The following is a 57,671-nucleotide window of genomic DNA, read 5'->3' as shown; positions in this document are numbered from 1 at the left end:
GGCTGTTCAAGAAAACACTTTGACGCTTTGACTCCCATTGATATGCTCCCTTCAAAAGTAGACAGTTTAGTTATTTCAACTGCCTACTTCTGAAGGGATTTTTTTTATGATCAAGGAAGAACAACGACTAAACGGCCTGAGTTTCCTTGATTTCAGGGTTCAGGCCGTCAGACTATTTATTATTATTATTTCACCTGTCTACTTGACGGACAGCCGTTCAAAGAAGAGACGGCCTTCTTTTGTATTCCGGTCATTCCTTCACAAAAAAGTCCGGCTTTCCGATGATCAGATGCTTCGCACTGAAGCGGATGATGTTGTCCTTGCGCAGCTTCGACAGGACGCCGGACACCGTCTCTCGCGACGTCCCGGACAGACGCGACAGTTCGATCGTCGTGAACGGACAGCTTACGTGAATCCCATCCTCCCGCGTGTCCCCGAGGTCCTCCATCAGGAAGTGGATCGTGTTGATGACGCGCACCGTCGCGTTCGGCGTGATGATCTCCTGGACGCGCCGCTCGTGCAGGTCGAGCAGACGGTTCATCTGCTTGATGATATGAAACAACATGGCCGAGTGCCGCTTCGCCATCTGCTCAAGCTGGTACGTCGGGACATAGTAGACCTCGATGTCCGTCAGCGCTTCCGCCGTGTACCTGTAGAATTCGTCCTCGAATATCCCGCTGTAAGGGAAGAGCTGGCATGGCTTCAGGTAATCGGAATACTGGAGCGTCCCGGCGAGATTCAGCCGCTCTAATCGGACATACCCTTCGAGCAGGAAGTAGATTCGCTCGCGCGGGTCCCCTTCCATGAACAGCAGTTGCCCTTTCCGGTACGTCCGGTGGAAGACGTGCGGCAGAAGCTGCGCAAGCTCCCGTTCCGTACATGTTTCGAAGATGTCGAGACCGCGCAGTTCTTCCGTCGTCACGTTCCGTTTCATCCCGTTCCCTCCTTCACTTGTTCTCCTCACTATCATACATTCCCTCATCGAGCCGTGCGTATGCAGGATGTCACGGTTTTAAGGCAATCGAAAAGGAGCGGCCGCAGTCGCTCCTTTTCCTTCAGACGAGCTGGTTGAACGAGACAGCGATCATCGTGCCCGTCTCACCGGCAAGCGCCTCCTTCACCCGGTCGAGCGAGGTGATGACGGCTCGGCGTCCGTCCTTCGAACGGACGAACTCGAGCGCGGCCTCGACCTTCGGCAACATACTGCCGGGCGCGAACTCCCCGCTTGCGATATATCGCTCAAGCTCCGCGGCGGTCACTTCCCGAAGCGCCAGCTCGTCCGGCTGATGATAGTGGATCGCGACATGTTCGACCGCCGTCAGGATGACGAGCGTGTCGGCCTCGATCAGCTCAGCGAGCTTCTCGGCCGCAAAGTCCTTGTCGATGACGGCCTCGACGCCGACATATCCTTCTCCTGTCTCAACGACGGGGATCCCACCACCACCCGAGGCGACGACGAGATGTCCCCGTTCGACGAGGTCGGTCAACACGCGATGCTCGATGATCGACTGTGGGCGTGGGCTCGGGACGACACGTCGGTAGCCGCGCCCCGCGTCCTCGCGGTAGACATATCCGTTCATCGTCAGGGCGTTCGCCGCCTCCTCGCTATAGAACGGACCAATCGGTTTCGTCGGATTCAGGAAGGCCGGGTCATTCGGATCGACGACGCAACGCGTGACGACGGTCGCGACCGTCGGCGGACTTTCTCTGTGCAGGAACGCATGGTCGAGCGCGTTCTGAAACCAGTAGCCGATCATCCCTTGTGTCATCGCAACACAGACGTCGAGTGGCATCGCCGGGATTGCTGGGATCGACGACGCCTGCTGAAGTAGCAGGCTCCCGACCTGTGGTCCGTTCCCGTGGGTGACGACCATCTCATAGCCTTCCGAAACGAGCCCAGCGAGCGCGTCTGCTGTCCTTGCAACGGCCCGGATCTGCGCCTCAGCCGTCGCTTCCTTCCCTTGCTGAATCGCGTTCCCTCCAAGCGCGATGACGATTCGTTTTCCTTTCATGTCAAACTCCTCCTAGATGGATAAATTGCCATTCCACATTGCGATGAGCGCAGCAAACGCGAGGACCGTCAGTACCGCAGTACCCGTCCATTCCCATTTCGTCAGTCCTTTGATGCCTGCCTCCCGTTGTGCCTTGACGTACAGAAGCGTACCCGGTGCGTACAGGAGCGTCGTCAGCAGAAGATAATCCATACCTGCCGCGTAAATTAGCCAAATGCCGTAGGCGGAAGCGACGAGCCCGAGCATCAGGTCGCGCGTCCGTTTCTCACCCGGCGCATAACCGATCTCACCGCGCGACACCTTCACCTGGAAGAAGGCAGAGACCGCGTAAGGGATCAGGATCGCGCTCGAAGCGAGCGAAAAAGCGAACGTGTAGGCGGCGTCCGAAATCAGGAAGGTGAACAGGAAGAGCTGAATCAAGCCGTTCGTCAGCCAAAGGGCATTGACCGGTGCCTCGTTCTTGTTCTCTTTCGCAAACCATTTCGGGAAGACCCCATCCTTCGCTGCGATATACGGAATCTCGGCCGCAAGCAGCGTCCAGCCGAGCCATGCCCCGAGCACCGAGATGACGAGCCCGATGTTAATCAGGACGGCACCCCATTGCCCGACGACGCTCTCGAGGATATACGCCATCGCCGGACGGTCGATGGTGGCAAGATCCGCATTGGACATGACACCGAGCGACATGACGGAGATCAGGACGTAGATGATGAGTGTCCCAATCAGACCGATCACGGTCGCCTTTCCGATGTCAGAGCGTTTATTTGCGCGCCCTGACAGGACGACCGCCCCTTCGACACCGATGAATACCCAGAGCGTGACGAGCATCGTCGAGACGACTTGCTCCTTGACCGAGCTGAAGTTGAAGCCACCTTCACCGAAGAACTGGAACGTGAACTGGTCGAGGTTGAAGGCAAACAATATGAGCGTGATGAAGGCAAAAATCGGGACGAGCTTCGCAATCGTCGTGATGATGTTGACGAGCGAGGCCTCATGGACGCCGCGCAGGATCAAGGCGTGGACGAGCCAGAGAAGAACGGATGCCCCGAGGATCGAGGCGAGGTTCTGCCCGCCCTCAAAGACGGGGAAGAAATAACCGACCGAGCTGAACAGGAGCGTGGCATAGGCGACGTTGCCGAGCCAGGCCGACAGCCAGTATCCCCAAGCCGAGTTGAAGCCGACGAACGGACCAAACCCTGCACGGGCGTAACTGTAGATGCCGCCGTCGAGGTCCGGCCGACGCATCGTCAAGTTTTGGAAGCTGAGTCCGAGCGCGATGATCCCGATGCCGGTGATCACCCATCCGATCAGGACAGCGCCGGCGCTCGCGCCGACCGCCATGTCGGCGGCGAGGTTAAACGCCCCGCCCCCAATCATCGAGCCGACGACGACTGCCGTCAGTGCGAAGAATCCTAATTTCTTCTGTTGTTTCGCTGGCGACGTACCTGATGTGCCGGTCGTGTCATGCGGTTTGGTAACCATAACTCTCATCCTTTCTGGTGTGAGAAATCAGTTCCAAATGTCAGAGCAGTCCGTCATCGTCGCCGCCATCACGGCCTTGATCGTATGCATCCGGTTCTCTGCCTGATCGAAGACGGAGGAATGCGTGCTTTGGAACACCTCATCCGTCACCTCCATCTCGCGCAGTCCGTATTTCTCAAAGATGGCGCGCCCGACCTCCGTCTCCTGATCATGGAAGGCAGGCAGGCAGTGGAGAAAGACGACATCGTCGTTGCCTGTCTTGCGGATCATCTCCATATCGACCTGATACGGTGTGAGCAGCTTGATCCGCTCCTCGAATTGAGCTTCTTCACCCATCGAGACCCAGACGTCCGTATAGATGACGTCCGCCCCGTCGACGGCGGCGTCGATGTCTTCCGTCACCATGATCCGTCCGCCGTTCTCGGCAGCGACCGCTTCCGCGTAGTCGATGATCGAGCGTTCCGGCCAGAGCGATTCCGGCGCGCAGATCCGGATGTCCATCCCGACCTTCGCCCCGCCAATCAAAAGGGTATTGCCCATATTATTCCGGCCGTCACCGACATAGACGAACTTGATGCCTTTCAGATGCCCTCTCTGTTCCTTGACGGTCAGGAAGTCAGCGAGGATTTGCGTCGGATGGTACAGGTCGGTCAAGCCGTTCCAGACCGGGATGCCTGCGTCCTTCGCGAGACCTTCGACCGTCGCGTGGCTGAAGCCGCGATACTGGATGCCGTCGAACATCCGGCCGAGGACGATCGCCGTGTCACGGACCGATTCCTTCTTGCCGAACTGGATGTCGTTCTTACCGAGGTACTCCGGATGCATTCCGAGATCGATTGCAGCGACTGTGAAGGCGCAGCGCGTCCGAGTCGACGGTTTCTCGAACAAGAGCGCGATGTTCTTACCACTAAGGACACGGTGCGGAATGCCTTCCTGTTTCTGCCGTTTCAGTTCTGCCGATAGATCAATCAGGTAATTGATCTCACTTTCTGTAAACTCATTCAATGAAAGGAAGTGACGATTCCGGAGATCAATATGCGCTGTTTTCGACATGATAGGTTCCTCCTCTTGGTTTTAGATATCTTCTCGTACCAACGGACAACTCATACACCGCGGACCACCTCGTCCACGTGACAGTTCGCTCGACCCAATCTCGATTACTTCGATTCCGTGTGACCGTAGCAGCTCGTTCGAGACGTAGTTTCGGTCGTACGTGACGACGACGCCCGGTGCGATTGCGAGCGTATTCGATCCGTCGCTCCACTGCTCGCGGGCCGAGGCGATCGCGTCCCCTCCGCCGCACGGGATGAGGACAAGGTGGTCGAGATGGAGCGCTTCCTTCAACGTCTCGAGCAGGTCGGTCCGTTTCGTGATCGTAATGTCGTCCGCACCGCGCGTCAGCTCAAAGATGTTCATCTGCCCGCCCGATCCCTGTATCGCCGAATGGATCGTGAACTTGTCGTAGTCAACCATCGTGAAGACGGTGTCGAGATGCATAAATGCGCGGGATTTCGGAATTTCAATCGCGATGACCTTCTTGAACTCGCTCCGCTCGAACAGGTTGCGTGCGAGCCGTTCGATCCCTTGTGCCGTCGTCCGTTCCGAGATACCGATTGCGAGCACTTCTTTCGACAGAACGAGTTCGTCGCCCCCTTCCATCGAGAAGCGGTATTCACGGTCCGACCAGACCGGGATGTCATGCTTCGCGAAGCGGGGGTGATATGTGATGATATAGTGCATGAAGAGTGATTCACGCCGCCGCGCCGGTTCCTTCATCCGGTTGATCGTCAGGCCGTCGCCGATCGCAGCTGCTGGATCACGCGTGAAATAGAGGTTCGGCATCGGATCGAGATAGAACGGATATGTGTCCTCGATCATCTCATGCAGGTGCGTCCGCTTGCTGTGCGGAATTTCCGTCTTGCGGATACCCGCCATGACGGCCTCGACGAGCTGCTCGTTGTCGAAGCTGAGCAGATAATCGCGAAGCTTCTCGTACGATCCATTGATGTTCGACTTCGATTCCTCGAGGACGTTGGCGACGAACTGTTCCCGCAAGTGAGGAATCGCGAGTACCTCCTCCATCAGCTTCTCGAGGTAGAGCACCTCGATTCCTCTGTTTCTCAGGACAGCGGCAAAATAGTCGTGCTCCTTTTGGATGACGGGCAGGTGTGGGATATCGTCGAACAGCAGACGACCGAGATGGTCTGGTGTCAAGTTCTCGAGCTCCCGGCCCGGCCGTTTCAAGAGTACCGTCTTCAATTCACCGATCTCGGACGTGACGTGGATTGGTAAATTTCGTATCGCCCCAGTCGTCCGTTCATGTCCATCTAGTGATTGTGTCATGATGAATCCTCCTTTAGGGATATCATTCCTGCTTACACCCTTAGTTTATGCTCACTGTTGAGCATATGCAGCGGGCTTCCGTCCCTAACTATGTAAGCGTTTACACATATGACCAGAACTTTTATGCAAGTGAACGTATCCCCATGCAATAACATTCTGGTCGCTCCCCAATTGCACCCCGAATCCTTGCATTGTTTTTGCATGAACGATTCTTTTTTTTTTCAAAAATATGTAATCCTTCATTTAATTGATGAGTCTGTTAGCAAAAATAAGAGAACTGGCGGATGGACACAGACAAACCTAGACTACGAAGTGAAGCATGGGGCGTGAGTCAGACAAATCGAAAAACTGTAACCTTTTTTGTGGGAGCAGTTCAGAATCACTCCTTTTTACTTTAAATCATCGTTTGTCTGTTTTAAGCTTTTTCAACGCTCTAAATTGACACGGTCTTTCCCTTGAAACTAAGATAGTAAAGGTACATACACTAAACGCTGACAGTAGCGTCCAGAAAGAAGGGATCCCCTTGCAAGCGGATCAACGTAAAAAATTAACGGTCCTGATGATCAATATGTTCATCGCCGTCGGGAGCTTCGGGATCATCATTCCGATTCTGCCCGCTTATTTAGCTTCAATCGGTCAAGGCGGAACCGCTGCCGGTCTGATGATTGCCATATTTGCCGGAGCACAGCTCATCATGTCACCCGTCGCCGGAAAATGGGCGGATCAATACGGTCGCCGGAAGATGATCATTTATGGTTTGATTGGGCTGACGTTATCGATGTTCGTCTTTTACTTCTCGAATTCCGTCACGATTCTCTATATATCGCGGGCAATCGGTGGTGTCGGTGCGGCATTATTGATTCCAGCGATCTTTGCTTACGTCGCGGACATCACGACGATGGATCAGCGCGCAAAAGGGAATAGTTATGTCTCTGCAGCGATGTCACTCGGAATCGTCATCGGTCCCGGAATCGGCGGTTTTCTTGCTGAATTCGATTTGAAATTGCCACTGCTCATCTCAGCACTCGTCTCGTTACTTGCTGTTTTGTTCAGCGTTCTGTTGCTTCAAGAAAGTGACGTCCATGACGCAACGGCGATGGCACCGGATGAAGGTTCGATGTGGAGCAAACTCGGCGCGTCGTTCCATAAACCCTACTTCGTCCCGCTCGTCATCACGCTTGTCATGAGTTTTGGGTTGATGGCCTATGAGTCTGTCCTCGGTCTGTTCGTCGACAATCAGTTTGGGGCGTCTCCAAAAGACATCGCCATCATGGTGACGTCGACCGGAATCATCAGTGTCATCGCCCAAATTTTCGTCGTCGACAAGTTGTCGCGCAATCTCGGCGAAGGAAAAGTCTTGAACATCTTCCTGTTGATTGCGACACTCGGTTTCTTGTTGTCGTTACTGACAGCGAGCTACGGTGGATTCTTTGCCGTCACACTCGTCATTTTCCTTGCGACATCCATCCTACGTCCGGTCTTGAACACGATGATTTCCAAGCTCGCCGGAAACGAACAAGGTTTTGCGATGGGCATGAACAATGCCTACATGAGTATCGGAAACGTCCTCGGTCCGACACTTGCCGGATTGTTATATGACGTCAACATTCTCTATCCGTTCGTACTCGGACTTGTTTTCCTCGCTGTGACCTTGATTGGTTCTGTCATCTGGCAACGCCGTCAGTCCCGGCTGATCAAAAAAATCGAACAAACGTCTTAATACCAGACAAAAAGCAACTCGCTTCCGATATCACATCCGGAAGCGAGTTGCTGTTTTTATTCACTTGTTGCTTTTAATTCACCCGTTCCAAAATCAGCATCAAAGGCGCGACACCAGATGACGACACGGCTATGTTGCGTCAAATCCACTTCTTTCGGGAGGACGTAGTTTTGGTCTCCCTGATTCCCTTTTAGCGCCCCGAGGCGGATCCCGTCTGCCGTTTCTTTGCCTGGCTCCACCAAGTAAACAAACAAGTCCGGTCCGTTCATCGTTTGAAAATCTTCGAATCGCAGATATAACACATCGTCGTCTGCCGTTACCGTTTTAATCTTTCCTGACGTTTGATAATTTTTTTCACCGTCCACAAACGTTCCGTAGAAGTCAGCCTGTGCTTCTTCGGGAGCCGGTGTTGTAGGTTCCGACTGGTCCGTCTCGGATGCTGTTGTCTCATCTTCTTGTTCTACCGTCGAAGAAGCGGGAGGCAATTTCTCATCCACGGCTTGATGCAAGAACAGCGGCGATACGAGCCACCAACTCAACGCCAGTACACCGACGACCACAATTGCCAATATGATTTTTGATCCGTTTCGCACCGTCTCCACTCCATTCCTCCGCTTGTAGAACTCCTGACCGTTCGTTTAGCCATATTGTTTTTGATGCGCCTTTTTTAATGTTAAATACTCTTCATCCGCCCGGATCAGATTCCATTTTTCTCGGAAAATTTCAGCCGACTTCGCTTTTTCCGGATCGATTTTCCGCTCGTTCAACTCGCCCGTCTCTTTGTTTTTATATTTCCGTCCGCCTTTGTAATTCGTGTACCGGCGTGCCCGTGTGTGTCCCATCTGAATAAATTTCCGCGCCATGTCCATCCCGACGAAGTCTCCGGCTTCTTTGTAATCCAAATACATCTGATAGATTTTTTCAGAAGATTCCGTTGCGATTTCCGGCGTCTTGAATCGCCAGTGCGGCAAAATTTCTCCTTTATACGGTTCAACGAGCAGGACGCCCTGCTCCCCCCGTCCGACGCGGTACTTTTCCGGTTCTTTCCGAAAATCCGTCGTCTCAAAATCTAAATCGTAATCAAATGCCATGCTTATCGCTCCCTTCCCCTAAAGGATTCCCGGGAACAAGCGGCTTTAATCGTGTTCGTACAGTCCGGTCGTATAGACCGCCGTCAAGGTTTTCGCGATTTCTTCAATCGACGCTGTCGTCTCTTCCCGGATCACTTCGAACAGATACATTTCGTTTGCAAAAAACCAGCCGCGTGCAACGAGTGTCGGATTGAGGTCCGAACGGGCGAGTCCACTGCCCTGCGCATAGCGGACGTCGCGGCTGATCCGTTCAATGAAGCGTTCGCGGATTTGTTTCCACTTGGCCCGGATGATATACGACACGCCGATTGCCTGTTCGACGATTCGGAGCATCTCCCGTTCTTGTTCGGCGAGCCGCAGGAAAGCCGTCGCCTGTTGCTCGATTTGTTTTTTAGCTTCTTCAGCTGTTCCTGGCTCAAACGGTTGTTCCGCCACTTGATGAAAACGATCCATGACGTCTTCCATCAGGACGATTAACAGTTCATCTTTTCCTTCAAAGTGAACGTATGCCGTCCCGTAGCCGACACCTGCCCGCTTGATGATTTGTGAAATCGTCGTCGTTTGAAAGTCGTTTTCGAGAAAAACTTCCCGGGCTGCCACCAACAGTTTTTCCCGTGTCCGGATTGTCCGAAGATGCCGTTTATCGATTTTCATGTCGTCTGATTTCATGATTTTCCCCACCTCTCCTGCTTCTCTATCCGATAATATTGACACAATGTCAATTTGTTTGCTACGCTTTTGTCAAAATTGATTACGGATTCATTTTGAGGAGGAACGGACATGCCATTGACCGCTAAGCGTGCGGAAGCAATCGAACGAGACGAACAGGATCGACTGGCCCCTTACCGGGACGAATTTTATCTCCAGGAAGGCTCGATTTACATGGACGGCAACTCACTTGGGCTGTTATCGAAACGGGCGGAAACCACGTTGCTCGAATCACTCGCCGATTGGCGCGAACTCGGGATTGACGGATGGATGAAAGGACGCCATCCGTGGTTTGAACTGTCTGAAAAACTGGCTGCCTTAAACGCACCCCTCGTTGGCGGAAGTGCGGATGAAGTCATGGTGACCGGTTCGACGACGGTCAATCTGCATCAACTCGTAGCAACGTTTTTTGCCCCATCCGGACAACGGACAAAGATTTTAGCCGACAGCTTAACATTCCCGTCTGACATTTATGCGCTTCAAAGTCAGCTGCGGTTGCGCGGACTCGATCCGGCAGAACATCTCGTCCAAGTCGAGAGTCGTGACGGACGGTTTCTCGATGAAGCGGATATCATTGCCGCGATGACGGAGGAGATCGCGTTGATTGTCTTACCGACCGTCCTGTACCGGAGTGGTCAGATTTTAGATATGGAACGTCTGACACGGGAAGCCCATGCCCGCGGTATCTTGATCGGCTTTGACGGCTGTCATTCCGTCGGTGCGATTCCGCATGCCTTTCATGACTGGGGCGTCGACTTTGCCTACTGGTGCAACTACAAACATTTAAATGGCGGTCCGGGAACGGTCGGCGGACTGTTTGTCCACGAACGGCATTTCGGCACGTTGCCGGGTCTGACCGGCTGGTTCGGCTCCCGTAAAGATAAACAGTTTGATATGGATCATACGATGACTCCTGCCGAAAACGCCGGTGCCTTCCAGATCGGAACGCCGCACGTCTTGAGCCTCGCCCCGCAAATCGGTGCACTCGAGCTGTTTGCAGAAGTCGGGATCGACGCAGTCCGGACAAAGTCATTGGCACTGACGGACTACATGATGACGCTCGTCGATCAGGAATTGACGCCGTACGGCTTTGTAATCGGGAACCCGCGTGACGACAAACGACGTGGTGCTCACTTGAGTCTCGAACATCCGGAAGCGGCACGGATCTGTAAAGCATTGAAGGCGCATCACGTCATTCCTGATTTCCGGGCACCGAATATTGTCCGGCTGGCCCCTGTTGCCTTGTATAATAGCTTTGAAGATGTCTATGAGGTCGTCTCGATTTTGAAAACGATCATGGACGAAAAACAATATGAACAGTTTAAGAACGAACGCGAAGTCGTCGCGTAAGGAGGAATTATGAAAGAACACCCTACTGAACTACGGCGTGACTTAAAAACACGCCAATTAACAATGATTGCGATGGGTTGCGCGATCGGAACGGGACTTTTTCTCGGGAGCGGTCTCGCCATCAGTCTCGCCGGACCAAGTGTCCTCGTCAGTTACGCGATCGGTGCCTTCATCGTCCTGCTCTTGATGGGTTGCCTCGCGGAAATGACCGTCGCCCACCCGACGTCCGGCTCATTCGGAACGATTGCCGAACAATACATCAGTCCATACGCTGGATTTCTTGTCCGCTATTCTTACTGGGTCGCGAACGTTCTTGCAATCGGTGTCGAAGTCAGCGCCATCGCCATCTACATGAAATACTGGTTTCCGGACGTTCCCGGTTACATCTGGATTTTTGTCTTTGCGATTGCCTTGATTTATATCAACGCAACGACCGTCAATACGTTTGCGACATTTGAATACTGGTTCTCCGTCATTAAAATCAGTGCGATTTTAATGTTCATGATTCTCGGCGCATACCTGGTCTTCGGGAGTAACTCTCCGGACATCGGTACGCAAAACTTTACGAATGACGGTGGCTTCCTGCCGTTTGGTTTTTCCGGTCTCTGGATTGCCGTCTTCATCTCGTTATTTAGTTTTCTCGGGACGGAACTGATTGCCGTCACGGCCGGTGAAGCGAAAGATCCGGATGTCGCGGTGCCAAAAGCACTGAAGGCCACCGTCTTCCGCTTATCGACATTTTATGTCATCACGATTGCCTTGATGTTGATGATCGTGCCGTGGCAACAGGCGGGCGGTGTCGATCAAAGCCCGTTCGTCAAAGTGATGGAGATGTTATCGATTCCCGGTGCTGCCGGCATCATGAACTTCATCATCCTGACGGCTGCCTTATCCGCGATGAACAGTCAGTTGTATGCGTCGACGCGTATGATGTACTCGTTGTCGAAAGCAACGTACGCACCGCGGATTTTCAGCCGATTGAATACGAAAGGTGTTCCCTTGTTTGCACTTGCCGTCTCGACGCTCGGGATTTTCCTTGCCGCTGTCATCAGCAGCCAGTCGAGTGTCTCTTATCCGTTCATGATGGGGATTTCGATGTTCGGGGCAATCTTCACCTGGTTCATGATTTTCATCTCCCACCTCTATTTCCGGAAAGCCTGGGAACGGGACGGTGGACGGAAACTGCCGGTCCGCATGATGGGCTATCCGTACTTGACGGCACTCGGGGCCATCCTGCTGTTTGCCCTCGTCATCACGACCTGGTTCACGGATTTCCAAATCGTCTTGAAATTCGGAGTTCCATGGTTACTGTTCTTGACGATTGCCTATGTGTTTTGGAAACGCAACAATCCGCCGCAAGCGGATCAAACAAACCGTTCACAATCACTTTGACGTAAAGGGGATCGATTGGAATGAAACAGACGGATGCGACGCAAATCGAAGAAACGATTCAAACCGACTTCAAAAAAGATATGTCTTACGGGGATTATTTACAGCTCGACTCGCTTTTGACGAGCCAGCAACGCTTATCGGACCATCATGATGAGATGCTGTTCATCGTCATCCATCAGACAAGTGAGCTTTGGATGAAGTTGATTTTGCATGAGATGTCGGCCGCCACTAAAGCGATTGCCGACGATCAGCTTGAGCGGTCGTTTAAGATGCTCGCCCGGATCTCGAAAATTCAACAACAATTGATTCAATCGTGGAGTGTCCTCTCGACGCTGACACCGGCTGAGTATCTGGAGTTCCGTGATTCGCTGGGACATTCATCCGGATTCCAGTCTTACCAAAACCGGCAAATCGAGTTTGCCCTCGGGTTTAAGAATGCGCAGATGCTGCGGGTCTATGAGCACGAAACGGCGCTGTTCACTCAATTAACGGCAGACTTGAAGACACCGAGCATCTATGACGAAACCGTCCGGGCGATGCACCGGCGCGGCTTACCGATTGACGAGACGATCCTCAACCGGGATGTCACGCAAGACTGGGAAGCTGACGCGAGTGTCGAAGCCGCCTGGGCCATCGTCTATCAGGACGTCGAACAGTACTGGGATTTATATGAACTCGGTGAAAAGTTGCTCGACATCGGCAGCCAGCAACAGATGTGGCGCTTTAATCATATGAGCACCGTCGAACGGATCATCGGTCAAAAACCGGGAACGGGTGGTTCGTCCGGCGTCAGTTATCTGCGCCGTGTGCTCGACCACCGCTTTTTCCCGGAACTCTGGTCGGTCCGGACAAAACTTTGAGGGGGAATCTTCTATGAACCGTTGGATCGATGTCTCACAACCATTAACCTCGTCCGTTACGACATGGCCGGGCGATACGAAGTTCAACTACACGATTAATTGGAGTAAAGCCGACACCGGTTCCGTCAACGTCGGTCAAGTCACGATGAGTCTGCACACCGGCACCCACATCGATGCACCGTTTCACTTTGACGATGCCGGTCAAAAAGTGATTGATCTTGATCCGGACCTCTACATCGGTCATGCCCGTGTCATTTATCTGCCCGGTCGGACCGAACTTGTCGCAAGTGATCTCGAGGCATTTGATTTAACCGATGTCCGCCGGTTGATCATCAAAACGGACGGCTGGGTCGATAAATCCGTGTTCCCGGAGACGATTCCGGTCCTGACACCGAGTCTTGCCGAACGTCTCGGAGCACTGGGTATCGAATTGATTGGTCTTGATTTACCGTCTGTTGACGCAATCGACAGTAAAGAGATGAGTGCCCACCATGCCCTCGCAGCACACGGTGTCCACATCTTGGAAGGGCTCGTACTCGATGCGATCACACCAGGTGACTATCACTTAAACGCCGTTCCGCTTCCGCTCGTCGACGGTGACGGCAGTCCCGTCCGTGCGTTGATGCGACCGTATTAAAATCAATAGATTTGACTTACACGAGAAATAAGACTCGATTTCCTGTCTAAAGACAGAAAATCGGGTCTTGTTTGTTCCTGACAGCGCAGCTGAATTGTACTTTTTACTTTCAGAATCGTGAAACAAGGCGGCTTTTTGATAGCCTCAAAAGGGATGGTTTCAAAAGCAATCACTCTTTTCTCACGCGCTTTCCTCAGGCGAGACACAAGCCAGCTGTCCTGCCTTATTGAATTCTCTTCATAGTAAACAGCCCCCTCCAACGCTTTGGTAGCGACGGAGGGGGCTGTTGGTTTAACGGACCAGTTGATCCGGTGTAAAGACTGATTGTTCGACTTGTTTTAAGGCATAAAAAGCACCTTGTCGTGCCATCAAATCAGCATACGTGCCAACTTCGACGACTTGACCTTGCTCCATGACAACGATTTGGTCCATCTTCTCGAGTCCTGCGAGACGGTGACTGACCAGCAACAGCGTTGCATCCGTTGCACGTGCGAATAAGTGCTGCAAGATCGTCTGTTCCGTCAAGGCATCGACTGATGAGGTCGGTTCGTCGAGCAGGTAGAGCGGAGCTTGCCGTAAGAAAATCCGGGCAATCGCCAGCCGTTGTTTTTCACCGCCGGACAGGTTTTCCCCTTTTTCGAGCACCCGGTCGTCAAGAGCGAGCAACGAAAGGCCCACTTGATTCAGTGCTTCGATCATCTGATCATCCGTTGCCTCGCTACTAGCAAGCTGCAGATTGTCGCGGATCGTTCCGTAAAAGAAATGGTTTTGTTGCAAGACGACATTCGACTGTCGCCATACCGCTTCCGGATCGATCTCTTGACCGGGGGTTCCCTCAATCCGGATCCCGTCTGCCGGATACATCCGCAACAACAGTTGCAGTAAGGTCGATTTCCCGGAGCCGCTCGCTCCGACAATTGCTGTTTTGCTGCCGGCAGGAAACGTCACGCTGACGTCTCGTAAGACCGGACGTTCCTGATCGGGAAACGCAAACGTGACCTGTTCGGCCCGGAGTTCCGGTGCCCGCGTCAGCTCAAACGAACGATATTCCGGTTCCGCTGTCGCTTCGACCACATCATCGAGCCGTCGCGCCGCATGGCGGCTGTCTTCAAAGAAGCCCGGCAAAATCGCCATTGGGGCTGCATTTTCAAACACCGTCAACGAGGTCATGACGAGTAAGGCCAGGAAAACACCGTCGAGCTGACCGTCGGCGACCAGATAAGCACCGAGACCCAACACAATCCAGGAAATGATCAAGGTGGCGAGTGTATTCCATGCAAGATTCGAGACGGCGTGCAGCCCGTTGCGTTTTTCTTCCGCCACGTACCGCGCTGCGACAGCATTCAGTTCTGCTTCCTTGTTTCCGAGTTGTTGATAAATCTTTAAATCCCGGTAGCCCTGGAACAATTCCGTCACTTCCGTCGACAGTTCCCCCCGCCGTGCCCGAACGGACCGGGCAAAGCGTTGTTCCCGGTAGGCAAACCAGCCGGGAATGACGAATCCCGTCAACAGAAGACCAATCACGAGGACAAGCGCAACACTGAGTGAAAAGAAGCTGACGAAAAAGATCGTACAAAGAAAAACGAGCACTAAGATGATCGGTGGATAGACGACCCGTAAAAACGTATTTTGGAGACTTTCGACGTCACCGACAATTCGTGCGAGCAGGTCACCACTCCGGTACTTCGCAAAGATCCCCGGTGCAAGCGGCTCGAGTCGTTTATAAAACGTCGTCCGTAAGTCACTGAGAATCGTAAACGTCGCCCGGTGTGAATAATAGCGTTCGGCGTAACGACTCGCCGCCCGCGTCAAGCTCGACAGTTTCTGTAAGGCAATCAAGACAGCCAGTGTCTGGATCGGTGGCAATAAAGCGGCTTTTGAAATCAGAAAGCCGCTTGCCGCAAATAAACCGACCGCTGTGACTCCAGCCAGAACACCGAAGACAATCGAGAAGACGATGTCTCGTTTTTGGTGCAACATCAAGCGAAAAATTCCCATCAACTCTTTCATCGTGTCTCCTCCCCTCGTTGAACGGCACGCATCATCGCATACTCCGATTCACGTTCGAGTAATTCTTCATGTGTTCCCCGGTCGACAATCCGTCCTGCTTCCAGAATGACGATTTGATCCGATTGTTCAATCGTATGCAATCGGTGGGCGACCGTGATGACCGTTGCTTCACGTCCTAAAACAGTGATTGCTTCTTGCAGCAACCGTTCCGTCTTGACGTCAAGACCGGTCGTCGGTTCATCAAACAAGATGATGTTCGGTCGTTTTAAGAACGCACGCGCCAAGGCAACGCGCTGTTTTTCTCCGCCGGATAATCCGCGTCCGCCTTCCCCGATCACCGTATCGAGTCCGTTCGGCAACTGCTGAATCAGTTCTGTCAGACCGGCGTCAGATGCGGCCTGTTCAATCGCTGAACGTGATGCCTCGCGTAATTCACCAATTGCAATATTCTCCGCAAGTGTCCCGGCATACAAATACGGATGCTGGGAGATATAGCTCAGTTGGCGGAACCAGCTTGCTTCGGTGATCATCTGACGGGGTTGAGCGTCAAGTAACAGTTGTCCGTCCTGCGGATCGGCGAGACCCGCCAATAACTGAAGGACCGTTGATTTGCCGGCTCCGCTGCGACCGATCAACGCGACCTTCTGATACGGTTCGATCGCAAGATTCAGTTCGGTCATCGCAAACCGGGCATCGCGGTATGAAAAAGCGACGTCCTTTAATTCGATCCGTGGTGGACGGGCTGCCGGTAGTTCCGTCTGTCCGAAGACGACGCTCCGGTCATCTTCCGTCAGTTCCGCTGCAATCTGTTTCGCGGCCGCGACACTGCCCCGTCCCGTATGGAAGGCTGCGCCCATTTCCTTTAACGCCAGATAGTATTCCGGCGCCAATACCAACATCAAAAAGGCCGGGACAAAGGTGATACTTTGGAACAGAATCAAACGTAAGCTGACTTCAAGCGCAATCATTCCCATACTGAGCATCGAGATGAATTCGAGCATCAGTGATGACAAGAAGGCAAGTTTCAACACCGTCAATGTCGCATCCCGAAAGTCGAGGCTGCTCCGTTCGATGACGTCCTGTTGGGCCTTCGCCCGACCAAATAATTTCAACGTCGTCAGTCCCTGTAACGTATCCAGAAATGTTCCGGAGAAGGCATTCATCTTCTCCAGTTGCGTATCGGCCCGATTTTGGGTCATGATCCCGATGACGATGTAAAACAACGGAATGAACGGGGCTGTAATCATCATGACGAGTCCCGTGACCCAGTCATAGCTGAAGGCTGCAATCAGCACCATCAGCGGGACGATCGACGTCTGGATGACTTTCGGCATGTACTGACTGTAATAACTGTCCATCTCATCGACGGAATCCAGTAGGACACTGACCTTTTTTCCGGATTGTCCTTCGAGCATCGATTCAACGGAGTTTTTCGTATATTTCGCGACAAGTGCCTGGCGTAAGTCTTGTTTGACCCGTGCCGCAAGATTCGTCCCGAGACGTCCGTTCCAATACGTGACGCCGACGCGCAGGACAAGCATCAACAATAGGACACCAAGCAACGGAATGACTGCCGCGAACGGATCCCCTTGCAGGAAAATCCGATCGACGATGATGACGATTAAATAGGATTGACCGATGACGGCAACACCCATTAAGACGGCCGCCAGCATCAGTTGTATTAAAATTGAACGCGGAATCGTGATGATTCCTTTAAGTGGATTCATAATCAAACGCCCTTTCACAAAGTGTGAACGACTTTTAGTGAATATTTTCACATATCGTACATTTAGTATACCGAATCCATTCTGTTGATGCCACGGGTATGCTGCCGAAAAGGTGTGACGGTTTTGTGAGAGACATTTTACTGGACAATTCATTGATCCGGTTGTATCGTGGACAATAGTTATCCACGTTATACAAAAAGGAGAATGTTTTATGCAAATGAAAACCGGTGTTGAGCAATCCATCTATGCCATGCTGTTATTGACGTTTTTACCGGATAAAGGGGTCCTGCCGGGCGAATTCATCAGCCAACAACTCGGCGCTTCCCCGACCTATTTTCAAAAACTGCTCCGGAAGCTCGTTCATGCGGATCTGTTGATATCCGTTCCCGGAGCCAAAGGCGGATTCCGTCTGAAAGCTTCCCCTGAACAAATTCGTGTTTTTGATGTCTATGAAGCGATTGAAGGGAAACAATCGTTGTATGCGTCAAGCGGAGTCTTTGAAGATTTGATGGGCATCCAAAACCAAAACATCTGCTTATTGTCCGACTTGATGACAGAAGCCGAACAGTCGTGGCAATCGACGCTCAAACGCGAAACGATTGATTCGATCCGCCGCGAAATTTATTTGAATTGTCCGCCTGACCATCTGACAAAACTGCAAAGCTTAATCGAAGAAAAAATGATTCGCAACTAAAAGGAGATTATTATGATGAACACTACTACACTTGACCGTTATTTTGATTTATTTGACGCTTCCCGGACCGACGAGCAAGCCTTTACGGATTTGATTGCACTATTTTCGGATGACATCACATTCGTCCTCAACGGACAGGGACAACACGGAATCGAAGCGTGGAAACAGTTCGTCCGGATGGTTTTTACGGCCAATCAAGACATCAAGCACATGTACGCCGGCTGGGTTCCTTCAGAAACAGGGGATACGATGGAAACACGCTGGGCCGTTTGCGGTAAGCGGGCGGACGGATCGGTCTTCACGCAAGACGGAACGGATATCGCCCGACTGGATGCAGACGGAAAAATCGTCTACCTTGCCAATGTCCCGGACGATACAGCGATGTTCAACCAATACAACGATTAATCTAAAACAGGCATCACTTCGTTATGAAGTGGTGCCTGTTGCTCATGCTTATAAGTTCTTCGCCTTGAAGGTGTCGCCGCCTTCAATCGTTCCGTTGTCGAATCCTTTTTGGAACCAACGTTCCCGCTGTGCGGAAGTACCGTGGGTAAAGCTTTCCGGCACGACATAACCTTGTCCTTTTTCTTGTAACGTATCGTCCCCAACTGCATTCGCAGCACCAAGCGCCTCTTCCAGATCCCCTTCTTCAAGCAAGTTTTGTCCTTGCGCATGGTGCGCCCAAACGCCGGCATAATAATCCGCCTGCAACTCAAAACGAACGAGGTATTTGTTAAACTTCTCTTCACTCATCTTTTGACGGAGCGGCATGATTTCGTCCGACGTACCGAGCAGTGTCTGGACATGGTGTCCGACTTCATGGGCGATGACATACGCCATCGCAAAATCGCCGGGTGCGCCGTACTTCGTTTGTAACTCATCATAAAAACTAAGATCGATGTATAATTTCTGATCACCTGGACAATAAAAAGGCCCGACAGACTTCCCGGCTTGTCCACACGCTGAACTGACCTGATCCTTATAGAGGACGAGCGTCGGTTCTTTATAGGTCATCCCGTCTTGTTTAAATTCCTTTGTCCAGACTTCTTCCGTGTCGGCTAAGACAACAGAGACAAAATCAGCCGCTTCTTTTTCTTTCGCCGTTTCTTGGTACTCTGTCTGGCTGCCGTTATCCGATTCTGTTAGTCCCCCTAACAGATCAGCCGGATTGCCTCCCATCAAAGTAACAACGATTAGAATAATGATTCCAAGGCCACCACCAATCCCAGCGACTCCTTTTCCACCCATCCCCCGTCGATCTTCGACGTTTGAACTTCTTTCTCTACCCTTCCATTTCATACGCGTTCCTCCTACAAGTCTCAATGCATTTCTATACCCCACATCGTGTTTGTTTATCCTTGATTTCCTATTTTAAGATTTAATTTTATTTTAAACATCTTGAAGCTAAACAATCTGAAATGGCCAACCGATAGTGAGATACATTCAGCGTGTGCATTCGTGCTTTATTTCAGCTGCAACTAAAAATTGGAGGAATTTTATTTTATGAAACGCCGGAATCAGCTTATGCTTGGGATTAGTTCATTTGTTGTCATCTTGTCACTCATCGTTCATGTTTTACACCGATTCACCACTTTTGCTGACGGCTATCAAATCATTCGTGGAAACGTCAGTGCCGCCTCACCAATCGCTCTGACTTGGATTGCTTTGTTACCGGTCATTTGTTTGCTTGCTGCTACAGTCTTGTACCGAATGCGCCCGCGCAGTAAAAACGTACCGCTTTTGTTGACGGTGACGTTAACTTTCTCCAGTATGTCGATTGTCGCCGGCGGAAACGGACTCGTCGAATACCATTTCTCAATTTTTATGGTGTTGGCCTTGATTGCCTACTTCCGTCGGATTGATTTGATTCTTGTCAGTACCGTTCTGTTCGCCGTTCAACATTTTGCCGGATTCTTTTTTGTACCGGCGTTGATTTGCGGTACAGCCGGTTATCCGTTCAGTATCCTGATGATTCATGCTGTCTTCCTGATTTTGACGAGTGCTGCGCTCATCATTCAAATCGCTGTTCAGAATAAGGAACGTCAGGCGGCATCACGCCGCGAAGCGGATGCGACGAAACTGATCACGAATGTCAGTCAGCAGATTGAATCCCTGGTCGGTAGTTTAAAAACCAATACGAGGCATTTACAACAAGCCGCTGTCCAATCGGTCGAAGCGACCAATCAAATTGCGACTGCGATTGCGCCGATTGTTGACTCTGCCGACGGACAACACCAATCGATGCAACAAGGAACAGATCAATTGCATCAGGTCAATGCGGCTATCGCAACGATTCAGGCGAAAATGGCACGGACGGCCACAACGACGGAAAATATGACGAAAACCGCTTTGACCGGAAATGAAGAAATGCATCTGATGGATCGCCGGGTCGAAGCGATGGTCGAATCGACGAATGGTCTGCATACTTCCATCACCGCCATGGCCGGTCGGTCCGATAAAATCCAAAAAATCCTGGCGAATCTGGAAGCGATTGCCGGTCAGACGAACTTGCTAGCGTTAAATGCAGCCATCGAAGCGGCACGTGCCGGTGATGCCGGACGTGGCTTTGCCGTCGTCGCGACGGAAGTTGGTCACCTTGCCGTCCAGTCGCGCAGTTATGCCAATGAAGTGACGGAAGTTTTACAGGCATTGATTGCGGATACCGATCAAATCAAGGAAACGGCAGCCAGTTATACGACGACACTGTCGGAAAACCGACAGATGACCAAGCGTGTCCGGCAGACATTTTCTGACATCACGCAACTGGTACAGGAGGTCGAACAAAGCATCAACTCGATTCAAACAGCGCGTCAAGGAGTCGGTGTCCAGATGCTCGATATCGAACAACGGATGGAGACGACCCGAGCCGCTTCGCTTGAAGTCCGGTACGGCATTGAGTCGACTGCCGTCTCACTCGAACAGCAAACGACCGTCCAACACGAATTTGAAACGATGACCCAATCACTCGGTCAGATGACAAGTTCGTTGGAACAATTGGTTGATGAATTGACCAATCATATCGATCGGTAACCTAAATCAAGCAGGCTCCTCCTTCAGACGGAGGAGCCTGCTTGCATTTTTGTTAAAATTAAGTGGAGCCGTTCTAGGAATCATCCCATCATATCCCGAATAGTAAGAGAATTGACCTTTTTTTGAGAGAGGAGTTCTTTGATGCAGACCTCACTACAATCACTACTCGATGTTGCCCGCAGATTTGGTCGAACCTATCACAAAGATGCTCTCGTGTTAACCGGCGTTCTCGTTTTGATTGTTTTGTACGGCGCCCCCCTGCTGAAACCGGGAATGGTCGTCTTCAGTGATATGTCATTTGGTCTCTCGTCCAATCGTTATCTCGAGGAAATTTTTGGCGCCTGGAATAACCGCTGGAGTACGACGACCTTGTTGAATGTCGCCCGTCTGATTTACATCTTTCCCTTTTATCTGCTCAGTTTACTGTTTGGTGCGTCCGGTCCGATTTTGATCAAGTCGTTTATTTTTGGCTTGTTGATCGTGTCCGCTGTTTCGATGTTCGCTTTAACAAAACGGTTGCATTCGGTCTACGTCTCACCTCACTTTTCTTTTTTATCACTCGTCGCTTTTGGCATCGCCGCTTTGTTTTATGCCTTGAATCCATGGGTCATCACGCGGATCCAGCACATTTATCTCTTATGTGGCTACTCCGTCTTCCCACTCGCCTTGTTGTTGTTTTTTAATATATTTGATCCCAAGTTCCGTGAACAATTCAATCCGAACTTTTCATTATCCGACCGGCTGTCGCGCCGGACATGGATCGACATTACCGGACTATCCGTCGTCTTTGCTTTCATGGCAGCCGGCATCCATTACTTTTTCTTCTCCTTGATCTACATGGGCATCATGGTCGCCCTGATTTTTGCGAAGACCTTTTGGACACGTCGGAAAGAGCAGATCATTAAACCGTTGATTGGTTTTTATGTCCGCTCCACGATTGCCTTTTCTCTTGTTTTCCTATTGTTTAATTCATACTGGTTTTTCATGTATGTCGGTTCCATCTTGACCGGATCGCAAGCTTCGCAACACAACATCAATGTCTCTGATACGTTGATGTTGTTCAGCCGTCATTCTTCGTGGACGAATGTGTTTTATTTAACGAGCTACTGGTGGCCGATGTTCGATCTGACGACGTTACCGCTCAGTTTCTGGTTAGGCGGCGGCGTTATTCTGTTGTTGATTTCGTTTGGTGCGTTTGTCTCCTATCGTCAGCCAATCCTGTTATTCTTCACCGGTCTCAGCATCCCGTTGATTGTTTTTGCGACAGGGACTCACGAGCAGGTCGCCGACCTCTTTGTCTTGTTCGTCACGAAGACTCCGCTGATCGGCGCCATGTTTCGTGACCCCAACAAGTTAGTCGGATTGCTGATGGTCAGCTATAGTTTGTTGCTCGCTTCAAGCCTCGCGACCGTGTTCAACCGCCCTTCCAAAACGTTGCCGCTTCCGGTTTACCGCCTGCTTGCGATTGGAACGACTGTCATCGCCCTCGGGTTGTTTTTCTGGCCGTATCGCGCCGTCTACATGGAAGGTTTTTATCATCCGGTGAAGATGCCGAAAGAATATACCGTCGTTCAAGAACTGATTGACGGGAAATGGCTTCAGTTTCCGATTGCAGATGAAATGACACAACCGAGTACGGGGGTCGCGACACCGACCTGGAATAAAAATCCGCATCCGGACGGCGAAACCAAAGCGACCGGGGACGTCCAAGTCTACGGTTCGCAGGCAAACACGGTTTTTCATCACGAAGGTACCACCCAGACGGTCCGCTACATGATGACGTTCATGCAATATTTGCTCGATACGGGCCGCTCCGATCAAGCCGGGCAAATTGCACAGGCGTTTGGTCTGCAACAGTTCGCGTACCGGACGGAATATACGGGCATGAAGGAGCGGCAAGCCTTCAATAAAAAGATTCTCGCCACCCAACACGATCTGCTCGCGACAAAACAAGTGGGGCTGTTTACGTTATTCGATTTAATCGAGCCACTTGACAGTCGGACTGTTCCACAGTTGATTCTGACCCCATACGGTCTCGAACGGTCAGTCACTTTCTCGACTTTGGATGATTATAAACTTGGTCCCCAATCCATTTTGTATGCGACCCAAGCCCATCAAGACGGCTTATCGTGGTTAAAGAAAGACGACATCATCGAGATGGCGGAAGAAAACGATGTGTTACTGAGTCAGGTACCGGAACAATACTTCTGGAAACCGTTTGACGCGATCGACTCCGCCAACTCGTTCCTGAACTGGGGCAAAACGTTTTTGGCAAACAGTGATTGGCGCTGGTATTTACGGACACAAGGAATCAGCAATCCATCATTCGATCTCGACTTCGGGGATGGAATCGGCTTGTCTTTCGCCTCGGCAAAGATAGATGCCCCCGTCTATAAACTCGATCAGTTGAAGACGAAACAAGTCGCGTCGTTCAACTCGATGCTTGAGGACGAGACATTTTTCAAAGCGGATAATCCGGACATCGTCGACTTATCCCCTAATCCTTTGTCAAAGGAAAATAACCTGCCTGTCCTGCGGGCGGAAGTCGCAGAGGGTGATCCGAAATACATTTGGCAGGTCGCGAAATCCGGCAAGCTGGACGCCTTACCGAACAATGCGTACCGGTTTGACATCACAGCGTCCGGTCGTGGTGTTGACCGGTTGCACGTCAAAGTCCGGTTTTACGATGCCAAAGATCGTGAACTGAATCAGACGTATGTCGTCGCTCCCCGCGACTCCGGTGATCTTGACGCAATCCATCTTCAAGGCGAGTACGTCACCCCGAAAGACGCCAAGACGATGCGGATTGATTTGCTGAGTTTTCAGCGTCCGGAACGGAAGACGTATTGGTGGGTCCACGATATCAAGATTTTCAGTTTCGAGGACTATATGGTACCGAACACGATTGAGATGACAAAAGAGACTACCCGAGGTCGTTATGCCGGTTACGCACGTGTCTTATTGAACCAAAACGGCGGCCAGCTTGACTTTGAATTCAACGACCAAACATTCTCTGTCAAGACGAAGCAAGCGGCAGGCGCAAAACTCGTTTGGGTGCCTCTCGGAAACTTCGTCGCAGACAACACAAGTTCGACACTCCGCATCACGAATACGTCCGGCTTTAATGCCGTTCAAAACATCGTCTTGATTCCAAAAACAGAATGGACGAAAGTTCAGGAACGACTGGAAGAGAAACTTCCAATCACCAAAACGTTGATGGTGCTCGAAGCAGAAAACGCCTTTGATTACGAGGGACACCTTCAATCCGAACGTAACTATCCCGGATTCAGTTTCGGAAAAGGTGTAGCTGCTCAAAAAGGAACGTTACGCCGAACGATTGATGTTGCTGAGGATGGAACCTATGACATCCAGCTGAAAGCGACACGACCGACGAACACAAATGGCCGGTTGACCGTCTTGCTGCGCGATGGGAAAAAAATCATCTACCGGCGTGTCTTGACAGCGCAGGATTTCAAGACGCCGGACATCCGAAAACAAGCGATTGGTCAAGAAACCGTGACCTTCGATCCGTTGCACCGGGATTTTCCGTATCAACTCGAATCTTTGCCGGATGTCTACTCGGCACTTCATCAGATTACGCTGGAAGACATTCCGTTGATGGGCGGTCGTTATGAGATTGAACTGGTGTATGCGAGTGCCGTTCCGTCACTCGTTACGATGGACGATCTGCATCAGTTTGATCCGAGTGAAATCGTCACCGACAAGCCACTTACGGAACCGGAAGCAGCCGCCAATTGTGCGACATGTGTCTCGATCACGGACGATATGTTTAGCGGGAGCGAAAAAGACGGTACGTATCGAATGGAATATGAAGCAACTTGTTCGTGTGACTGGTATATCTTCGCCTCTCAAAAAATCAAGGCACGTCCGAACCATGAATACTTGTTGCAGTTTGATGCGGTCAGTAAAAACGTGCGGCAACGTCACTTGAAAGTCTTTTATCTGGATGAAAAAGACCGTGTCATCGGGACCGATTTCATCAATGAAGTCGAGGAAGACAAAAAGAGCCGCTGGAATCATTACGAACAGATGATCATTCCTCCGAAAAAGGCGGTGCGGATGCAACTCCACATCTGGACACGCGGTAATGAGAAAAAGGCGGGCAGCTTACAGCTTAAAAATCTGGAGTTTCTCCCTTACGATCAACTGATCCTCGTCGATCAGTTTGTGATGGCGGAGCAGACCGGAAAACCGCTGTTCGCTCAAACACCAGCCGAGAAACTTGGTGTCACCCCGTCGTTGATGAATCGACATATTACGAGTCAGGAGCCCCTTGGTCGTTTTACGGTCAACGATTCGCCGACACCGCTCTTTGAGTTGCGTGACGGTGTCGCGCCGATGCGGGGTAACATCGCGCTGAACGGCGTCAGTCAGTTGTACCGGTCCACTCAAGCAACCGCCGATGTCACTGTCGTCTTACGTCCCGTCTATTATGTCGGACTGACCGTCCTGCTGCTCGCGTTCCCCTTGAGCGGGCTGCTGATCTGGTGGATGACAGGTCAACGGTTCGGAGCGGTTCGTCAGCGGTTCCGCGAGAAACTGTCCTCAACGATTCGTCGGCCTAAAAAATCCAAGACATGACAAATACCCTGTACCGACTCGATATGCAGCGGGTCGGTACAGGGTATTTAACGATGCCGTTGATACAAGGCAACCATCGTCTTTAAAAAAGCAATCGAGTCCTTGACCAGATTGACGTGTGATCCTTCCCGCTCGATACAGGTCACGGGCTGTTGGAACACACGCAACCGTTCTTTTTTCGCGGCATACATCAATTCAAGATCAATCGCCAGTCCACTCTCGACGTTTAAATACGGCAGGATCCGCGGGACGACACGACGATTGATGATTTTTAGACCGGTCTGCGAATCGGTGACCCCTTTCGGTAAAAAGGTCCGTGTCAGATTTCGTTTGGCGAAACTGAGCAGACGCCGGACAAGTCCACGGTCTTCAATCGTCAAATCTTTTGTCCCAATGACGATATCATAATAATCATTTTGGGCAATCGTCAGTAAACGGGCGATGTCTTCCGTCTTAAACGAGTTATCGGCATCGACAAATACATAATAATCACTCGAGATGTTTTTCATCCCTTCGATGAACAACCCGGCTTTCCGGGTATTCCGTTCCACCTGGTGGACTTCGAGATACCCGACCGTGAACAATGTATCCGTCGCGTCCATGACGATGGAACGATAATCCTGCAACAACGCTTTCGATTGATCGGAAGACGCATCATCAAAAAAGTTGATCGAAGCATGAATGTAATCTTCACTGATTAGTTCCGCTAATGCTTCTAAAAATTGTTTTACATACATAAAACGTTTCTCTTCGTTAAATATTGGTAATATAAAGGCTATAGTATCTTTTAAAATGGGATATTCAGGATGGATGATATGTTGGATTTCAGCAAACAATTCATTCGGATAGCTCGCTCGATAGGAAAAGGTACGGAGAACCCCATCCCCTTTTACCGCTTCATACGGGAAATCGCCTTTCATCCGTACGACATCCTTGATCAGCAAAATTTTTGCCCGTGAGCGGATACTACGGATTTGATTTAAGATTTTCAACTCGTCTGCACCCATCTGATAGTCGACGATATACAGCTTGATATCATGTTCTTCTTCCGCACTCTGAACTTCTGTAATAGCGATTTGTTCGAAGGAGGCAGGACATTTACCCGGTTGTGTGTAAAAGAGTATTGGATAATAAGGAATCAGAGTTTCGTAGGAAATTTGTCGTCCATGATCCGTGAAAATAGCGATGTGACCTTGGTTCATGCTGATTCATCCTTTCCGTATCATTCAAACCGATTGATGGGAGGTGTTCTGATGACTGGTTTTCTAAACCGTCATGCAGTGATTTTAATTTTTCCAATTCTAGACATTTTATTGAACATCGTCAACTATGCCTACCACTTGTTGTTAGCCCGTCAATTATCGAGTGTCGACTATGGATTTTTAAACGGTTATCTCGCTTTACTGGGTCTGCTCCTTATCATCGGAAGCGCCTTGCAGTGGACGGTCACACGCGACCTCAGTCAACATTTAACGAATCATTATCGTGTTTTACGAAACCGGTTGCTTGCTGTCGTCGGAGTCATTTTACTTATCTTACTGTATGTCTTACCTATCCTTCTACCTTTTACCAGAATAAACCTTCTTCTTGTTGTGCTTACAGTCTTTTTCCATATCTTATTATCTTTCAGGCGTGGTGTCATTCAAGCACAAGAACGTTTTTACGCGCTGAACCTTTCCTATTATGTCGAATCGTTAACGAAAGTGATCGCCACCTGGCTTTTGCTTCAGTATACGAACGTAACCCTTGCCTTAGCCTTTATCTTGATCGGGATGCTAATGGCTTATCTTGTCAGCCTTCTTCAGACACCATTCCCAGAGAGTACCGGTCCAACCCGTTGGAACGGTCTGACGCATTTGATTCACACCCAAGTCGTCATGACCCTTTTCTTTACACTAGACAGTCTTCTTGTAACACGATTTTTCCCGACATTTGCCGGAGACTATTCCGTTGCGTTGCGGTTCGGTCAATTATTGTTGTTCGTCGCACTCTCCTTATCCCAACTGTTGTTGCCGCGTCTCAGCAGTTTCAATCACCAACAGTCCTTTCACATTTGGGAACGTAAGTTGTACCTGTTTCTATTGAGTGGGCTCGCCTGTGCCGTCATCTTTTACGTCACGATTGTCCCGTATCTCATTCCCTGGTTATTCGGAGACGGCTACGATTTAGCCGGACAGTATGTCAAATACATGGTGCTCGTCTACGCCGGCATCACGCTGATCCAGTACGAGGCACTTGTCCAATTTTCGCTACACCGGACAAGCTATCTGAAATGGTTTTGGGGGATTCTCGTCTTATTGGTCCTCTCCCTCTTGTTCGTCCGCCAAACGGTTGAAATTTGGTTGACCGGGCAAGCGATCGTCTTGTTAGGAAGTGCCTTTGTCCTGAGATTCATTTTGCCAAAACAGCGATTGATTGTGAAAAAGGAGGAGCTTTTATGAAACCCCGTCTCTTATTCTTATCGTGGCGTGACATCAAACACCCGAAGGCCGGTGGTGCCGAGGTCTTTACACACGAAATGCTTCGCCGTGTCGCGGATGACTATACAATCACGCATCTATCCCCCGCCTTTGAAGGGGGGCGTGACGTCGAATTTTTAGACGGCATCACGTATGTCCGCCACGGTACGCTCGCAACCGTCATTCCGTATGCGGCATCTTACTATTACAAACACGCCTCTTCGATCGATCTCGTCGTCGATCAGGTCAACACGCATCAGTTCTTCACGCCGTTGTATGTCCCACGCGCTAAGCGTGCCCTGTTCATTCATCAGTTCACGCGTGAAATCTGGCAGATCAACGTCAAGCGCCCGTATGCCTGGCTCGGTGAACAGACCGAGACGCCCCGGCTTCAGCTGTACCGTCACGGACGTGCCTTGACGGTCAGTCAGTCGACGGCGGATGACTTACGCTCCATCGGTTTTTCTAAACCACAGATTACGATTCTGCCCGAAGGACTCGATTTCATTCCGTGGAAAGAAGAGGAATGGCAACCAAAAGAATCGGTCCCGACCTTTTTATACGTCGGACGGATGTCTGCCTATAAAGGAATCGACGATGCCATTCAAGCCTTCGTCATCTTGAAACAAGAATTCCCGACAGCGAAGTTTTGGGTCATCGGTAAAAAAGATGCGCGCTATGTTCAACAACAGCTGGACCCGCTTGTCCCGGAAAAAATCCGGGGAGATATTACGTACTTCGGCTTTGTCAGCGCAGAGGAAAAGCTTGAACGGATGAGTCGTGCGACCGCACTCCTCTTCCCTTCCAAACGCGAAGGCTGGGGCTTGACGGTCAGCGAAGCGGCAGCAGTCGGCACACCGACGATCGTCTATGACGCCCCCGGTTTACGAGATGCCGTCCATTACGGGATGGCGGGTTATATGACAGTTGCCCAGTCGCCCGGTGCACTCGCTTCTGAAATGCGTTCCTGCATTCAAGACACCGAACAATACGATACGATTCGTTATGCTGCACATCGCTTCGCCCAGACACTGCACTGGGATAACACAGGTCAACACTTTCGAAATTGGCTCCAGAACGAACTTCCACTAGTTGATGTGAAGGAGGAGTATGTATGATTGGAATCGCAATGTCGACGTATCAAAATCAAGCCATTATTGAGGAAACGATTCGTTCGCTCCAAGCCCAAGCTTCACCTTTTCGTTGTATCATTGCCGACGATGGATCGACCGACCAAACGGTTCAGACGATCAGACGATTAACACAACACGATGAACGCTTTGAGGTCATCGCTTTACCGCATGGTGAACGCGGGATTGCGCGAAAAACGGCTATCGATCGTCTAAAAGCACTCCACGTCGAGTATCTGTACATCATCGATTCGGACATGGTGCTTTCGGATGACATGCTGAAAAGTTGTTTGTTGTACCTCGAAGCCCACCCGGATATCGGAGCACTTGTCATCCCGGAACAGGCATACAGCGACCATTCGAATTTTTTCAGTCAGGTCAAGGTGTTCGAACGGAATTTGTTTAATATTCCGACGGATCAGCTCGATGCCAATTCGATTGAAGCCGCTCGTTTTTGGCGGCTCGACGCCTATGTGACTTCAGGTGAAATTGATCCAACGCAAATCAGTTTTGAGGAAACACAACCAACCATCCGCTATTTGGAGCAAGGGGGACAAATCCGGCGGGCGACCTTCACTTTCGTCCGGCACAATGAAAAACAGGTCGAACTTACCGACCTGCTCCAAAAGAAACGCTATTACTTTGACGTCATGCCGAAGACGCTTCAAAACGAAGACGGCGGACTAACAAAGGCATTACAGCGTTGGTACTTTTTCCGACCGGTCTTGTATCACAAAACAAATCTCAAAAAATACGTTCGCCATCCGCTTCTTGCTGCTGGTGTGATTTACATGTACATCCGCCTCAGCTTCATCGGAGTCGAGTCGCTTGTCTTCAAACGTGTTTCATGACCGTCCCATTCATTGATTGGTACAAGATATAGGTTCCGAATTGCGTCGGAAACTCAAAACGGTGCAAGCCGTTCATTTCATCATCCGGCGCTTCTTGATTCGGAATTTCCAACGCACGGCGGCCAACAATCGTTCCATCTTCAAAAAATAAACAATACGGACGATTCGCATTGGTCAAAATCCCATTAAACATGACGCCAATATTTTTCTTTCGATGTTTCGTCTCAACGACTTCGGCTCCGACCTTTTCCATGATGCGAAGAATCGTTTCATCAATTTTCAATGGTTTTGTCATCAAACGACTGATGTTTCCGGAATTGACGGCAGCGAGTAACGTATGCAATTGCATGTAGTCGGTCAGAACAATCTGTTTCGTTAACGGGTACAATTGCGTGACCTTTTTCAGCAGTTCGACACCGTCGAGTTGTGGCAACCGCAATTCTGTCATGATGACATCAACATCTTGTACTTCGAGTACCGATAAGGCCTCTTCTGCCGATTCAGCTTCCAGTACTTCCTGATTTCGTTCCAGTAACTTTCGTTGCAAAATCTTTCTTGTCGGCTCATGCGCATCAACTAATAAGTACAGTGCCATCTTTAAAACCTCCAGTTCAGAAAGGGTGTTGGATGATGTATATTCTCTTATTATCAGGTGGATCCGGAAAACGACTTTGGCCGCTGTCGAACGATTTAAACTCCAAACAATTCCTGCGGATTCTTGAAGATGCCGACGGACAAAAACAATCGATGATGGAGCGGGTGTTTCAACAGTTAGAAACAAGTGGTCTAGCGGATCGAACCGTCATCACGACGACCGAAGCCCAGCTCGATGCAATTGAACATCAGCTTGGCACAAAGGTGTCCGTCATCCACGAACCGTCTCGGCGGGATACGTTTCCTGCCATCATGCTCGCAACAAGTTACTTGGCAGAACGGATTGATCCAACAGAAACAATCATCATCATGCCCGTTGACCCTTATGTCGATGCTTCTTTTTTTGAACGATTTTCTATGCTCGATGAGGCCGTTCAGGCTCATCCCGATGCCCTTCACTTGATGGGGGTCGAACCGCTTCATCCGACGTCGAAATACGGCTATATTATTCCTGAATCTACAAGTCCGATGTCTACGGTTCAACAATTCCGTGAAAAGCCATCCTTGGAGACTGCAGTCGAGTTGATTGATCAAGGAGCGTTGTGGAATTGCGGGGTATTCGCCTGCCGGCTTGACTTCTTAACGGAACGACTGAACGAGCAACAGGTGCCTGTGACGTATCAGGACTTACGAACGGCGTATGACTTGCTTGAGAAAACATCGTTTGATTATGCCGTCGTCGAGAAAACAACCAACCTGTTTGTCCACCGGTATGACGGATACTGGAAAGATCTCGGGACCTGGAATACTCTGACGGAAGAAATGCCGAGTTCGATTCATGGCAATGCGCGATTGATCCATTCCACTAATACGCATATCGTCAATGAAATGCAAGTGCCTGTCCTCGGAATCGGCTTGACCGATTTAATTGTTTCGGTCAGCCCCGACGGTGTCCTCGTTTCATCAAAAGATGAAACGCCTCATCTTAAAGATTATCTTGTCGATCAAGAACTGCCCCCGCAATTTGAATGGAAACGCTGGGGGTATGCGACGATTCTTCATCAACAACAACTTGAAGACGGACGGTATGCCGTGACACGTCGTCTGCATATCCAAGCCAACCACCAGATCAGTCATCATTACCATGCTCAGACAGACTCGACGTGGAGCATTCTTCAAGGACAAGCCGAAGCGATCATCGACGGGGAACATCAATTGCTTGGTCCCACTTCCGTCGTCCACATTCCACGCGAGGTGCCGCATACATTAAAGACATTGAGTGACTTGATTATGATCGAAATCAAATACTCCATCGACTGGACGGAGGAAGACAACTATCCGCTTCCGATCTCACTCGGTTCGAATTAACGGCGGCACGTATCGCAAAAGCGATACGTGCCTTTAACTTGGAAACACCTCACTTGTCACGCACTCCAGTTGTCCGGAGATGCGGTATTCCCCCGCTGAACAGGGAATGAAATACTGATCCCCTTTTTGCAAGAGACGTTGTTCAGAATGATTTGCCGAACGCAATTCCCCATGACCTGACACGACGGTGAGCAGCCGAAACGTCGGACTGTTGGATAAGCAGTAGTCCGCCCCCTTGATGTCATGATGGATGACCGTGAAGAACGGGACTTCCAGTAACGTCGTTTTCGTCCCAGAAGTCGTCGTCTCCTGAATCGGTCGGATCGTCAACGGTTCATCCGGAATCGTCGTGACAGCGATTGCTTTTTCGAGGTGTAGTTCACGTCGATTTCCATCCGCATCAAGACGGTCATAATCATACAGTCGATACGTCCGGTCACTCATCTGTTGAATTTCGAGCAACACGATTCCCGGACCAAGCGCATGAATCGTTCCACTCGGAATGTAGATGAAATCTCCTTTGCGGACAGACTGATGACGAAGACAGGCATCCCACTCCTTCCGCTCAGCACACGTCACGAGTTCTTCGCGACAGGACAGATGGTGACCGACGATGACTTCCGCCCCTTCCTTCGCCTCGAGGATATACCAACATTCATTTTTTCCGTACGGTTCCCCTTCCAGTCGTTTGGCGTCCGCATCATTCGGATGGACTTGAACGGATAAATATGACGAGGAATCGAGCAGCTTGACGTGTAAAGGAAAAGCATCCAATGCGTATGGACCAAACAAACTTGTCCGGTGATTCTGCCATAATTGATCTAACGTCTGTCCTTGATAGGGACCATCCGCTAAAGGAGTTCGTCCGCTCGGATGTGCCGAAACCGTCCAGCATTCTCCGATTGATCCTGCCGGTAAATCGAAATGAAACAACTCTTCAAGACGACGACCACCCCAAATCCGTTCTTTGAATACTGGCTCGATTTTATACATAGACACCGCGAACTCCTTGATTGAAAAAGGAGTAACGCCCACCTCCATTTCTTCAATTCGTTACCTTTATATACCCATTTATATACATTTATCAACAAAAGAATGGTACGCCACAGAAAAAAATCCCGCCTGAATGAAAGGCGGGATTTCGTTCTCAGTTCATAGCGTTTCGATGATTGTGAGCGGATCTGTCCGTTTTGTATAATCCGCCGGGACGTCAGCAATTGAAACTTTACCGGACGGCTGAATGATGAACGTTGCCGGTTTCGGCAACTGCCAGTCCTCGTTACCGTTATGGCCGGCAACGTCAAGACCGGATGCCTTGTACACGTCGATTAAATAGTCCGGCATGTCGAACACAAGGTCGAACTGACGGGCGACGACGTTATCGACATCACTCAACACTTGAAATGCCAGGTCATTTTTTTCCTGCGTCGAGAGCGAGTGATCCGGTGTTTCCGGACTGATCGCTACTAGCGTCGCTCCTTTTGCCTCAATTTTTTCTAATTCCCGTTGGTAGGCCCGGAGCTCCAAATTACAATACGGGCACCAGCCTCCCCGATAAAACGTTACGATGACCGGACCATCTTGCAGCAGTTCCTCTAACGACACGGACTGACCGGATGCACTCGGCAACGTGAAGCGGGGTGCCTCATCTCCGACGCTCAATCCTTTGGCACCATCTGATGCGGCTAACTCGTTTGTCGCTTGTGCCATCAGTCGTTGTTTTTCCTGCGGCGCCTTTTGACGAAATTGTTCTTGATACGCGCGGATTTCTTCGAGCAATGTAGACACGATGTGTCCCCCTTTATGTTTGTCTTACAGCATAGCAGGGACTTCCGCAATCTGTCCGTTATTTTGCTCCGTCCGGTTTTTTGCGGAATTTCTTAATGAAGCCCATCAGACTTTCCGGTGTCAGTTCGAGTTTATTTTCATAAGCGTATTTCGTCCCGTATCCGAGCGCGATTGTCGCCGTCGAGGCGACACCGGCCCCAATGATTGCTCCGTATCCTGGGACCATCTTCGCCAGTTGCCGGAACGCTGTTTTCCCGGAGTTGCCGACAATCGTCACGACCAATAACTCCTTCGCACTTTCCTTCGAGAGATTCCGCTCGTACAAATTTGACAGCTTCAGCATCAGTCCGATTTGAATCGATGTTAACGGAATGATGTCGGCTCCCGGAAACGGTACCGCTCCAATTGCTCCAGCTGCTGTCCCTGCTCCGACGATCCAGTTGTTCGCAATTTTCCCCCGCAACGCCGGATCGATCTCGCGAACAAACAGATTATCCTTGTTGAACTTTTTTAAAATGTCGAGCACCTCACGCCGCAGACGGTCAATGTTCGTCCCGTCCATCGCGGAGACCGGCACGACTTTCGGTCCCGGTAACTTCGATTCGATATGCGACAAAATCGTCGCGAGGTCGTTCGTCGCATCGATTTTCGTGACGACGATGACGATGTTTTTATTGTGGGCATAAATCTTCTTGAAGTTTTTTGTTTCCGTTTCCGATAAGACGGTCCCGGCGGCGTTCAAGAAGTAGAGAATGACATCCGCGCTTTGGTAAAACTTCCATGTCGTGTCCGAGTTTAGGCTGTTCGCATCGTTCAGTCCCGGCGTATCGACGAAGACGACCTTATCTTCCGGATGTTGCCGGATTTGATCGATCCGTGTCGTCTCCCCCGGTTTTGCTCCAACGGTCGCAACTTCCCGACCAAGGATCGCATTCAGCGTCGAGGATTTGCCCGCATTGACGTCCCCGATTAAAGCAACAGTCACTTCTTGTTCAAGTGACTGGTTAAAGTCGCGGCGTTCTGACTCAAACGATTGGTCAAACACTTCTTCGAGTTTTCGTTTGCGTTTCTGCTCATTGGTCTCAAGACCTTCTCCAAAAAAATCATCCATCTTTATCCCTCCTGAAAATACCTGCTGTCGGTCTTTTCCCGTTCTCCATTGAAATCATCCTTGAAAAGAAGGTCTATTTTCATCCGTTGGTGAATATTACCAGTAACTACTTACGAGATGAGGATCTGATCATGAAAACATACAGCGTCTTTTTGCTGACGGCTACCTTCTTATTGAGTGGCTGCACATCACCAACAAGTGATACATTGACCGTATCTTCCATTAAATTAAAAGCCGGTGAAAAAGTTTTTGCGGAAATCAATGATCAAGATATCGCTGCTTATCACTTAAAAGGTAAGCTGAACAAAAACTATCTGTTAAAAGGCGTGGAATATTTGCCGAACCACAAAGAACGGACACTCTTTTCCATGGAAATTGAACCAAAGAAATACGATTCGACACTCCGAGTCCTTCAATCCTCTTCAGCGAAATACATTCACTTTGGCGCGAATCTAGAAGGCGGAAGTATTCGTGCCCATGAAGCGTTAAAACAAAAACCAGTTGCCTTCAGCACTACGGGTCCTAGCTCGAACTTCACGCTGAGTGATTATGACGTGCTGTTGCTTCGTCATGTATCAACAAGTGGTAAAATCGAGACGCATTCACTCGAAGATATCCATGGTCCTGAGGATATTGATGTGAAGAAGGACGAACAGATTTTTGCGCTTGTTTTAAAAGCAAGTGAATGACTTTAATTTTTAAGACACAAAAGGGAGGCGGACACTAACATCCATCTCCCCTTTTCATATAATTCGCTTCGTTTTAAATCTGACTTCTGCGTTCCAGTAAAATCGTATCCCGCCAGACGCCGGCCAATTGTCCGATCCGTTCCCGCCGGCCGACTTCCCGGAAACCAAACCGGTGGTGCAACTTCAGACTGACCGTATTTTCCGGAAAGATTTGTGAATGCAACGTCCAGATCCCAGCCGCTTCACTCGCTTCGATGACAGCATGCATCAATGCGGTGCCGACTCCTTTGCCACGGGCATCTTCGTCAATATAAAGACTGACTTCCGCCACGCCCTGATAGGCGGGAATCGACGAAAAGGGACTAATAGCGACCCATCCGAGCATCTTCCCGTCTTCTTCCGCCACCAGCCGGCTGTGTATGTGATGATGGGCATCCCAGTAGTCAAACGACGGTACTTCCGTTCGAAACGTCGCATTCTGCGTCTTTATCCCCTGTTTGTAAATCCGACCGACTTCCGGATAATCGGCTGCGGTCATTGCCCGTACATTCATACTCTCCCACTCCTTGTTAAATCGATATCCGTTTGGAGTTCGACGTCCGGTTCGGTTTTCCTGTTAGTTAACCGTAAACGGGATCGGTTGCAAGGCCAGTGGTGTATTGAGCACAGTATTGCTGTACCCAGTTTCGAGATAATATTCTTCCCGCGTGTGTTCGGACGGTTCCGGCAGGCGGAACGTCGACCGGAACCTCTGTTTATTCGCATCTAGAACGGTGACTTTCGGCTTAATTTCTCGAACGTCCGGCGGTTCTGTTCCTTCAAAAAAGACCTTATCCAGGCTAAGATCTTGTTGCTTAAAACGTATATCGGACCGCCATTTCCTTTCCGAAGCGGTCGCCGTAATCAACAAATCCGAGTCGTTCGTACAGACGGTGCGCAACTTGATTGTCCAGATGATAACCGACTACAATGCATGCCACTTTCGGAAGCTGTTGCATTTCTACAAGCAACAACCGCATCGCTTCCCGTCCGATTCCTGACCCTTGATGACGGCGGTCAACCATCAAGCGGTAAATCCAGTAGCCATCCAGTTCTTCCCGCTCCGTATTGTACATCAAAAATCCGACCAACTCATCCGCTGCATAAATCGCCTGCATGACGAGCGCCGGCTCAAAACCGGCCTGAGCAATCGAGTAGACGTTCGGTTCTAAAAATCCCTGTTGTTCTGTTGTTAATTCGAGTGCACAACAGGCTTCCCAGTTCTCGTTCGTGACTGGTCGTAATTCAATCTGCATATCCATTCCCCCCGTTTTTTAGAAAACGGGTTACGCATCGCGCCCCGTTTCCTGTTTTGTTTGCGTCATGTTCACCATGATCGCCTCCTTTCGTAATCTTTTAATTATTATCGGATGGTATCCAGGATATGTTAAATCCATCTCATTACTTAGATTTTATTTCGAGGTTGTCCGAACTACCTCTTTCGTCCCAAGCAGCGTCACAAGCTGATCAAGCCGCTCGATCGTATAGGTCGGCATCAGTTCTGCCGGCGCCGCGGCATGAGTAGGATTAAACCAACATGTCGCAATCCCTGCCATAATGCCGCCTTGGATGTCTGCCGTCAACGAATCGCCGATAATCATGGTCTGTTCGCGCGTCGCATCCGGGATCCGGTCAAACACATAATCAAAAAAGGCCGCCATCGGCTTTTGATAACCGGTTTCTTCTGAGACAAAAACCCCGTCAAAATAAGGCGCGAGACCAGATCCTCTAAGTCGTGCCCGTTGTGTCACCGCGACACCGTTCGTCACGACATACAACTGATACTTCCCTTTGAGCACATGGAGGAGTTCGATCGCTCCTTCGATTAATTCTGTTCCACGGCTTAAGTAGGTCCGGTATCGTGCATCGATTTGACTGCCGTCGACCGTCCGGCCCTGCTCGGCAAAAAACGTCACAAAACGTGACGTAATCACTTCATTCCGTGTTACTTCTCCCCGTTCAAGCGCTTTCCATAAAGATTGGTTAATCGTCCGGTAACGGGCTTCCCGCTCTTCTGTCCACTCGAGCTGCTCGTCTTCAAACAATTGTCGTAAAGCAGAGCGTTCCGTCGCATCAAAATCAAGCAAGGTATGATCGATATCAAATAACAATGTCGTGTAATTCATTTATTAGGCTCCTTTTCGTAACATCCGTCGTTCAGTCAATTTGCCGCCGAGTTGGAACAATAAAACACCGCCGCCGATCAGAACCACACCGACAGCTTTTGTCCAGGTGAACGCCACTTGATCGAGTCCGAACCAGCCAAGTGTGTCCCAGAGTAAAGCAAACAGGATTTGTGAGACCATGACGATTGAGATCGCGTAACTCGGTCCGAGCTGTTGCACTCCTTGCGTCACACACAAAACGACGCCGACGCCGATAATCCCGCTGAACCAAAACCACGGTTGCATCCCGTTCATCGAAAAAAGTCCGCCGCCTTCAACGATCAATCCGATCGTCAGGGAAGCGAGGAATCCGAGACCTAACACGAGTGTCGTCGTCGCCCATGCCCCGACCCGTTCCTTGACCTTGGCATTAAATGTATTTTGGATACAGACCATCATCCCGCCGAATAAGGCGAGGACTATTCCAAGCGTCATCTTGTTTCCTCCTCACTCATAGATACTTTCGCCGACCCGTTCCGTCAGACCATTCCGGTCCACGATCGTAATCGTCCGGTTCGTCCGTTCAATCAAGCCGTCCTGACTGAATTGCCGTAAGACACGGTTGAGGTGACGATAACTCGTCCCGATCAAATCCGCCGCATCGACCAGATCACTGACCGGTAACGTCGGTGTTTCCGGTGTCATCGACAGGAGATAACTGGCGAGCCGGACCTCGACCGGATACAGCAGGTTAAAACTCATCGAATGCGACTTCAATTCAAACTTCATCGTAATCGTCTCGAGTAAAAACCGAAGCAGTGCCGGATTGTCCGTTCCCTTTTGCTCGAGTGCCGCATAGGAAATGCTGACTGCCGTGACCGGTGTGACGGCTTCGACTGTATTCATCAACGGGGTCCGGCGAACGTATTCGATGTCGCCGACCAGATCAAACGGATGCTTAAACGATAAGACGAGCCGTTTTCCAGTCGCCGACATATGGGTGATTTTCAGTTTCCCCTCGAGCAACAAGTACATCCGGTCCGCCGCATCCCCTTGACGGCACAACCAGTCTCCTGCTTGAAAAGCGACCGGTTGTAAATGCTCACGCAACCCGCCGGCAAACACTTCCGTCAATTGAAACCGTTCCAAATACTCGTCCAGTTGCGCTTGTTCCACGTTGTTTCCCCCTTACCACTTTAAGATCAGCACGCCGCCAATCATCATCAAGATTCCGATGACTTGCGGCAGCTGGAGCCGTCGTTTGATCATCCCGAACCAGCCGTTCCAATCAATTACCAAAGCTAATCCAAGCTGAGCAATCAGGAATAAAGAAATCGTCAACGTCACACCCATCAAATGAACGGCCGTCATGTTACTGAATAAGACCGCTGCCGCTAAGGCACCACCGGACAGATACAGCAATTTGACCTCTTTCATCTGCCGAAAGGTCCGGTCGCGTAAGATCAGTGTAATCAATAAAGCGACGATAAAACCTGTCATCTGAGTCAATGTCGCCGCTTGCCACGTGCCGATGCCGTTACTGATCCGGGCATTGGCAACGCTTTGGAGCGTCAGAAAAAAACCACCGCTGATTGCAAAAAGAACTCCCCGCATCCGTGTTCCTCCTCTCCTGATTTTTCTTATCTTCATTTAAACGGAATTTGAAAAACTGTTAAAGGACATTTGTCCTGAACAATCATTCATAACCTCTCCATGAAAAACCGCCTCATCGTGATGACAGGCGGCATCTCAATTAAATTTTTTTGACGAACTCCGACTTCAACTTCATCGCACCCAGTCCATCAATCTTACAATCGATGTCATGGTCCCCATCGACGAGGCGGATTCCTTTGACGCGTGTCCCTTGTTTGACGACAAGTGATGTGCCTTTCACTTTTAAATCCTTGATGACGGTGATCGTATCGCCGTCGTTCAGTACATTTCCGTTCGCGTCGCGGATGACGTTGGTTTCTTCTGCCACTTCCGTATCCGCAGCTGTCCATTCATGGGCACATTCCGGGCATACGAACAGGTTACCATCTTCGTATGTATACGTTGAACCGCAGTTCGGACAATTTGGGTATTCATTCATATCTCATTCCTCCAATACTTGATTGATTCTTTCACTTGAGTATAGCAAAAGAACAAACAGCTTGTTGCAGGAAAAAAGAGTTGGTTGGAAACAGACAAAACGGGAGACGGATGTTGGAATCCGTCTCCCGTTAGCATCTGAAACTGACTTTCGTGTCAGCCCCTGCGTTTATTCACTTTCCAGCTTTTTGATCGCTTCGTCGAGTTTTTCCTGATCCTCATCCGTCAGCTTCGGATACTGCGGGTCGATCTCACGCAGGACGTCGTTCATGACTTCCGTCACGATATAGCGTGTGAACCACTCGTCGTCTGCCGGCAGGATGTGCCACGGCGCGTGTTCCGTCGATGTATGTGAAACGAGTTCGGCAAAAATGTCCTGGTACTCGTCCCAATGTTCCCGTTCTTCGACGTCGCTGAACGAAAACTCGAAGTTCTTCTTCGGGTCTTTGATCCGTTCGAGCAACCGTTTTTTCTGCTCGTCTTTTGAGACGTTAAATAGAAACTTGACGACGCGGAAGCCGTTTTCGACGAGATACCGCTCAAAGTCATTGATTTGACGGTAACGCATCTTCCAGACATCTTGATCGTCCGGCACTTCTTCTTCTTCCAGTAAATCATGAATCCGCGGTGCGATAACTTCTTCGTAATACGACCGGTTCAAAATACCGACTTCACCTTTTTCCGGCAATCCTTCATGGATCCGCCAGAGATAGTCATGTTTTTTCTCCGTGTCGGATGGTTTCTTGACCGAAATCGTCCGCAAGCCTTGAGCATTCAAGTTCGAGAAGATATAACTGATGGCTTCATCTTTCCCGCCGGCGTCAATCGCCTGCAGGATGACCAAAATCCCGTTTTTCTCTTCCGCATGCAGACGCCAATGGAGTTCTTTTAACTCCTCGACGCTTTTTGGAATATGTGTTTCCAGTAATTCGTCTTCCGCAATCCGTTCTTCATCCGATGTCGGATAGTCCGATAATCGGATCGATTCACCTGGTGCCACACGATATTTTTTGATGTTCATGATAGTCCCCCTTGTTTTAAGTACGTAAGGGATATTTACCCAAAGCGTCTGAATCAGAAACGTTCAGATGAACTTATCTTTATCATAATCGCTGGGGCTAAACGTTCGTCAATTGTTTAAAATGGGTATCGAGCGCTGCTGCGACACGCAGACCAGAGATGACGGCACTCTCGACCCGTGTCCTTCCGGACGTATCTTGCGGGTCAAGGAAGGCATCTCCCGCGAGCCAAACAGGGTGCCGATCGAGCTTCAGATAAGGGGTATGGAAAACGTCCCGCGCCTGTGCATACCGCCAACGTTTCAGCTGTTTTGAAATTATTTTGACTGGTCCAAGTTGCTTCTGCAGTAACTGTTCGATTTCCGTAAGCGTCTTGTCTTCCCCTTTGTCATACCAGGCTTCACTCCAATCACCTGTCATATAGACGCTCAGGAGTGGGGTGGTTGAGACTTCTTTTTGCGCATTGTTGACGATTTTCAACATTCCGGATACGAGACCCTCGTCGAGTAGACCAAATTCGCCAATGTCGAATGCCTCTTGAAGCTCAAACAGCCCCACGAAAGTCGGCTCAAACGTCACTTTTTCGAGACGGGCGTGATCGGTCTCAACGAGCGTCAGTGGTGATGCCTTAAATAAATCATAGGCTTGCGGAACGGGTGCCGTTACGAGAATCGCATCATATGTCCGTGTTTGTTCAGACGAGATGGTCTGAAGACCGGGCTCATCCGATATGATTTGTTCGACTTGTTCGTTCAAGTAGACCGGAATCCCGTTGGCAATCGATTGAACGAGCTGATTCATCCCGTTGACTGCGATATAGCGTGGAAAATCATCGCCGAACCACTTCCGGATCCATCCTTTTTCGAGCCATTCGTCGACTTCTTGCGCGAGTTCGTCCGTCCGGACCGTAAAGAAGACGGCGCCATGGTCCGCTGTCCCTTGATTAATCCGTCTCGTCGCCATCCGTCCCCCGACACTCTGGCTTTTTTCGATGACCTCGACCGCATATCCTTCCGCCAACAGTTGACGTGCCGCAAAAATCCCGGCGAGTCCGCCACCAATAATCCCAATCCGTTTTTGTTGTTCCATCCAACTTCCCCCTCTACTTGCTTCATTTTTCCAAGTATAACGGTTTGCCGGTCAAACAACGTCTTTTAACGTTCTTCGAATATGCTCGTCCGTTCCAACTCTACCAGTAAGCGGGCATGGTTATTGTTAAAAAACTGTTGATGGTGTTCCAGTCCGCGCTTAACACACCAGCCGATTCCCGTCAGTGCTTCAAAGAGACGGTAGTACGGCAAATAGACTTCGATTGGTTCCGGTGTCCGGACCTGTCCGTATCCGTCTTGATAGGCATCAAGCAAGGCTCTTCCCCCTTGGAACACATCCCGATCGAGTTTCGTGAAGTCGATTTCCGTCGCCCCGAAACGTGCTGTCTCGAAGTCAATCATCCCCGTCAATGACTCGCCGTCTGCGAGCAGATTGCCGAGTCGAAAATCCAGATGAACGGCAACGGAGTCTGACGGAGTTGGTAACTCACGTTCACGCCGCTCTAATTCCGTAAAGGCGGCGTGATACAGAGCGGGTGATAAAACGTGTTGGATGGCCGGTTGGAACGAGGTCAATTTCGCGTTCCGAAAAACATGCCAGTCCTGCGAAGGAAACGCTGTAAATCCATCCTCGCTAAAATCGCCGTAGGCATCGCGTGTACAATTGTGGAGTGTTGCGTGCAACCGTCCGATTTGTATTGCCAGTGCCGGTGTCACTGTCTCGATTGTCGCACCATTTAATGCTTCCAGCACAAATGCACCCGTCGTCTGTCTGGTCGGTCGCGCCTCCATGAGAATCTTCGGCACAGCGACTCGATTGGCTAAATACGTCAACCAACCGTGTTCCCGATACCATTTGTCGGCAGTATAAGGTCGCTTTAAAAACACGGTCCGTCCGTCGCGCAGTAACAGCCGGTCGACGTCTGAACTGTAGGAATCGGTGACGGGAAAACTGTCTGCAACATCGAGGTCAAACCATTGGATCCATTCTTCCCGGGTCATACCGGATCCCCCAATCGTTTTTCGAGAATTTCGCCGGGCAACCCGTCAATTGGTCCCACATACGTCGAGTGGAATCCAAGATTCGTTAATATCTTTCGTGACGCCAGGTGATTTGGATCAATCGTTGCCGTGACGACGGTCAATTCATGTTCCGTTGCCAGTTCGAGCAATCGTGAGGCGAGCAATGATCCATACCCATTGCCCCATTGTTCCGGTAATAACATATACCCGAGTTCTGCTTCAAACGGTTGTCGTACGCTACGTGTGACATGACCGATGCCGATCCATGTTTCGTCCTGATAGACCACATACGTTCCGAGACGATCATGCCGTTGTCGTTCGATGATTGACGCAAACCGTCGTTTCGCTTCGCTTTCCGTTAAGGCGTGTTCCGTCCGCATGACCCGCTCATCCATGACGAGTGTCGCATAGGCGGGATAATCCGCTTCGTCCATCTTTCGCAGTTCAATCATGACTTCACTCCTTTTACATTCTATATTGATCGTGGATCGGTTCAAACAACTTCTCCGTTGAAGGACGGACCATCGCAAAATGTTCGACATTGTAATGACCATGCAAGACCTGGTTATGATGGGCAATCATCTGCTCTGCCGATAAAACAACGGATCCGTTTGTCGTATGTCCGTCGGCGACAAGTGTCACATCAAAACCGTTGACCGTTGCACTGCGGACAGCCGTGTCGATACAGTGTTCCGTCTTGCAGCCAAGGATGACCACATGTTCAATTTGTTGCTCTTTCAGATAACCGAGCAACGGGGTCCCATGGAACGAGTTGGTTGCGGCTTTATCGAACGTGACGGCATGATTCGGGATTTGAATCGACGGATGGACCAAAAAACCAGCTCCTTGTCCGTTCGCGACATCGAGATCCCGAATAAAGACAATGGCATGATGATCGTTGTGTGCTTCTTGCACGACCTGATTGATGACCTCGATGACGTTTTCCTTCGCATGCACACCGGATTCTTCGGGTGTACCTTCGACGAGATCGTTTTGAAAATCGATGATGAGTACCGCTTGTCGCATCGTAATGTACCTCCTTTTAGTTTCTTTGATACTCTTTTCCTTTTACCCCTGGAAAATCCTGTTTTTGTGAGCGAATTCAATCCTTCCTGAAACTTTTCGACTGTCTGATGCCTTAAGTAAAACGATAGGAAGGATGTTATGTCTGGAATTGTTGCAAGGTCTAACCCAAAAAACCGTACTCCCTCTATCGGAAGTACGGTTTTTTTGTGCTGGTGATTTACTTTAGCCTAAAATCAAACATATTCTTCAAGAACGAACTCCCGGACGACGTTTCAACCGATAATATTCTCCGATTCGGAACCCTACATACGAGGAATCCCACAAAATCGGATAGGCTGTCCGCTGATGTAAGTTCCAGTAACTGATAATCCGCTGCTCGATGCGTGCCATATAGACATCATCGGTTTGAACAAAGGAAGACAGTTGCATCTCTGACCAGTCATGTAACATCGGTTCAATCCTCTCGAGAATCTCGTAGACGTATTCTCCGGTCAATTCAATCAGATAGGGCAGCACCCAGTCCGCATCCGCCTGCTCTGCTTCCAGCCGTCGCACGTATTTTTCACGGATATACCCATCATGATGGCGCGTGTACAAACAATACAGCAACCACCGTTGTCGTTTCGTTAATGCTTGGATTTTTTCCTCTGGTACTTCCTCGAAGTACACACGGGACGGAAGAATCAACCGTTCTTCCCCACATGCGATCTCAATCGTTCCAGAAGTCGTTGTTCTGAATAATCGGCGTGGCAAAAGACGTGTCACGAGCCGTACATCGACCGCGCAGGACTGCGGAAAGGCTTGGACCCAGTTCCATTTTCTATTCATCTGCTCATTCCTCCTTTCCTCGCGCTGTCAGTCCATCAATTTTCCAACTGTTTTTCATCACTTCTTCTCCATGCCAATAGACGATGGCGTATCCGCTGTCTATTTGTTTCTTTTGTTTTGGATGCAGTTCGATTTCGCTATCGTAATCACAAAAAGCATATTGAAAATGAGTCACATTGGTTAGCTGTCGCATGAACTGAATCGCGATGTCTTCTAGTCGATCGATTCCTACTTCTTCAAAACGTATCTCGTCAAAAGACAGAACAAATCCAAAAAACTGCTGTTCTTTTTGAATACTAATCTGAATCGGAATCTCTTTCATTCCATGACAAACTTTGAGACAGACGGAAACTTCTCCGTAGTAATAACGGGTGAGCAGCGCATAGTCCAGTTCTTTCTGATTGTTTCCCACCCACTTCTCCCCGTCTTCGTCCAAAGAAACGCATGCGTCGAGCACCCACGCACCTTGCTTTTCAAGATAGTGAAGGAGTCGCCCCAGTTCCTTGTCGATTTTGTTCGTTTCGTCATAGACCAATCCGATATTGATCATAGGATGTCCCCTTCCCTTTTCAAATACGTTCCGGCATATAAAAACACCCTTCCAGATGGTTTCATCTGAAAGGGTATAGGATGAGTCAATTATTCGACTGTTACCGATTTCGCCAAGTTACGTGGCTTGTCGACGTCGCAATCACGGCCAAGTGCCGCATAGTATGAGATCAACTGAAGCGGTAAGACAGACAAGAGTGGTGACAAGAGCGGCTCGACTGCTGGGATGACGAACGCATCCGTCGGCAATTCGAGACCTTCCGCTGCGATGACACACGCGTTAGCGCCACGTGCGACGACTTCCTTGACGTTACCTCGGTTGTTGAGGTGAACGTGTGGTTGTGTCACGAGGGCGATGACCGGTGTGTTGTCTTCGATCAAAGCGATTGGACCGTGTTTCAATTCGCCGCCGGCGTAACCTTCTGCTTGGATATACGAAATTTCTTTGAGCTTGAGCGCCCCTTCCATTCCGACATACGCATCTTGACCACGACCGATGAAGAAGGCATTGCGTGATTCAGACAAGTATTCTGTAGCGATTTCCTGGAACCGTTCTTTTTGTGACATGACGGATTCCATCGCACTTGAGATCTTGCCGAGTTCTTTCATAAGATCGAAGTTGACGGCGACACCTTTTGCTTGAGCGAGGTCAAACGCAAGGACTGCGAGAACAGCGATTTGTGCTGTGTACGCTTTTGTTGAGGCAACCGCGATTTCAGGACCTGCATGCAACAAGAGCGTTGCGTTTGCTTCACGTGACAGGGTAGAACCTGCAACGTTTGTGATGGTGAGTGCCGGGTGACCGAGTTTTTTCGCTTCGACGAGAACCGCACGGCTGTCCGCTGTTTCACCTGATTGTGACAGGAAGAGGAACAATGGTTTCTCCGTCAAAAGCGGCATGTTGTAGCCGAACTCAGACGAGATGTGGACTTCTGTCGGGATACCCGCGATTTGTTCGATCAATTGTTTTCCGATCAATCCCGCGTGGTAGCTTGTTCCGCAACCGATGATGTAGACACGATCACGTCCAAGGACTAAATCACGGACTGACTGATCGAGTGTGATTTCGCCTGACTCGTTTTGGTATTTTTGAACGATGTTCCGGATAACTGCCGGCTGCTCATCCATTTCTTTAAGCATATAGTGTGCGTATGTGCCTTTTTCGATATCTGATGCATCGATTTCCGCTGTATACGCGTCACGCTCTTTGACGTTTCCGTCTAAATCCTGGATCGTGACACTGTCACGCGTCAAGATGATCATTTCGCCGTCATGCAACTCAACGAACTGATCCGTTACTTGAAGCATGGCCATCGCGTCAGACGCGACAACGTTGAACGTACCGTCACCAAGACCCACGAGAAGTGGTGATTTATTTTTTGCGACATACAAAACATCCGGGTTTTCAGCATCGATTAATGCAAGTGCATATGAACCGTGAAGGACACGAAGTGTTTGGCGGAATGCTTCCGTCACGTCACCTGTTGTTTCAAAGTTCTTTTCGATCATCTGAACGATGACTTCTGTATCCGTGTCGCTGAGGAGATCGACATTGAGTTCTGCTTTTAACTGCTCATCGTTTTCGATGACACCGTTATGCACGAGTGTGAAACGTGATGACGCACTTTGGTGTGGATGGGCATTCGGTACGCTTGGGACACCATGTGTCGCCCAACGTGTGTGACCAATCCCAACGAGACCATCTGCTTCTGCAGGAACGACTGCGCGTAGCGCGGCGATGCGGCCAACTTCTTTATGGACTTGAACGCCGTCGTTGACGAACGCAAGACCAGCCGAATCATAACCACGGTACTCGAGTTTTTCGAGTCCCTTTAATAAAATTTCTTTTGTGTTAACCTGTCCGATCATACCTACGATACCGCACATAATGTTTTTCTCTCCCATTTACAAGTATTTCCCTGAAGAGGAAACGGCTCTTGTCGAGAGTTGTCATGACACATCTGTTTGTCCGTCTAATCACTTAAACGATTTCAGATGAGTTTTTCGGTACTGACATGGTACCGGGAGGCATCCGCCGAATGATTCGATAAACCCCCACCTCGTCAGCTGCCTATCACATAGACAGCCCTGGCGCTTTTTGATTCTGTCTGACCCCGTTTCTGTCCGACTTTACAATCATACGAACTTTATTTGGAAAAAGCAAGAAAGGTAACGTATTTGTAACTATTCCCGATATTTTTCTAAACGATACCTCTAATACCTAGATTTTGTAAAAAACTCTTTTTTTATTTTTGCTCTGCTTTTTTGTCTTTTGTCTGTTTGATGATGCTTTTTTATCATGTGACACAGAAATGCATTTTTCATGCGACTTCTACAGGAAGAGGAAGCTCCGCTTCCGCCAGGAACAGGCAAGACCCGGTTGTCAAAGACGACAGCTAGCTTGCGTTCCGCCTGAGAAAAGCGCGTGAAAAAAAGCATTTTGACAGAGTCAGTTTGAAAGCTGTCATAGTCCCTCTGACAATCCGTCCAACAAAAAAAGGAGCGGATTATTCATCCGCCCCTCCGATTCACTCAGTTTTCTTGTAACGCGTAGTTTTCACGGACGACGTTCGCAATCCGTTCGACATACATGTCACACGCTTCTTGCGAAGGTGCTTCCGCCATGACACGGACAAGTGGTTCTGTTCCGGACGCACGGACGAGAATCCGACCGTTGCCGGCCATTTCCGACTCGACTTCCGCAATGATCGCTTGAACGGCTGGACCGTTCATCGCACCATTTTTATCCGACACGCGGATGTTGACGAGACGTTGCGGGAAGACCGGCATCTCGGCTGCCAGTTCCGACAATTTCTTGCCCGTCGCCTTCATGATTTGCAGAAGTTGGACGCCTGAAAGCATGCCGTCTCCTGTCGTCGAATAATCCATGAAGATGATGTGCCCTGACTGTTCGCCACCGAGTGTATAGTTGTTTTTACGCATTTCTTCGACGACGTAGCGGTCACCGACCGCTGTTTGTAATGCTGTCATACCGTGGGCTTCAACTGTTTTGTGGAAACCAAGGTTACTCATGACCGTCGCGACGATCGTATTGTCTTTCAAACGACCGATTTCGTTGAGGTATTTTCCACAGATGAACATGATTTTATCGCCATCGACGATTTCACCGTTCTCATCGATTGCAATCAAACGGTCACCGTCGCCGTCAAACGACAGACCAACGTGAGCACCTTTTTCAAGGACGAATGCCGCCAAGTGTTCCGGATGCGTCGAACCAACACCTTCATTGATGTTGAGACCGTTTGGTGTCGTACCGATCGTCGAGACTTCCGCTTCCAAGTCACCGAACAGACGTGGCGCAAGACTTGAAGTCGCTCCGTGCGCTCCGTCGATTGCGACATGGATGCCTGAGAAATCTTCATCCGATGTCTGACGTAACATATGAAGGTACTTTTGTGCCCCTTCATAGTAGTCATGAACGAATCCAAGTTCTTTGCCTGACGGACGTGGTAACGTATCTTCCACTTCATCCAGTAAACCTTCGATTTCAAGTTCTGTTGCGTCATCAAGCTTAAAGCCGTCTGACCCGAAGAACTTGATTCCGTTGTCTTCAACCGGGTTGTGTGACGCGGAAATCATGACGCCTGCAGTCGCATCCATTGTTTTCGTCAAGTAGGCGACGCCGGGTGTCGAGATGACACCAAGACGCATGACTTCTGCTCCGATCGATAGGAGCCCTGCGATCAACGCGCTCTCAAGCATTTGTCCAGAGACACGTGTATCGCGACCGATCAAAACTTTCGGACGTGTACTTTCGTGTTTCGTTAAGACATATCCACCTATCCGACCAAGACGATATGCCAGTTCAGGTGTCAATTCTACGTTTGCGACGCCGCGGACGCCGTCAGTTCCAAAATACTTACCCATGTTCTATTTCCTCATTTCACAAAGTTGATTTAATTGGTTTGGACCGATGTCCGGGGAATCGCTTTTAGTGTGATATCCATATTATCCGGACGCAAGACGTCAAAGGCTTTCGACGTCTGGTACGAAATCGGTAATCCGTGTGTTCCTTCTTTTAAACCGGTCACATCGATGACCGCTTTGATATCCGTTGCATCAATCGACGCAAGATCCGCTTCACTGCCACGGACGACAAGATCAATCGTCTGTTCATAGTCAATCGTATACTTCGCCTCGTCAAATCCGTTCAGCGTGACCGGAATACCGGAAATCGTTTTTTCGGCCCGATCTTCGACTGTTTCCGTCGTCGCTTTGGCATTTTCCTTTTCGACGACGATGCTGACCGTGATCGATGTTGGTTCCATCGCTGTCACGTTATCCGGTTCGACCAGTTTGACCGTCCGATCCACCGTCTTCGTTAAACCTTTTAAGGAGACTGCTTCCGTATTGACGGAACCAATCCGGGATAACTCCTCTTTTGTTCCGTATAACCGCGCTTCCGTGATGACAGGAACGATTTTGACGACTTTATAACCCTTTTTGACCGCATCTGTCGTCTCGACATTGATCGGAACGGTTTTGCTTTCTTTATAGACCGGCACCGTGACATCCAGTTGTTCTGGGTCATAGGTCGCGCTGATCGTATTTCCGTTCGCATCCGTCGCTTTGACGTTAAACGATTCCGTAAAGGTCTCCGCTCGTCCCGTCACGTCAATCGGAACTTGAATCGCCGTGATGGCTTGAAGTTTTTCTGCCCCGCCCGTCACAGACACCGTTTGCCGCGTCGGCTGTGCTTCGCCGACGACATATCCTTCGGCAATCTTGTTTTTATTTAAGAGTGCGACTTGGACCGGGACTTCTTTTGTGACTTTTTTATCAAGGAAAACTTCGATCGTTTCTTGTTTTGGGGTCACTTCGACGTCCTTGCCAAATCCATTCGCCGCTAAGCGGACACGATGATACCCGGGATCAAGTCCCGTCAAATCAATCGATAGACCAAAGTCTTTGACGAGCCGTAACATCGTTAAGCTGCTGGACGGTCCTTTGACCGTCGTTTCAATCGTTTCTGGAATATTATAGGCGACCCACTGCGTTTCATCATAATTGACGGTCACCGGTACGTCAAACTTTGCTGATCCTTGACCGGCAATCGGTAACAGACTGGCGGCATCACTTTTTCCGGTCGAATTCGACCCAGCCACCATCAAATACAGCATGATGGCGAGCAAGACGGCAACGATTCGAAGGAACCAGCGTTCATTGAACCATTTTTCGAACATTATTTTTTCGCCCCCATCCAGTTCAAGAAGGAAGTATTCGTCGGTTCGACTTTGACGATCGTCTCAAGCAGCTTCGTTCGGAGGGATTCTTCATCCAGCTCTCGGTAAAGACGACCATTGATCGCAAGTGAGACACCACCTGTTTCTTCCGACACGACCAGTGTGACACTGTCCGTCACTTCACTGACACCGATTGCTGCCCGGTGGCGTGTCCCAAGATCCTTTGAGATATGTGCACTCTCAGAAAGCGGCAAGTAGCAAGCTGCTGCTGCGAGTTTCCCTTGTTGGACGATGACCGCTCCGTCATGGAGTGGTGTGTTCGGGATGAACAGGTTGATCAGCAACTGACTCGTGATTTGTGAACCAAGCGGAATGCCCGTTTCGACATATTCACTGAGCCCCGTCTCCCGCTCGATCGTGACCAGTGCCCCGATTCGACGTTTTGACATGTACTGAGCCGACGTGACTAACGCGTCGACGATCCGGACTTGCTCGTCTTCATCACTGATGGCGCTGCGCGAGAAAAATTTGCTCGTCCGTCCGAGGTGTTCGAGTCCCCGGCGTAACTCCGGCTGGAAGATGATGATGATTCCGAGCAGGCCGTACGTAATGATTTGGTTCAGCAGAAATTGTAACGTCTTCAGTCCGAAGAATCCGCTTAAGAACCAGCTGATCAAAATGACAGAAATCCCTTTGATCAATTGGACTGCTTTTGTTCCTTTGACAATGATCATCAAACGGTAAATGACGAATGTCACGACCGCGATATCGATCACATCATTAATATAATCGTACCAATGTACGTTTTCTCCCAGTTTCAACAATTGAAATTGAAGTGGTTGCCAGTTGAAGTAATTCACCAACCGTGCCCCCTATCTCATCTGATTTAAACAGCTTTCATTATAGCACAAAGGGACGAGTTAGACTCGTCCCACCTGATTCATTCAAAGATTCGTTTAATTCCGTACCAGACGCGTTCAAACAGCTGATCGATCTGCTTGATCTCGCCCGTGACGTTTCCGGCGCTTGCTGTGTAGGCTTTCCCGTCTACCGTCGTCACGTTCCCGTTGACTTTCCCTTCGATGCGGACGTTTCCACCTTCGACGTAAAGGTCTTGGTCGACCGTGACCCCTTCCGGTACGACGACCTCGCCATTTTCAGCGACGATTCCAGGGACGTTCGTATAGGACAAGTCCTGTTCTTCTTGCGTCAAGTATCCACCGAGACTGCCGACGGATAACAGCATGAAGACAGACGCTGCAGCCAGTAACGGATACTGTTTCATCTTGCCGCCGAAGCGAGATGATGAGCGAAGCGGAGTTACATTCGGATGTTCCACCTGTTCGGGCAATTGTGCCAGCACGCGGGATGTAAAGTCCGCCGAAAGCTTGGGTGCTGGAAGCGTGCGTAACTCTGCATCGAGGAGCCGATACTCTTCGAACTCGTTCATCGCATCCGCTTCCCGTAACTCCGCTTCAAGTCGTTTGAAGTCTTCTGGGGGTTGATTCTGATCTAAATAATCCTGTATCCGTTCGTACACTTTTTCTCGTGTCATGGTGAGTGCCTCCTTCTCATCGTTTCCCAAAATGCTTTTTCAATGCTTCCCGTCCACGATGAATTCTAGTTTTGACAGTAGCAACAGGTAAATCAATCAGTTCGCTGATTTCTTTGAGCGATAAATCTTCAATGTATTTCAAGACAAGCGGAATCCGGTATTTTTCCGGTAAACCGGCAATCGCTTCCCCAACGTCTTGCCGTTGTTCAGAATCAATCACTTGATCTTCGGGGAGCTGGTCCTTACTTTCTAACTGGGAGTACAAAGTCAGTCCTTCTGTTCCTGACATTTCAGCATCAAGCGAATAGTCGGGACGTTTTTTTCGAAGTCGATCAATCGAGACATTCGTCACGATTCGGTACAACCACGTCCGGAACTTCCATTGGGCATTGTAAGAGTCAATTTTCGTGAATACCCGAATAAAGGCTTCCTGTGTCGCATCTTCTGCTTCCATCCGGTCACGCAGGACGCGGAATGCAACTAGAAAAGCACCTTCTTTATATAGATCAACAAGTGCCGCAAATGCGTCACGGTCTCCCTGCTTCACCCGTTCAATCAAACGTAGTGTTGTTTCTTCCACTTTCAAATACCCCCCGCTCTATGCGGTCAATCTCTTATACGGAGTCGACCTACATAATGTTTCATCTCAATTTGAATTGTAACAAAAAAAACTTGAACTCTGACGAAAAGAGTTCAAGTTCCATCCATTATTTTACTAAACGGTGGTTCCGCATATACTGGAGTAAGTTTCCAATCAATTCGTTGGCAAGGAGTGCCGTCCCGTTTCCTTCTTCCAACAACGGATTAACTTCGACGAATTCAGCTGCGATGAAGTCCTCTTGTTCCGCACAATGACGTAAGACCGTTTTCGCGTCATCCAGTAGGATTCCGTCTGCGACACGCGTCCCTGTCCCTTCGACCAGACTCGGATCGAGGCCGTCCATGTCGAAGCTGAGATAAAAGGCATCCGTCGTCTCTTTCAGATAGGCGATCGCTTCTTCCATGATCGTATCCATTCCCCGTGTCCGAATCGCTTCCATATCGTAGACGCGGATCCCAAGACGATCAATCAATTCCTGTTCCCCTGCATCGACATCCCGTAAGCCGATGAACACAAGGTGTTCCGGTTGTAGTTTGACGTCACTGCCACCAATCTCCGTTAAACGTTGATGCCCTTCCCCTAATGCGACGGCAAGCGGCATCCCGTGAATGTTACCTGATGGTGACGTATCGGGTGTGTTTAAATCACCATGCGCATCAAACCAGATGACTCCAAGACGTGGCACGACTTGTTGGAGCCCGGCAATCGTTCCGATCGCCATGCTGTGATCGCCACCGACAAGTAATGGAAAACGTTGCTCCGTCAGCGTATCACGAACGATTAAATGTAAATCGTTTGTCGTATGGACAACACCTTCTAGGCGTTTCAGTTGCGGATCTTCTTCCCGGACTGCATCCTCTGACAAGACAGCCGCTTCCCCGTAGCGGACCGCTTCTTGACCGTGTACTGCCAGTGTCTCAAATAACCCCGCTTGTTCGACAGCAGCCGGTCCTTGTTCCGTCCCCGGTTTTCCTTGACCATAACGATACGGTACGCTGATATATGCAATGTTCATCACGTATTCCCCTTTACTCAGTAAGTTATCTCAATTGTAAGCGGTAACAACCAAGTGGTTCAACTCGACATGATGACGCATGATTATACAGAACCCCAACAAAAAAGCACCGTGAGTAAACTCACAGTGCTTTCGCGTACGTACTTTAAGTGCAGGCATTTCAAGTATAAAAAAACTTAAGACGAACGAAACTCGCTTAAGATCTTTAAGCAAAATTGGTGGAGCCTAGCGGGATCGAACCGCTGACCTCCTGCGTGCAAGGCAGGCGCTCTCCCAGCTGAGCTAAGGCCCCTCAAAAACAAAAAGCGGAAGACGGGATTCGAACCCGCGACCCCGACCTTGGCAAGGTCGTATTCTACCACTGAACTACTTCCGCAAAATATGAGCCATGCAGGATTCGAACCTGCGACCCTCTGATTAAAAGTCAGATGCTCTACCAACTGAGCTAATGGCTCGACATGGTGGGGGGGGGCGGATTCGAACCGCCGAACCCGAGGGAGCGGATTTACAGTCCGCCGCGTTTAGCCACTTCGCTACCCCCCCAGTTTGTCTAGGAACTTATACAATTGAAAAAAAACAGTGCCGGCAACAGGAGTCGAACCCGCGACCTACTGATTACAAGTCAGTTGCTCTACCAGCTGAGCTACACCGGCAAAAAAAGAAATGGTGACCCGTACGGGAATCGAACCCGTGATACCGCCGTGAAAGGGCGGTGTCTTAACCGCTTGACCAACGGGCCATTGGCTCCGCAAGTAGGATTTGAACCTACGACCTACCGGTTAACAGCCGGTTGCTCTACCACTGAGCTATTGCGGAATAAGTAAAATAAATGGCCTGGCAACGTCCTATCCTCACAGGGGGAAGCCCCCAACTACTTTCGGCGTTCAAGTGCTTAACTTCCGTGTTCGGCATGGGAACGGGTGTGACCACTTGGCTATCGTCACCAGACGACAGGGCTCGCGCCCTCAAAACTGAAGTCATCAACAAGATCATCTGCTAGAACAAGGCCTCGACCGATTAGTATCACTCAGCTCCGCATGTCGCCATGCTTCCACCCGTGACCTATCTACCTCATCGTCTCTGAGGGGTCTTTCTTGATTACTCAAAGGGAAATCTCATCTTGGAGGGGGCTTCATGCTTAGATGCTTTCAGCATTTATCCCGTCCGCACGTAGCTACCCAGCGATGCTCCTGGCGGAACAACTGGTACACCAGCGGTGCGTCCATCCCGGTCCTCTCGTACTAAGGACAGCTCTCCTCAAATTTCCTGCGCCCACGACGGATAGGGACCGAACTGTCTCACGACGTTCTGAACCCAGCTCGCGTACCGCTTTAATGGGCGAACAGCCCAACCCTTGGGACCTACTCCAGCCCCAGGATGCGATGAGCCGACATCGAGGTGCCAAACCTCCCCGTCGATGTGGACTCTTGGGGGAGATCAGCCTGTTATCCCCAGGGTAGCTTTTATCCGTTGAGCGATGGCCCTTCCATGCGGAACCACCGGATCACTAAGCCCGACTTTCGTCCCTGCTCGACTTGTAGGTCTCGCAGTCAAGCTCCCTTCTGCCTTTGCGCTCTACGAATGATTTCCAACCATTCTGAGGGAACCTTTGGGCGCCTCCGTTACTGTTTAGGAGGCGACCGCCCCAGTCAAACTACCCGCCTGACACGGTCCTCCAGCCGGATGACGGCTGCGAGTTAGAGACTCTATGCATGAAGGGCGGTATCCCAAGGGTGACTCCTCCGAAGCTGGCGCTCCGGTCTCGACGTCTCCCGCCTATCCTGTACATCATGCACAAAGCCTCAATATCAGGCTGTAGTAAAGCTCCATGGGGTCTTTCCGTCCTGTCGCGGGTAACCTGCATCTTCACAGGTACTATGATTTCACCGGGTCTCTCGTTGAGACAGTGCCCAAATCGTTACGCCTTTCGTGCGGGTCGGAACTTACCCGACAAGGAATTTCGCTACCTTAGGACCGTTATAGTTACGGCCGCCGTTTACTGGGGCTTCGGTTCAAAGCTTCGCTTGCGCTAACCCATCCCCTTAACCTTCCAGCACCGGGCAGGCGTCAGCCCCTATACGTCATCTTGCGATTTAGCAGAGACCTGTGTTTTTGCTAAACAGTCGTTTGGGCCTATTCACTGCGGCTCTACTCAATGTAGAGCGTCCCTTCTCCCGAAGTTACGGGACCATTTTGCCGAGTTCCTTAACGAGAGTTATCCCGCGCGTCTTAGAATTCTCATCCCGCCTACCTGTGTCGGTTTACGGTACTGGCACCTTCCACCTCACTAGAGGCTTTTCTTGGCAGTGTGAAATCGTGACCTTCGTCCCTACGGGACTCCGCATCGTTCCTCGACTTTGATGCCTGACGGATTTGCCAATCAGACGGTCTCGAAACTTACACATGCACTTCCATCCGCATGCGTCACTATCCTCCTGCGTCCCCCCATTGTTCAAACGGTGGATCGGTGGTACAGGAATATCAACCTGTTATCCATCGCCTACGCCTTTCGGCCTCGGCTTAGGTCCAGACTAACCCTGAGCGGACGAGCCTTCCTCAGGAAACCTTGGGCTTTCGACGGAGGGGATTCTCACCCCTCTTTTCGCTACTCACACCGGCATTCTCACTTCCAAACGCTCCACTGCTCCTTACGGTACAGCTTCACAGCGGTTTGGAACGCTCCCCTACCATTCCTTACGGAATCCGCAGCTTCGGTGGTATGTTTAGCCCCGTTACATTTTCGGCGCGGCGCCACTCGACTAGTGAGCTATTACGCACTCTTTGAATGGTGGCTGCTTCTAAGCCAACATCCTAGCTGTCTAGGCAGCGCCACATCCTTTTCCACTTAACATACACTTTGGGACCTTAGCTGGCGGTCTGGGCTGTTTCCCTCTTGACTACGGATCTTATCACTCGCAGTCTGACTCCCGAGTATAAGTTGCCGGCATTCGGAGTTTAACTGAATTCGGTAACCCTGTGGGGGCCCCTAGTCCAATCAGTGCTCTACCTCCGGAACTCTCAACCTCGAGGCTAGCCCTAAAGCTATTTCGGGGAGAACCAGCTATCTCCAGGTTCGATTGGCATTTCACCGCTACCCACACCTCATCCCCGCACTTTTCAACGTGCGTGGGTTCGGACCTCCAGTCAGTGTTACCTGACCTTCATCCTGGACATGGGTAGATCACCTGGTTTCGGGTCTACGACAACGCACTATGGCGCCCTATTCAGACTCGCTTTCGCTACGGCTCCGCCTCATCAGCTTAACCTCGCGCGCTATCGTAACTCGCCGGTTCATTCTACAAAAGGCACGCCATCACCCATTAACGGGCTCTGACTACTTGTAGGCATACGGTTTCAGGATCTATTTCACTCCCCTTCCGGGGTGCTTTTCACCTTTCCCTCACGGTACTGGTTCACTATCGGTCACTAGGGAGTATTTAGCCTTGGGAGATGGTCCTCCCGGATTCCGACGGGGTTTCACGTGTCCCGCCGTACTCAGGATCCACTCTGGAGGGAAAACAGTTTCAGCTACAGGGCTGTCACCTTCTTCGGCCGACCTTTCCAGGTCGTTCACCTACTGTCTTCCTTTTTGACTCCGTATAGAGTGTCCTACAACCCCGGAGAGCATGCTCTCCGGTTTGGGCTGTTCCCGTTTCGCTCGCCGCTACTCAGGGAATCGCATTTGCTTTCTCTTCCTCCGGGTACTTAGATGTTTCAGTTCCCCGGGTCTGCCTCACGCTACACTATGTATTCATGTAACATGTCCCATCCCATTACGGATGGTGGGTTCCCCCATTCGGAAATCCTCGGATCAAAGCATACTTACTGCTCCCCGAAGCATATCGCTGTTCGTCGCGTCCTTCATCGGCTCCTAGTGCCAAGGCATCCACCGTACGCCCTTCATACCTTGATCTAGCAT

General features: G+C 50.2%; 52 protein-coding genes, 7 tRNA genes and 2 rRNA genes (1 of these 61 cut by a window edge). 15 read left to right on the top strand and 46 right to left on the bottom strand.

Annotated elements, in window-relative coordinates:
- A protein-coding gene (locus P404_RS0109240) for an acyltransferase family protein (protein WP_026830566.1) crosses the window boundary here: on the top strand, positions 1-23 show its 3' portion. It extends 1,036 nt beyond the left edge of the window; the window shows 23 of its 1,059 coding nt (coding positions 1,037-1,059); its start codon lies beyond the left edge, outside the window; the stop codon is at positions 21-23.
- Positions 24-250: 227 nt separating this feature from the next.
- Here P404_RS0109240 and P404_RS0109235 read toward each other — a convergent pair whose 3' ends face one another.
- The 5 genes from P404_RS0109235 to arcA form a co-directional block, all read right to left on the bottom strand.
- A complete protein-coding gene (locus tag P404_RS0109235; protein ID WP_236624352.1) occupies positions 251-970 on the bottom strand; it encodes a Crp/Fnr family transcriptional regulator in 720 nt (239 codons plus the stop codon).
- Between the two features lie 85 nt (positions 971-1,055).
- Positions 1,056-2,012 carry a carbamate kinase gene (gene arcC, locus P404_RS0109230; RefSeq protein ID WP_026830564.1) on the bottom strand — a complete coding sequence of 319 codons (957 nt, stop codon included), beginning with the start codon at positions 2,010-2,012 and terminating at the stop codon, positions 1,056-1,058.
- A gap of 12 nt (positions 2,013-2,024) precedes the next feature.
- On the bottom strand, positions 2,025-3,494 hold the full coding sequence (arcD, locus tag P404_RS0109225; protein WP_034774132.1) for an arginine-ornithine antiporter: 1,470 nt from the start codon (positions 3,492-3,494) through the stop codon (positions 2,025-2,027).
- A 27-nt stretch (positions 3,495-3,521) separates the two neighbouring features.
- Positions 3,522-4,547, bottom strand: a complete 1,026-nt coding sequence (gene argF / locus P404_RS0109220; RefSeq protein ID WP_026830562.1) for an ornithine carbamoyltransferase — start codon at positions 4,545-4,547, stop codon at positions 3,522-3,524.
- Positions 4,548-4,568: 21 nt separating this feature from the next.
- The gene (gene arcA / locus P404_RS0109215) at positions 4,569-5,837 is read right to left on the bottom strand and encodes an arginine deiminase (RefSeq protein WP_051590475.1); all 1,269 of its coding nucleotides are present in this window, start codon (positions 5,835-5,837) and stop codon (positions 4,569-4,571) included.
- Positions 5,838-6,360: 523 nt separating this feature from the next.
- On the opposite strand from arcA, the gene P404_RS0109210 reads away from it, so the two are divergent.
- Positions 6,361-7,557: an MFS transporter gene (locus P404_RS0109210; RefSeq protein WP_026830560.1), complete on the top strand. Its 1,197-nt coding sequence runs from the start codon at positions 6,361-6,363 to the stop codon at positions 7,555-7,557.
- 56 nt (positions 7,558-7,613) lie between these two features.
- On the opposite strand, the gene P404_RS0109205 is transcribed toward P404_RS0109210, so the two are convergent.
- Genes P404_RS0109205 through P404_RS0109195 form a run of 3 tightly spaced genes read right to left on the bottom strand, consistent with a single transcriptional unit; the run spans position 7,614 to position 9,317 of the window.
- The gene (locus P404_RS0109205) at positions 7,614-8,159 is read right to left on the bottom strand and encodes a DM13 domain-containing protein (RefSeq protein WP_026830559.1); all 546 of its coding nucleotides are present in this window, start codon (positions 8,157-8,159) and stop codon (positions 7,614-7,616) included.
- 36 nt (positions 8,160-8,195) lie between these two features.
- Positions 8,196-8,648 (bottom strand): DUF4385 domain-containing protein, encoded by a 453-nt coding sequence (locus P404_RS0109200; protein WP_014969213.1) that lies wholly within the window; start codon positions 8,646-8,648, stop codon positions 8,196-8,198.
- 45 nt (positions 8,649-8,693) lie between these two features.
- Positions 8,694-9,317, bottom strand: a complete 624-nt coding sequence (locus tag P404_RS0109195) for a TetR/AcrR family transcriptional regulator (RefSeq protein WP_026830558.1) — start codon at positions 9,315-9,317, stop codon at positions 8,694-8,696.
- A gap of 111 nt (positions 9,318-9,428) precedes the next feature.
- Here P404_RS0109195 and kynU point away from each other — a divergent pair, with 111 nt between their 5' ends.
- From kynU to kynB, 4 genes are read left to right on the top strand one after another with little or no spacing between them, the layout of a single operon-like run.
- Positions 9,429-10,706: a kynureninase gene (gene kynU / locus P404_RS0109190; RefSeq protein ID WP_026830557.1), complete on the top strand. Its 1,278-nt coding sequence runs from the start codon at positions 9,429-9,431 to the stop codon at positions 10,704-10,706.
- 9 nt (positions 10,707-10,715) lie between these two features.
- Positions 10,716-12,098 (top strand): amino acid permease, encoded by a 1,383-nt coding sequence (locus P404_RS0109185; RefSeq protein ID WP_026830556.1) that lies wholly within the window; start codon positions 10,716-10,718, stop codon positions 12,096-12,098.
- 20 nt (positions 12,099-12,118) lie between these two features.
- Positions 12,119-12,958, top strand: a complete 840-nt coding sequence (kynA, locus tag P404_RS0109180; RefSeq protein ID WP_026830555.1) for a tryptophan 2,3-dioxygenase — start codon at positions 12,119-12,121, stop codon at positions 12,956-12,958.
- Between the two features lie 13 nt (positions 12,959-12,971).
- Positions 12,972-13,595: an arylformamidase gene (gene kynB / locus P404_RS0109175; protein ID WP_026830554.1), complete on the top strand. Its 624-nt coding sequence runs from the start codon at positions 12,972-12,974 to the stop codon at positions 13,593-13,595.
- 291 nt (positions 13,596-13,886) lie between these two features.
- On the opposite strand, the gene cydC is transcribed toward kynB, so the two are convergent.
- Entirely contained in the window at positions 13,887-15,605 is a 1,719-nt protein-coding gene (gene cydC / locus P404_RS0109170) for a thiol reductant ABC exporter subunit CydC (RefSeq protein ID WP_026830553.1), read from the bottom strand.
- Positions 15,602-17,332, bottom strand: a complete 1,731-nt coding sequence (cydD, locus tag P404_RS0109165) for a thiol reductant ABC exporter subunit CydD (protein ID WP_026830552.1) — start codon at positions 17,330-17,332, stop codon at positions 15,602-15,604. The genes cydC and cydD overlap by 4 nt, the downstream gene beginning before the upstream one ends.
- Before the next feature lie 211 nt (positions 17,333-17,543).
- Here cydD and P404_RS0109160 point away from each other — a divergent pair, with 211 nt between their 5' ends.
- Positions 17,544-18,026: an RrF2 family transcriptional regulator gene (locus P404_RS0109160; protein WP_014969205.1), complete on the top strand. Its 483-nt coding sequence runs from the start codon at positions 17,544-17,546 to the stop codon at positions 18,024-18,026.
- 15 nt (positions 18,027-18,041) lie between these two features.
- Positions 18,042-18,431 (top strand): nuclear transport factor 2 family protein, encoded by a 390-nt coding sequence (locus tag P404_RS0109155; RefSeq protein WP_026830551.1) that lies wholly within the window; start codon positions 18,042-18,044, stop codon positions 18,429-18,431.
- A gap of 48 nt (positions 18,432-18,479) precedes the next feature.
- Here the strand turns inward: P404_RS0109155 and ypfJ are convergent, their stop codons facing one another.
- Entirely contained in the window at positions 18,480-19,325 is an 846-nt protein-coding gene (gene ypfJ / locus P404_RS0109150) for a KPN_02809 family neutral zinc metallopeptidase (RefSeq protein ID WP_026830550.1), read from the bottom strand.
- 204 nt (positions 19,326-19,529) lie between these two features.
- On the opposite strand from ypfJ, the gene P404_RS0109145 reads away from it, so the two are divergent.
- Entirely contained in the window at positions 19,530-21,056 is a 1,527-nt protein-coding gene (locus tag P404_RS0109145; RefSeq protein ID WP_026830549.1) for a methyl-accepting chemotaxis protein, read from the top strand.
- A 141-nt stretch (positions 21,057-21,197) separates the two neighbouring features.
- Positions 21,198-25,658 carry an MFS transporter gene (locus P404_RS17460; protein ID WP_051590474.1) on the top strand — a complete coding sequence of 1,487 codons (4,461 nt, stop codon included), beginning with the start codon at positions 21,198-21,200 and terminating at the stop codon, positions 25,656-25,658.
- Between the two features lie 47 nt (positions 25,659-25,705).
- Here the strand turns inward: P404_RS17460 and P404_RS0109135 are convergent, their stop codons facing one another.
- Complete coding sequence (locus P404_RS0109135; protein ID WP_034774130.1) at positions 25,706-26,860, bottom strand: glycosyltransferase; 1,155 nt, start codon at positions 26,858-26,860, stop codon at positions 25,706-25,708.
- Between the two features lie 51 nt (positions 26,861-26,911).
- Between P404_RS0109135 and P404_RS0109130 the strand changes: the two genes are divergently transcribed.
- Genes P404_RS0109130 through P404_RS0109120 form a run of 3 tightly spaced genes read left to right on the top strand, consistent with a single transcriptional unit; the run spans position 26,912 to position 30,098 of the window.
- The gene (locus P404_RS0109130; protein WP_026830547.1) at positions 26,912-28,099 is read left to right on the top strand and encodes an MATE family efflux transporter; all 1,188 of its coding nucleotides are present in this window, start codon (positions 26,912-26,914) and stop codon (positions 28,097-28,099) included.
- Positions 28,096-29,235, top strand: a complete 1,140-nt coding sequence (locus P404_RS0109125; RefSeq protein ID WP_026830546.1) for a glycosyltransferase family 4 protein — start codon at positions 28,096-28,098, stop codon at positions 29,233-29,235. The genes P404_RS0109130 and P404_RS0109125 overlap by 4 nt, the downstream gene beginning before the upstream one ends.
- Positions 29,232-30,098 carry a glycosyltransferase family 2 protein gene (locus tag P404_RS0109120; RefSeq protein WP_026830545.1) on the top strand — a complete coding sequence of 289 codons (867 nt, stop codon included), beginning with the start codon at positions 29,232-29,234 and terminating at the stop codon, positions 30,096-30,098. Before P404_RS0109125 ends, P404_RS0109120 begins: the two co-directional genes overlap by 4 nt.
- Here the strand turns inward: P404_RS0109120 and P404_RS0109115 are convergent.
- Positions 30,082-30,693, bottom strand: coding sequence for a response regulator (locus tag P404_RS0109115; protein WP_026830544.1), 612 nt, complete (start codon positions 30,691-30,693; stop codon positions 30,082-30,084). The two genes, P404_RS0109120 and P404_RS0109115, sit on opposite strands and share 17 nt — an antisense overlap.
- A 35-nt stretch (positions 30,694-30,728) precedes the next feature.
- Here P404_RS0109115 and P404_RS0109110 point away from each other — a divergent pair, with 35 nt between their 5' ends.
- Positions 30,729-32,060, top strand: a complete 1,332-nt coding sequence (locus P404_RS0109110; protein WP_026830543.1) for a sugar phosphate nucleotidyltransferase — start codon at positions 30,729-30,731, stop codon at positions 32,058-32,060.
- A gap of 33 nt (positions 32,061-32,093) precedes the next feature.
- Here P404_RS0109110 and P404_RS0109105 read toward each other — a convergent pair whose 3' ends face one another.
- The 3 genes from P404_RS0109105 to P404_RS0109095 form a co-directional block, all read right to left on the bottom strand.
- Entirely contained in the window at positions 32,094-33,053 is a 960-nt protein-coding gene (locus P404_RS0109105; RefSeq protein WP_026830542.1) for a type I phosphomannose isomerase catalytic subunit, read from the bottom strand.
- A 159-nt stretch (positions 33,054-33,212) separates the two neighbouring features.
- Positions 33,213-33,848, bottom strand: coding sequence for a peroxiredoxin-like family protein (locus P404_RS0109100; RefSeq protein ID WP_026830541.1), 636 nt, complete (start codon positions 33,846-33,848; stop codon positions 33,213-33,215).
- A gap of 58 nt (positions 33,849-33,906) precedes the next feature.
- A complete protein-coding gene (locus P404_RS0109095; RefSeq protein WP_026830540.1) occupies positions 33,907-34,959 on the bottom strand; it encodes a YcjF family protein in 1,053 nt (350 codons plus the stop codon).
- 131 nt (positions 34,960-35,090) lie between these two features.
- Here P404_RS0109095 and P404_RS0109090 point away from each other — a divergent pair, with 131 nt between their 5' ends.
- The gene (locus tag P404_RS0109090) at positions 35,091-35,648 is read left to right on the top strand and encodes a putative periplasmic lipoprotein (protein ID WP_014969199.1); all 558 of its coding nucleotides are present in this window, start codon (positions 35,091-35,093) and stop codon (positions 35,646-35,648) included.
- A 73-nt stretch (positions 35,649-35,721) separates the two neighbouring features.
- On the opposite strand, the gene P404_RS0109085 is transcribed toward P404_RS0109090, so the two are convergent.
- From P404_RS0109085 to P404_RS0108940, 30 genes are all read right to left on the bottom strand, one after another.
- On the bottom strand, positions 35,722-36,201 hold the full coding sequence (locus P404_RS0109085) for a GNAT family N-acetyltransferase (RefSeq protein WP_026830539.1): 480 nt from the start codon (positions 36,199-36,201) through the stop codon (positions 35,722-35,724).
- 301 nt (positions 36,202-36,502) lie between these two features.
- Complete coding sequence (locus P404_RS0109080; protein ID WP_026830538.1) at positions 36,503-36,943, bottom strand: GNAT family N-acetyltransferase; 441 nt, start codon at positions 36,941-36,943, stop codon at positions 36,503-36,505.
- Between the two features lie 156 nt (positions 36,944-37,099).
- Positions 37,100-37,813, bottom strand: a complete 714-nt coding sequence (locus P404_RS0109075) for a YjjG family noncanonical pyrimidine nucleotidase (protein WP_026830537.1) — start codon at positions 37,811-37,813, stop codon at positions 37,100-37,102.
- Between the two features lie 3 nt (positions 37,814-37,816).
- Positions 37,817-38,287: a DMT family transporter gene (locus P404_RS0109070; RefSeq protein WP_014969193.1), complete on the bottom strand. Its 471-nt coding sequence runs from the start codon at positions 38,285-38,287 to the stop codon at positions 37,817-37,819.
- Positions 38,288-38,299: 12 nt separating this feature from the next.
- Positions 38,300-38,968 (bottom strand): Crp/Fnr family transcriptional regulator, encoded by a 669-nt coding sequence (locus P404_RS0109065; RefSeq protein ID WP_014969192.1) that lies wholly within the window; start codon positions 38,966-38,968, stop codon positions 38,300-38,302.
- Between the two features lie 12 nt (positions 38,969-38,980).
- Positions 38,981-39,406 carry a DMT family transporter gene (locus tag P404_RS0109060; protein ID WP_014969191.1) on the bottom strand — a complete coding sequence of 142 codons (426 nt, stop codon included), beginning with the start codon at positions 39,404-39,406 and terminating at the stop codon, positions 38,981-38,983.
- Between the two features lie 139 nt (positions 39,407-39,545).
- A complete protein-coding gene (locus P404_RS0109055; RefSeq protein WP_026830536.1) occupies positions 39,546-39,884 on the bottom strand; it encodes a zinc ribbon domain-containing protein YjdM in 339 nt (112 codons plus the stop codon).
- A 168-nt stretch (positions 39,885-40,052) separates the two neighbouring features.
- Complete coding sequence (locus P404_RS0109050; RefSeq protein ID WP_026830535.1) at positions 40,053-40,904, bottom strand: PPK2 family polyphosphate kinase; 852 nt, start codon at positions 40,902-40,904, stop codon at positions 40,053-40,055.
- A gap of 97 nt (positions 40,905-41,001) precedes the next feature.
- Positions 41,002-41,991: an NAD(P)/FAD-dependent oxidoreductase gene (locus tag P404_RS0109045; protein ID WP_026830534.1), complete on the bottom strand. Its 990-nt coding sequence runs from the start codon at positions 41,989-41,991 to the stop codon at positions 41,002-41,004.
- Between the two features lie 65 nt (positions 41,992-42,056).
- Entirely contained in the window at positions 42,057-42,953 is an 897-nt protein-coding gene (locus tag P404_RS18025; protein WP_026830533.1) for a phosphotransferase enzyme family protein, read from the bottom strand.
- Positions 42,950-43,426 (bottom strand): GNAT family N-acetyltransferase, encoded by a 477-nt coding sequence (locus P404_RS0109035; protein ID WP_026830532.1) that lies wholly within the window; start codon positions 43,424-43,426, stop codon positions 42,950-42,952. Before P404_RS0109035 ends, P404_RS18025 begins: the two co-directional genes overlap by 4 nt.
- Before the next feature lie 13 nt (positions 43,427-43,439).
- The gene (locus P404_RS0109030) at positions 43,440-44,000 is read right to left on the bottom strand and encodes an isochorismatase family protein (RefSeq protein ID WP_026830531.1); all 561 of its coding nucleotides are present in this window, start codon (positions 43,998-44,000) and stop codon (positions 43,440-43,442) included.
- Between the two features lie 246 nt (positions 44,001-44,246).
- A complete protein-coding gene (locus tag P404_RS0109025) occupies positions 44,247-44,828 on the bottom strand; it encodes a PLC family EF-hand domain-containing protein (RefSeq protein WP_026830530.1) in 582 nt (193 codons plus the stop codon).
- A 4-nt stretch (positions 44,829-44,832) separates the two neighbouring features.
- A complete protein-coding gene (locus P404_RS0109020) occupies positions 44,833-45,378 on the bottom strand; it encodes an Imm64 family immunity protein (RefSeq protein ID WP_014969183.1) in 546 nt (181 codons plus the stop codon).
- Positions 45,379-45,467: 89 nt separating this feature from the next.
- Positions 45,468-47,264, bottom strand: coding sequence for a glutamine--fructose-6-phosphate transaminase (isomerizing) (gene glmS, locus P404_RS0109015; protein WP_014969182.1), 1,797 nt, complete (start codon positions 47,262-47,264; stop codon positions 45,468-45,470).
- A gap of 645 nt (positions 47,265-47,909) precedes the next feature.
- Complete coding sequence (glmM, locus tag P404_RS0109010) at positions 47,910-49,265, bottom strand: phosphoglucosamine mutase (RefSeq protein WP_014969181.1); 1,356 nt, start codon at positions 49,263-49,265, stop codon at positions 47,910-47,912.
- A gap of 29 nt (positions 49,266-49,294) precedes the next feature.
- Positions 49,295-50,581, bottom strand: a complete 1,287-nt coding sequence (locus P404_RS0109005; protein ID WP_026830529.1) for a CdaR family protein — start codon at positions 50,579-50,581, stop codon at positions 49,295-49,297.
- Positions 50,581-51,441: a diadenylate cyclase CdaA gene (cdaA, locus tag P404_RS0109000; RefSeq protein WP_014969179.1), complete on the bottom strand. Its 861-nt coding sequence runs from the start codon at positions 51,439-51,441 to the stop codon at positions 50,581-50,583. The genes P404_RS0109005 and cdaA overlap by 1 nt, the downstream gene beginning before the upstream one ends.
- An 80-nt stretch (positions 51,442-51,521) precedes the next feature.
- On the bottom strand, positions 51,522-52,136 hold the full coding sequence (locus tag P404_RS0108995) for an anti-sigma factor (protein ID WP_014969178.1): 615 nt from the start codon (positions 52,134-52,136) through the stop codon (positions 51,522-51,524).
- 16 nt (positions 52,137-52,152) lie between these two features.
- Complete coding sequence (gene sigW / locus P404_RS0108990) at positions 52,153-52,716, bottom strand: RNA polymerase sigma factor SigW (RefSeq protein WP_014969177.1); 564 nt, start codon at positions 52,714-52,716, stop codon at positions 52,153-52,155.
- Between the two features lie 127 nt (positions 52,717-52,843).
- Positions 52,844-53,752 (bottom strand): arginase, encoded by a 909-nt coding sequence (gene rocF, locus P404_RS0108985; RefSeq protein WP_014969176.1) that lies wholly within the window; start codon positions 53,750-53,752, stop codon positions 52,844-52,846.
- 216 nt (positions 53,753-53,968) lie between these two features.
- A tRNA-Ala gene (locus P404_RS0108980) sits at positions 53,969-54,044 on the bottom strand.
- Between the two features lie 12 nt (positions 54,045-54,056).
- A tRNA-Gly gene (locus P404_RS0108975) sits at positions 54,057-54,128 on the bottom strand.
- Positions 54,129-54,134: 6 nt separating this feature from the next.
- A tRNA-Lys gene (locus P404_RS0108970) sits at positions 54,135-54,207 on the bottom strand.
- Between the two features lie 4 nt (positions 54,208-54,211).
- A tRNA-Tyr gene (locus P404_RS0108965) sits at positions 54,212-54,295 on the bottom strand.
- Between the two features lie 37 nt (positions 54,296-54,332).
- Positions 54,333-54,405 (bottom strand) — tRNA-Thr (locus tag P404_RS0108960).
- Positions 54,406-54,416: 11 nt separating this feature from the next.
- Positions 54,417-54,491: transfer RNA gene (locus P404_RS0108955), tRNA-Glu, on the bottom strand.
- Between the two features lie 2 nt (positions 54,492-54,493).
- Positions 54,494-54,568 (bottom strand) — tRNA-Asn (locus tag P404_RS0108950).
- 16 nt (positions 54,569-54,584) lie between these two features.
- Positions 54,585-54,700 (bottom strand): 5S ribosomal RNA (gene rrf / locus P404_RS0108945).
- Between the two features lie 49 nt (positions 54,701-54,749).
- Positions 54,750-57,665 (bottom strand): 23S ribosomal RNA (locus tag P404_RS0108940).
- Positions 57,666-57,671: the final 6 nt, after the last annotated feature.

This window comes from Exiguobacterium antarcticum DSM 14480, assembly GCF_000685865.1.
GTDB lineage: Bacteria > Bacillota > Bacilli > Exiguobacteriales > Exiguobacteriaceae > Exiguobacterium_A > Exiguobacterium_A antarcticum.
This window is presented reverse-complemented; position numbering and strand designations above follow the sequence as displayed.

What these genes read in the sequence shown, in the direction of transcription:
- P404_RS0109235 (WP_236624352.1), bottom strand. Translation starts at nt 970, where the DNA reads ATGATAGTGAGGAGAACAAGTGAAGGAGGGAACGGGATGAAACGGAAC.
- arcC (WP_026830564.1), bottom strand. Translation starts at nt 2,012, where the DNA reads ATGAAAGGAAAACGAATCGTCATCGCGCTTGGAGGGAACGCGATTCAG.
- arcD (WP_034774132.1), bottom strand. Translation starts at nt 3,494, where the DNA reads ATGGTTACCAAACCGCATGACACGACCGGCACATCAGGTACGTCGCCA.
- argF (WP_026830562.1), bottom strand. Translation starts at nt 4,547, where the DNA reads ATGTCGAAAACAGCGCATATTGATCTCCGGAATCGTCACTTCCTTTCA.
- arcA (WP_051590475.1), bottom strand. Translation starts at nt 5,837, where the DNA reads ATGACACAATCACTAGATGGACATGAACGGACGACTGGGGCGATACGA.
- P404_RS0109200 (WP_014969213.1), bottom strand. Translation starts at nt 8,648, where the DNA reads ATGGCATTTGATTACGATTTAGATTTTGAGACGACGGATTTTCGGAAA.
- P404_RS0109195 (WP_026830558.1), bottom strand. Translation starts at nt 9,317, where the DNA reads ATGAAATCAGACGACATGAAAATCGATAAACGGCATCTTCGGACAATC.
- kynU (WP_026830557.1), top strand. Translation starts at nt 9,429, where the DNA reads ATGCCATTGACCGCTAAGCGTGCGGAAGCAATCGAACGAGACGAACAG.
- P404_RS0109185 (WP_026830556.1), top strand. Translation starts at nt 10,716, where the DNA reads ATGAAAGAACACCCTACTGAACTACGGCGTGACTTAAAAACACGCCAA.
- kynA (WP_026830555.1), top strand. Translation starts at nt 12,119, where the DNA reads ATGAAACAGACGGATGCGACGCAAATCGAAGAAACGATTCAAACCGAC.
- kynB (WP_026830554.1), top strand. Translation starts at nt 12,972, where the DNA reads ATGAACCGTTGGATCGATGTCTCACAACCATTAACCTCGTCCGTTACG.
- cydC (WP_026830553.1), bottom strand. Translation starts at nt 15,605, where the DNA reads ATGAAAGAGTTGATGGGAATTTTTCGCTTGATGTTGCACCAAAAACGA.
- cydD (WP_026830552.1), bottom strand. Translation starts at nt 17,332, where the DNA reads ATGAATCCACTTAAAGGAATCATCACGATTCCGCGTTCAATTTTAATA.
- P404_RS0109160 (WP_014969205.1), top strand. Translation starts at nt 17,544, where the DNA reads ATGCAAATGAAAACCGGTGTTGAGCAATCCATCTATGCCATGCTGTTA.
- P404_RS0109155 (WP_026830551.1), top strand. Translation starts at nt 18,042, where the DNA reads ATGAACACTACTACACTTGACCGTTATTTTGATTTATTTGACGCTTCC.
- ypfJ (WP_026830550.1), bottom strand. Translation starts at nt 19,325, where the DNA reads ATGAAATGGAAGGGTAGAGAAAGAAGTTCAAACGTCGAAGATCGACGG.
- P404_RS0109145 (WP_026830549.1), top strand. Translation starts at nt 19,530, where the DNA reads ATGAAACGCCGGAATCAGCTTATGCTTGGGATTAGTTCATTTGTTGTC.
- P404_RS17460 (WP_051590474.1), top strand. Translation starts at nt 21,198, where the DNA reads ATGCAGACCTCACTACAATCACTACTCGATGTTGCCCGCAGATTTGGT.
- P404_RS0109135 (WP_034774130.1), bottom strand. Translation starts at nt 26,860, where the DNA reads ATGAACCAAGGTCACATCGCTATTTTCACGGATCATGGACGACAAATT.
- P404_RS0109130 (WP_026830547.1), top strand. Translation starts at nt 26,912, where the DNA reads ATGACTGGTTTTCTAAACCGTCATGCAGTGATTTTAATTTTTCCAATT.
- P404_RS0109125 (WP_026830546.1), top strand. Translation starts at nt 28,096, where the DNA reads ATGAAACCCCGTCTCTTATTCTTATCGTGGCGTGACATCAAACACCCG.
- P404_RS0109120 (WP_026830545.1), top strand. Translation starts at nt 29,232, where the DNA reads ATGATTGGAATCGCAATGTCGACGTATCAAAATCAAGCCATTATTGAG.
- P404_RS0109115 (WP_026830544.1), bottom strand. Translation starts at nt 30,693, where the DNA reads ATGGCACTGTACTTATTAGTTGATGCGCATGAGCCGACAAGAAAGATT.
- P404_RS0109110 (WP_026830543.1), top strand. Translation starts at nt 30,729, where the DNA reads ATGTATATTCTCTTATTATCAGGTGGATCCGGAAAACGACTTTGGCCG.
- P404_RS0109105 (WP_026830542.1), bottom strand. Translation starts at nt 33,053, where the DNA reads ATGTATAAAATCGAGCCAGTATTCAAAGAACGGATTTGGGGTGGTCGT.
- P404_RS0109095 (WP_026830540.1), bottom strand. Translation starts at nt 34,959, where the DNA reads ATGGATGATTTTTTTGGAGAAGGTCTTGAGACCAATGAGCAGAAACGC.
- P404_RS0109090 (WP_014969199.1), top strand. Translation starts at nt 35,091, where the DNA reads ATGAAAACATACAGCGTCTTTTTGCTGACGGCTACCTTCTTATTGAGT.
- P404_RS0109085 (WP_026830539.1), bottom strand. Translation starts at nt 36,201, where the DNA reads ATGAATGTACGGGCAATGACCGCAGCCGATTATCCGGAAGTCGGTCGG.
- P404_RS0109080 (WP_026830538.1), bottom strand. Translation starts at nt 36,943, where the DNA reads ATGCAGATTGAATTACGACCAGTCACGAACGAGAACTGGGAAGCCTGT.
- P404_RS0109075 (WP_026830537.1), bottom strand. Translation starts at nt 37,813, where the DNA reads ATGAATTACACGACATTGTTATTTGATATCGATCATACCTTGCTTGAT.
- P404_RS0109070 (WP_014969193.1), bottom strand. Translation starts at nt 38,287, where the DNA reads ATGACGCTTGGAATAGTCCTCGCCTTATTCGGCGGGATGATGGTCTGT.
- P404_RS0109060 (WP_014969191.1), bottom strand. Translation starts at nt 39,406, where the DNA reads ATGCGGGGAGTTCTTTTTGCAATCAGCGGTGGTTTTTTTCTGACGCTC.
- P404_RS0109055 (WP_026830536.1), bottom strand. Translation starts at nt 39,884, where the DNA reads ATGAATGAATACCCAAATTGTCCGAACTGCGGTTCAACGTATACATAC.
- P404_RS0109050 (WP_026830535.1), bottom strand. Translation starts at nt 40,904, where the DNA reads ATGAACATCAAAAAATATCGTGTGGCACCAGGTGAATCGATCCGATTA.
- P404_RS0109045 (WP_026830534.1), bottom strand. Translation starts at nt 41,991, where the DNA reads ATGGAACAACAAAAACGGATTGGGATTATTGGTGGCGGACTCGCCGGG.
- P404_RS18025 (WP_026830533.1), bottom strand. Translation starts at nt 42,953, where the DNA reads ATGACCCGGGAAGAATGGATCCAATGGTTTGACCTCGATGTTGCAGAC.
- P404_RS0109035 (WP_026830532.1), bottom strand. Translation starts at nt 43,426, where the DNA reads ATGATTGAACTGCGAAAGATGGACGAAGCGGATTATCCCGCCTATGCG.
- P404_RS0109030 (WP_026830531.1), bottom strand. Translation starts at nt 44,000, where the DNA reads ATGCGACAAGCGGTACTCATCATCGATTTTCAAAACGATCTCGTCGAA.
- P404_RS0109025 (WP_026830530.1), bottom strand. Translation starts at nt 44,828, where the DNA reads ATGAATAGAAAATGGAACTGGGTCCAAGCCTTTCCGCAGTCCTGCGCG.
- P404_RS0109020 (WP_014969183.1), bottom strand. Translation starts at nt 45,378, where the DNA reads ATGATCAATATCGGATTGGTCTATGACGAAACGAACAAAATCGACAAG.
- glmS (WP_014969182.1), bottom strand. Translation starts at nt 47,264, where the DNA reads ATGTGCGGTATCGTAGGTATGATCGGACAGGTTAACACAAAAGAAATT.
- glmM (WP_014969181.1), bottom strand. Translation starts at nt 49,265, where the DNA reads ATGGGTAAGTATTTTGGAACTGACGGCGTCCGCGGCGTCGCAAACGTA.
- P404_RS0109005 (WP_026830529.1), bottom strand. Translation starts at nt 50,581, where the DNA reads ATGTTCGAAAAATGGTTCAATGAACGCTGGTTCCTTCGAATCGTTGCC.
- P404_RS0108995 (WP_014969178.1), bottom strand. Translation starts at nt 52,136, where the DNA reads ATGACACGAGAAAAAGTGTACGAACGGATACAGGATTATTTAGATCAG.
- rocF (WP_014969176.1), bottom strand. Translation starts at nt 53,752, where the DNA reads ATGAACATTGCATATATCAGCGTACCGTATCGTTATGGTCAAGGAAAA.